Origin of the sequence: Algoriphagus antarcticus, assembly GCF_002150685.1 — a bacterium.
Classification (GTDB): Bacteria; Bacteroidota; Bacteroidia; order Cytophagales; family Cyclobacteriaceae; genus Algoriphagus; species Algoriphagus antarcticus.
Window position 1 is genome coordinate 57,672 of sequence record NZ_MSSW01000040.1, and the last position, 57,671, is coordinate 115,342.

General features: G+C 39.7%; 54 protein-coding genes and 2 tRNA genes (2 of these 56 cut by a window edge). 30 read left to right on the forward strand and 26 right to left on the reverse strand.

Annotation, left to right across the window (positions count from 1 at the left end; translation table 11 throughout):
- Positions 1-619, forward strand: the 3' portion of a protein-coding gene (locus BVH04_RS13615) for a PfkB family carbohydrate kinase (RefSeq protein ID WP_086542024.1). It extends 257 nt beyond the left edge of the window; 619 of the gene's 876 nt are visible here — the last part of the coding sequence; its start codon lies off the left edge, out of view; the stop codon is at positions 617-619.
- A gap of 93 nt (positions 620-712) precedes the next feature.
- On the opposite strand, the gene BVH04_RS13620 is transcribed toward BVH04_RS13615, so the two are convergent.
- The 7 genes from BVH04_RS13620 to rsmA form a co-directional block, all read right to left on the reverse strand.
- On the reverse strand, positions 713-1,111 hold the full coding sequence (locus BVH04_RS13620; RefSeq protein ID WP_086542025.1) for an HIT family protein: 399 nt from the start codon (positions 1,109-1,111) through the stop codon (positions 713-715).
- A 40-nt stretch (positions 1,112-1,151) separates the two neighbouring features.
- Positions 1,152-1,625 (reverse strand): transcription elongation factor GreA, encoded by a 474-nt coding sequence (gene greA / locus BVH04_RS13625; protein WP_086542026.1) that lies wholly within the window; start codon positions 1,623-1,625, stop codon positions 1,152-1,154.
- 218 nt (positions 1,626-1,843) lie between these two features.
- On the reverse strand, positions 1,844-2,554 hold the full coding sequence (locus BVH04_RS13630; RefSeq protein WP_086542027.1) for a DUF421 domain-containing protein: 711 nt from the start codon (positions 2,552-2,554) through the stop codon (positions 1,844-1,846).
- Between the two features lie 194 nt (positions 2,555-2,748).
- Positions 2,749-3,132 carry a hypothetical protein gene (locus BVH04_RS13635; RefSeq protein WP_086542028.1) on the reverse strand — a complete coding sequence of 128 codons (384 nt, stop codon included), beginning with the start codon at positions 3,130-3,132 and terminating at the stop codon, positions 2,749-2,751.
- A 485-nt stretch (positions 3,133-3,617) separates the two neighbouring features.
- Complete coding sequence (locus BVH04_RS13640; RefSeq protein ID WP_086542029.1) at positions 3,618-4,553, reverse strand: NAD(P)-dependent oxidoreductase; 936 nt, start codon at positions 4,551-4,553, stop codon at positions 3,618-3,620.
- A gap of 13 nt (positions 4,554-4,566) precedes the next feature.
- Entirely contained in the window at positions 4,567-5,934 is a 1,368-nt protein-coding gene (gene mgtE / locus BVH04_RS13645) for a magnesium transporter (RefSeq protein ID WP_086542030.1), read from the reverse strand.
- The gene (gene rsmA, locus BVH04_RS13650; protein ID WP_086542031.1) at positions 5,921-6,706 is read right to left on the reverse strand and encodes a 16S rRNA (adenine(1518)-N(6)/adenine(1519)-N(6))-dimethyltransferase RsmA; all 786 of its coding nucleotides are present in this window, start codon (positions 6,704-6,706) and stop codon (positions 5,921-5,923) included. Before rsmA ends, mgtE begins: the two co-directional genes overlap by 14 nt.
- A 119-nt stretch (positions 6,707-6,825) precedes the next feature.
- On the opposite strand from rsmA, the gene pdxA reads away from it, so the two are divergent.
- The 7 genes from pdxA to accC all read left to right on the forward strand — a co-directional run bounded on the left by pdxA (position 6,826) and on the right by accC (position 12,584).
- Positions 6,826-7,848: a 4-hydroxythreonine-4-phosphate dehydrogenase PdxA gene (pdxA, locus tag BVH04_RS13655; protein WP_086542032.1), complete on the forward strand. Its 1,023-nt coding sequence runs from the start codon at positions 6,826-6,828 to the stop codon at positions 7,846-7,848.
- 109 nt (positions 7,849-7,957) lie between these two features.
- Entirely contained in the window at positions 7,958-8,527 is a 570-nt protein-coding gene (locus BVH04_RS13660; RefSeq protein ID WP_086542033.1) for a YceD family protein, read from the forward strand.
- Between the two features lie 18 nt (positions 8,528-8,545).
- Entirely contained in the window at positions 8,546-8,737 is a 192-nt protein-coding gene (gene rpmF, locus BVH04_RS13665) for a 50S ribosomal protein L32 (RefSeq protein WP_057938136.1), read from the forward strand.
- Positions 8,738-8,969: 232 nt separating this feature from the next.
- Complete coding sequence (locus BVH04_RS13670; protein ID WP_086542034.1) at positions 8,970-9,968, forward strand: beta-ketoacyl-ACP synthase III; 999 nt, start codon at positions 8,970-8,972, stop codon at positions 9,966-9,968.
- A 122-nt stretch (positions 9,969-10,090) separates the two neighbouring features.
- Entirely contained in the window at positions 10,091-10,654 is a 564-nt protein-coding gene (gene efp / locus BVH04_RS13675) for an elongation factor P (RefSeq protein ID WP_086542035.1), read from the forward strand.
- A 97-nt stretch (positions 10,655-10,751) separates the two neighbouring features.
- Positions 10,752-11,210, forward strand: a complete 459-nt coding sequence (gene accB, locus BVH04_RS13680) for an acetyl-CoA carboxylase biotin carboxyl carrier protein (RefSeq protein WP_086542036.1) — start codon at positions 10,752-10,754, stop codon at positions 11,208-11,210.
- Between the two features lie 24 nt (positions 11,211-11,234).
- Positions 11,235-12,584 carry an acetyl-CoA carboxylase biotin carboxylase subunit gene (gene accC / locus BVH04_RS13685; RefSeq protein ID WP_086542037.1) on the forward strand — a complete coding sequence of 450 codons (1,350 nt, stop codon included), beginning with the start codon at positions 11,235-11,237 and terminating at the stop codon, positions 12,582-12,584.
- Positions 12,585-12,706: 122 nt separating this feature from the next.
- Here the strand turns inward: accC and BVH04_RS13690 are convergent, their stop codons facing one another.
- Complete coding sequence (locus tag BVH04_RS13690) at positions 12,707-13,081, reverse strand: hypothetical protein (RefSeq protein WP_086542038.1); 375 nt, start codon at positions 13,079-13,081, stop codon at positions 12,707-12,709.
- 440 nt (positions 13,082-13,521) lie between these two features.
- Between BVH04_RS13690 and BVH04_RS13695 the strand changes: the two genes are divergently transcribed.
- Genes BVH04_RS13695 through BVH04_RS13705 form a run of 3 tightly spaced genes read left to right on the forward strand, consistent with a single transcriptional unit; the run spans position 13,522 to position 19,429 of the window.
- Complete coding sequence (locus BVH04_RS13695; RefSeq protein WP_086542039.1) at positions 13,522-15,834, forward strand: PSD1 and planctomycete cytochrome C domain-containing protein; 2,313 nt, start codon at positions 13,522-13,524, stop codon at positions 15,832-15,834.
- A gap of 1 nt (position 15,835) precedes the next feature.
- Complete coding sequence (locus tag BVH04_RS13700) at positions 15,836-17,290, forward strand: DUF1501 domain-containing protein (protein WP_086542040.1); 1,455 nt, start codon at positions 15,836-15,838, stop codon at positions 17,288-17,290.
- Between the two features lie 6 nt (positions 17,291-17,296).
- Positions 17,297-19,429 carry a c-type cytochrome domain-containing protein gene (locus BVH04_RS13705; RefSeq protein WP_086542041.1) on the forward strand — a complete coding sequence of 711 codons (2,133 nt, stop codon included), beginning with the start codon at positions 17,297-17,299 and terminating at the stop codon, positions 19,427-19,429.
- Between the two features lie 162 nt (positions 19,430-19,591).
- Here BVH04_RS13705 and BVH04_RS13710 read toward each other — a convergent pair whose 3' ends face one another.
- Positions 19,592-20,476, reverse strand: coding sequence for a PPK2 family polyphosphate kinase (locus BVH04_RS13710; RefSeq protein ID WP_086542042.1), 885 nt, complete (start codon positions 20,474-20,476; stop codon positions 19,592-19,594).
- Between the two features lie 116 nt (positions 20,477-20,592).
- Between BVH04_RS13710 and BVH04_RS13715 the strand changes: the two genes are divergently transcribed.
- From BVH04_RS13715 to BVH04_RS13735, 5 genes are all read left to right on the forward strand, one after another.
- Positions 20,593-21,738, forward strand: a complete 1,146-nt coding sequence (locus tag BVH04_RS13715; RefSeq protein WP_086542043.1) for an acyltransferase family protein — start codon at positions 20,593-20,595, stop codon at positions 21,736-21,738.
- 251 nt (positions 21,739-21,989) lie between these two features.
- Complete coding sequence (locus tag BVH04_RS13720) at positions 21,990-22,991, forward strand: endonuclease/exonuclease/phosphatase family protein (protein ID WP_086542044.1); 1,002 nt, start codon at positions 21,990-21,992, stop codon at positions 22,989-22,991.
- Positions 22,992-22,997: 6 nt separating this feature from the next.
- Positions 22,998-23,552 (forward strand): DUF4287 domain-containing protein, encoded by a 555-nt coding sequence (locus BVH04_RS13725; protein ID WP_086542045.1) that lies wholly within the window; start codon positions 22,998-23,000, stop codon positions 23,550-23,552.
- A 2-nt stretch (positions 23,553-23,554) separates the two neighbouring features.
- The gene (locus tag BVH04_RS13730; protein WP_086542046.1) at positions 23,555-24,046 is read left to right on the forward strand and encodes a hypothetical protein; all 492 of its coding nucleotides are present in this window, start codon (positions 23,555-23,557) and stop codon (positions 24,044-24,046) included.
- A gap of 39 nt (positions 24,047-24,085) precedes the next feature.
- Positions 24,086-24,574, forward strand: a complete 489-nt coding sequence (locus BVH04_RS13735) for a hypothetical protein (RefSeq protein ID WP_086542047.1) — start codon at positions 24,086-24,088, stop codon at positions 24,572-24,574.
- Positions 24,575-24,844: 270 nt separating this feature from the next.
- Here BVH04_RS13735 and BVH04_RS13740 read toward each other — a convergent pair whose 3' ends face one another.
- A complete protein-coding gene (locus BVH04_RS13740; RefSeq protein ID WP_086542048.1) occupies positions 24,845-25,744 on the reverse strand; it encodes a DUF3078 domain-containing protein in 900 nt (299 codons plus the stop codon).
- A 48-nt stretch (positions 25,745-25,792) separates the two neighbouring features.
- Here BVH04_RS13740 and BVH04_RS13745 point away from each other — a divergent pair, with 48 nt between their 5' ends.
- From BVH04_RS13745 to BVH04_RS13760, 4 genes are all read left to right on the forward strand, one after another.
- Positions 25,793-26,068 carry a YidH family protein gene (locus BVH04_RS13745; RefSeq protein ID WP_086542049.1) on the forward strand — a complete coding sequence of 92 codons (276 nt, stop codon included), beginning with the start codon at positions 25,793-25,795 and terminating at the stop codon, positions 26,066-26,068.
- 3 nt (positions 26,069-26,071) lie between these two features.
- Positions 26,072-27,853: an SLC13 family permease gene (locus BVH04_RS13750; protein ID WP_086542050.1), complete on the forward strand. Its 1,782-nt coding sequence runs from the start codon at positions 26,072-26,074 to the stop codon at positions 27,851-27,853.
- Between the two features lie 95 nt (positions 27,854-27,948).
- On the forward strand, positions 27,949-28,161 hold the full coding sequence (locus BVH04_RS13755; RefSeq protein ID WP_086542051.1) for a hypothetical protein: 213 nt from the start codon (positions 27,949-27,951) through the stop codon (positions 28,159-28,161).
- 41 nt (positions 28,162-28,202) lie between these two features.
- Positions 28,203-29,090, forward strand: coding sequence for a Ppx/GppA phosphatase family protein (locus tag BVH04_RS13760; RefSeq protein ID WP_086542052.1), 888 nt, complete (start codon positions 28,203-28,205; stop codon positions 29,088-29,090).
- A gap of 16 nt (positions 29,091-29,106) precedes the next feature.
- On the opposite strand, the gene ppk1 is transcribed toward BVH04_RS13760, so the two are convergent.
- Positions 29,107-31,230: a polyphosphate kinase 1 gene (gene ppk1 / locus BVH04_RS13765; RefSeq protein WP_086542053.1), complete on the reverse strand. Its 2,124-nt coding sequence runs from the start codon at positions 31,228-31,230 to the stop codon at positions 29,107-29,109.
- 106 nt (positions 31,231-31,336) lie between these two features.
- Positions 31,337-33,295, reverse strand: coding sequence for a DNA topoisomerase (ATP-hydrolyzing) subunit B (gene gyrB / locus BVH04_RS13770; RefSeq protein WP_086542054.1), 1,959 nt, complete (start codon positions 33,293-33,295; stop codon positions 31,337-31,339).
- A gap of 335 nt (positions 33,296-33,630) precedes the next feature.
- Here gyrB and BVH04_RS13775 point away from each other — a divergent pair, with 335 nt between their 5' ends.
- The 3 genes from BVH04_RS13775 to BVH04_RS13785 are packed head-to-tail and all read left to right on the forward strand — an operon-like array spanning position 33,631 to position 36,440.
- On the forward strand, positions 33,631-34,374 hold the full coding sequence (locus BVH04_RS13775; RefSeq protein WP_086542055.1) for a bacteriorhodopsin: 744 nt from the start codon (positions 33,631-33,633) through the stop codon (positions 34,372-34,374).
- Between the two features lie 55 nt (positions 34,375-34,429).
- A complete protein-coding gene (locus BVH04_RS13780; RefSeq protein WP_086542056.1) occupies positions 34,430-35,572 on the forward strand; it encodes a lycopene cyclase family protein in 1,143 nt (380 codons plus the stop codon).
- On the forward strand, positions 35,559-36,440 hold the full coding sequence (locus tag BVH04_RS13785; protein WP_086542057.1) for a Brp/Blh family beta-carotene 15,15'-dioxygenase: 882 nt from the start codon (positions 35,559-35,561) through the stop codon (positions 36,438-36,440). The genes BVH04_RS13780 and BVH04_RS13785 overlap by 14 nt, the downstream gene beginning before the upstream one ends.
- Here the strand turns inward: BVH04_RS13785 and BVH04_RS13790 are convergent.
- The 3 genes from BVH04_RS13790 to BVH04_RS13800 are packed head-to-tail and all read right to left on the reverse strand — an operon-like array spanning position 36,421 to position 38,568.
- Positions 36,421-36,792, reverse strand: a complete 372-nt coding sequence (locus BVH04_RS13790) for a CoA-binding protein (RefSeq protein ID WP_086542058.1) — start codon at positions 36,790-36,792, stop codon at positions 36,421-36,423. The genes BVH04_RS13785 and BVH04_RS13790 overlap by 20 nt on opposite strands.
- Positions 36,785-37,753 (reverse strand): GNAT family N-acetyltransferase, encoded by a 969-nt coding sequence (locus BVH04_RS13795; protein WP_086542059.1) that lies wholly within the window; start codon positions 37,751-37,753, stop codon positions 36,785-36,787. The genes BVH04_RS13790 and BVH04_RS13795 overlap by 8 nt, the downstream gene beginning before the upstream one ends.
- Positions 37,750-38,568 carry a 1-acyl-sn-glycerol-3-phosphate acyltransferase gene (locus BVH04_RS13800; protein ID WP_086542060.1) on the reverse strand — a complete coding sequence of 273 codons (819 nt, stop codon included), beginning with the start codon at positions 38,566-38,568 and terminating at the stop codon, positions 37,750-37,752. The genes BVH04_RS13795 and BVH04_RS13800 overlap by 4 nt, the downstream gene beginning before the upstream one ends.
- 331 nt (positions 38,569-38,899) lie before the next feature.
- On the opposite strand from BVH04_RS13800, the gene BVH04_RS13805 reads away from it, so the two are divergent.
- The 5 genes from BVH04_RS13805 to BVH04_RS13825 are packed head-to-tail and all read left to right on the forward strand — an operon-like array spanning position 38,900 to position 42,085.
- A complete protein-coding gene (locus tag BVH04_RS13805; RefSeq protein ID WP_086542061.1) occupies positions 38,900-39,796 on the forward strand; it encodes a class I SAM-dependent methyltransferase in 897 nt (298 codons plus the stop codon).
- Between the two features lie 14 nt (positions 39,797-39,810).
- Complete coding sequence (locus BVH04_RS13810) at positions 39,811-41,040, forward strand: aspartate aminotransferase family protein (RefSeq protein ID WP_086542062.1); 1,230 nt, start codon at positions 39,811-39,813, stop codon at positions 41,038-41,040.
- A 32-nt stretch (positions 41,041-41,072) separates the two neighbouring features.
- Positions 41,073-41,492, forward strand: a complete 420-nt coding sequence (gene msrB / locus BVH04_RS13815) for a peptide-methionine (R)-S-oxide reductase MsrB (RefSeq protein WP_086542082.1) — start codon at positions 41,073-41,075, stop codon at positions 41,490-41,492.
- Positions 41,493-41,534: 42 nt separating this feature from the next.
- The gene (locus tag BVH04_RS13820) at positions 41,535-41,765 is read left to right on the forward strand and encodes a hypothetical protein (protein ID WP_086542063.1); all 231 of its coding nucleotides are present in this window, start codon (positions 41,535-41,537) and stop codon (positions 41,763-41,765) included.
- Positions 41,762-42,085, forward strand: coding sequence for a type II toxin-antitoxin system PemK/MazF family toxin (locus BVH04_RS13825; RefSeq protein ID WP_086542064.1), 324 nt, complete (start codon positions 41,762-41,764; stop codon positions 42,083-42,085). The genes BVH04_RS13820 and BVH04_RS13825 overlap by 4 nt, the downstream gene beginning before the upstream one ends.
- A 54-nt stretch (positions 42,086-42,139) precedes the next feature.
- Here BVH04_RS13825 and BVH04_RS13830 read toward each other — a convergent pair whose 3' ends face one another.
- The 11 genes from BVH04_RS13830 to BVH04_RS13875 form a co-directional block, all read right to left on the reverse strand.
- Positions 42,140-43,024 (reverse strand): DUF4221 family protein, encoded by an 885-nt coding sequence (locus BVH04_RS13830; protein WP_086542065.1) that lies wholly within the window; start codon positions 43,022-43,024, stop codon positions 42,140-42,142.
- A complete protein-coding gene (locus BVH04_RS13835) occupies positions 42,990-43,313 on the reverse strand; it encodes a DUF4221 family protein (protein WP_140160589.1) in 324 nt (107 codons plus the stop codon). The genes BVH04_RS13830 and BVH04_RS13835 overlap by 35 nt, the downstream gene beginning before the upstream one ends.
- A gap of 90 nt (positions 43,314-43,403) precedes the next feature.
- The gene (locus BVH04_RS13840; protein WP_086542067.1) at positions 43,404-43,964 is read right to left on the reverse strand and encodes a 1-acyl-sn-glycerol-3-phosphate acyltransferase; all 561 of its coding nucleotides are present in this window, start codon (positions 43,962-43,964) and stop codon (positions 43,404-43,406) included.
- Positions 43,961-44,764 (reverse strand): patatin-like phospholipase family protein, encoded by an 804-nt coding sequence (locus BVH04_RS13845; protein WP_086542068.1) that lies wholly within the window; start codon positions 44,762-44,764, stop codon positions 43,961-43,963. Before BVH04_RS13845 ends, BVH04_RS13840 begins: the two co-directional genes overlap by 4 nt.
- Positions 44,754-45,593, reverse strand: a complete 840-nt coding sequence (locus tag BVH04_RS13850; protein ID WP_086542069.1) for an MBL fold metallo-hydrolase — start codon at positions 45,591-45,593, stop codon at positions 44,754-44,756. The genes BVH04_RS13845 and BVH04_RS13850 overlap by 11 nt, the downstream gene beginning before the upstream one ends.
- 51 nt (positions 45,594-45,644) lie before the next feature.
- A complete protein-coding gene (locus BVH04_RS25160) occupies positions 45,645-46,592 on the reverse strand; it encodes an acetyl-CoA carboxylase carboxyltransferase subunit alpha (protein ID WP_140160590.1) in 948 nt (315 codons plus the stop codon).
- 142 nt (positions 46,593-46,734) lie between these two features.
- A tRNA-Asp gene (locus tag BVH04_RS13855) sits at positions 46,735-46,808 on the reverse strand.
- Between the two features lie 47 nt (positions 46,809-46,855).
- Positions 46,856-46,929: transfer RNA gene (locus BVH04_RS13860), tRNA-Asp, on the reverse strand.
- A gap of 211 nt (positions 46,930-47,140) precedes the next feature.
- Positions 47,141-50,692: a PAS domain-containing hybrid sensor histidine kinase/response regulator gene (locus BVH04_RS13865; RefSeq protein ID WP_086542070.1), complete on the reverse strand. Its 3,552-nt coding sequence runs from the start codon at positions 50,690-50,692 to the stop codon at positions 47,141-47,143.
- A gap of 308 nt (positions 50,693-51,000) precedes the next feature.
- Positions 51,001-52,008, reverse strand: coding sequence for a UDP-glucose 4-epimerase GalE (gene galE / locus BVH04_RS13870; RefSeq protein ID WP_086542071.1), 1,008 nt, complete (start codon positions 52,006-52,008; stop codon positions 51,001-51,003).
- A 159-nt stretch (positions 52,009-52,167) separates the two neighbouring features.
- Complete coding sequence (locus BVH04_RS13875) at positions 52,168-55,245, reverse strand: PKD domain-containing protein (protein ID WP_240510928.1); 3,078 nt, start codon at positions 55,243-55,245, stop codon at positions 52,168-52,170.
- A gap of 192 nt (positions 55,246-55,437) precedes the next feature.
- Between BVH04_RS13875 and BVH04_RS13880 the strand changes: the two genes are divergently transcribed.
- Complete coding sequence (locus BVH04_RS13880) at positions 55,438-57,057, forward strand: ABC-F family ATP-binding cassette domain-containing protein (RefSeq protein ID WP_086542073.1); 1,620 nt, start codon at positions 55,438-55,440, stop codon at positions 57,055-57,057.
- 10 nt (positions 57,058-57,067) lie between these two features.
- On the forward strand, positions 57,068-57,671 hold the 5' portion of the coding sequence (locus tag BVH04_RS13885) for a sodium:solute symporter family protein (RefSeq protein ID WP_086542074.1). Its footprint extends 794 nt past the window's final position; 604 of the gene's 1,398 nt are visible here — the first part of the coding sequence; its start codon is at positions 57,068-57,070; its stop codon lies off the right edge, out of view.

A 57,671-nucleotide genomic window follows, 5' to 3' on the forward strand; every position in this document is an offset into this window, starting at 1 on the left:
TCCAGAAAACATCAAGTACACAGTCGTATCTCCTGTCGCGTGGGATTTCATCCAGTGGAATACTGACATGGATGAAGCCGTTAAAACATCAGATGCATTTGTATTTGGTACGCTAGGCGTGCGTAATATAAAAAGTCTAACAACCCTGCTTAAATTACTTCATCATAAAACTTTACGCATATTTGACGCGAACTTTCGTCCTCCATTTTATGATTTTGAGATCATAGAGAGCTTGCTGGGTTTTACAGATATTCTAAAAATCAACGAGGATGAATTAGAGATTTTCGCGGACTATTTTGATATAGAACCAAGTGTAAAAAGCGTTTGTGGCTATCTTGATCAGCACTATCAAATGGATTTGATCTGTGTGACGCAAGGTTCAAAAGGCGCATTAATCTATAAAGGCGGAAATATAATCTCTCATGAAGGATTTAAAGTAAAAGTAGCTGACAGCATTGGTGCAGGAGACGCATTTCTCAGCGGCTTTATCAAAACCTTTTTAGAAAACCAACCTCTTGATAAAGTTCTCGACTTCGCATGTAAACTTGGCGCTTTCGTGGCAAGCAAAAAAGGTGGGACACCGAGGTATGGGATTGGAGATGTCAATTCTTTGAATTGAACTTTACTAGGTATTTGTAAAAAGTAAATTTTGTAAAGTAACAGGTATACGCTACCTCATTCAATACACTTTTTACCACTTACTGTTTACTTGTTACAATCCAAAACCTCCTCTGATCTTCTCAGCTATCTCCGCCAATTCCTCATTACTAAGCTTCAGTTTTGGACGGTTGAAATTGATATCATCCATGGTTTTCAGAGGAACTAGGTGCACATGTACATGGGGAACTTCAAGTCCAATGACAGCTACACCGATTCGTGTAGATTTAATCGTTTTGTCCATGGCTTTGGCCACTTGCTGCGCAAAAAGATGTAGCCCGGAAAGAGCCTCTGGCTCCAAATCAAAAATGTAATCGACTTCTTGCTTGGGAACAACTAGCACATGTCCTTTGACCAAAGGCATGATATCTAAAAAAGCAATGTGATTTTCATCCTCCGCAACGATGTGACCTGGGATTTCTCTGTTGATGATTTTCGTGAAAATTGAAGCCATAATCTGTAAAATAAAAATCCCGGCAAAAGCCGGGATTGGTTTAGAATGTAATGTCTAATATTTCGAATTGAAGTGTTCCTGCTGGGGCTACTACTTCAGCTATTTCACCTACTTTTTTTCCGATGAGTCCTTTTCCAAACGGAGAAGCAAGCGAGATCTTTCCTGCTTTCAAATCAGCCTCTTCTTCGGAAACCAATGTGTAGGTGACAGTCATGCCGTTCTTGATATTTTTGATCTTCACAGTGGTTAAGATCCCAACTTTGGAAGTATCCAATTGAGAGCTATCCAGGATCCGTGCATTTCCCACTACCGCTTCCAATTTTGCAATCTTAAGCTCCAAGTGACCTTGCGCATCCTTCGCAGCGTCATATTCTGCATTCTCGCTCAGATCGCCTTTGTCTCTTGCTTCAGCGATCTGGTTAGAAATATCAGTTCTCCCTTTAGTTCTGAGCATTTGAAGTTCGTCCTTCAATCGCTTCAAACCTTCTTCAGTATAGTATTGTATTGTTCCCATATTCTACTCTTAGTAAAAGCCACAAAAACAAAGTAACGGTCGCAAGACGGGACCGTTACCTTGTTAATAGCTTGTATTTGATTGCCAAAGATAACAAAGCTTTGAAACAAAGCAAAGCTCGGTTTTCAATCTTCTTTCTTTCTACCTGACTGTTAAATGTTTTAAAATTGAATGTGATGATGGACAAAATAGCGCCTCAAATGATTGACAAGTCAAATTCAGGTCAATCTAATTTTTCTACTAGCCACGAGCCATTCATTTTCTCCGCAAATCTCACAAGGTCTAAAGCTTTGAATATCTAGTTTAGAATCTCCACAATGTTTACAACTGTAAACTTCCCCTTTTTCAAATTCTTTAACTGGAAGATCGTAGATATCTGGCAGAATTGGTAAACCTGGGATAACTTTATCGTCTGGATAATAAAAAACACTCAGATCTCCTGATGTCTCCAGGTAAGCACATTCTACCTGTCCCAGATGTGATACGCTTTGTTGTCGGAGCTGAGAAAATAGCTCGTCGTATGCCAATGATTCTTTTCTAAAGGATTTGTAAAGAATCTTACCATTCTCTACCAATTTCACTGGTTTTCCTTCAACAAATTTTTCTACTTTTTCAAATCTACCTGTTAAAAAGGTTATCAGCTTGTAGAGACTAATGACTATTACAAAGACTAATATTGCGGGAAGTAGAGCCACATCTTCGTAAAACATGGGATCACCGGCAGCAGAGCCTAATGATATAATTATTGCCAATTCAAAAACAGACAGTTGCTTAATTCCTCGCTTACCGGATAATCTTAGTACAACCAGTACTAGGAAAAACATTACAGTAGTTCGGAGAAGTACTTCTGCCAAAAATGTGTAAGGAATATCTTCGCCAATCAGAAGACGGTTTAAGTTAAAAAGATCAAGTGATTCCTTGGATTCCATAGCTATGTTCAAAAATGAAACGATGGCGCCCCCTCGCGACTGTGGCTTTTGATACCCTACAATTAGCTGTAGAATAAATTTTGGGTTTACTTTCTAGCCTTTTGTAGTTCTTGACGAACATGGTCTATAAATCAAGTAAGCTTGTATTAACCAATAGCCGGTCAAGGGAGGCATCATCGCCTGTCTATTAGTATTTAATCTGTTGATTTAATTTTACCATCTTCATCATAGATCATGGTAACCGACTGTTCACCTTTAGTCATGAAAGTGACTTCATAATAAGTGATCCCATTCTCCTCAAACATTCTTTTATTGGTGATTTCATCGGCTGAAATCGCGTCGTCCATTTCTATCACCTGAAGAATAGTGGGCGGAAGTTGGATAGTAGTAGATTGGTCCATCGCCCCTGAAAGAAGCGTGCCGTCCCGCTTTACCATGTTGGTATCATTTTCATGCATAGCTCCGCTCATTTCATTTTGCGCTTCTATGCTTTCCTCATTTGCATTGTCTGACTTTTCACCACAGGAGAAAGTCAAGACTGCAAGAGTGGCAAGACTAAAAATTAGTTGCTTTTTCATAGTTGATGTAGTTTTCAAAGTAGATAAACTTGATATTGAATTTTAAAATCAAAATACCGCCCAATTCTTTTTAATCTACAATTTGAAAGCTAAAATGAAATTCAGAACATATCGGGTTAAGATTTGGGTTTTAAAATACCTTATAAAATGAGGCAGATTCGCAGTTCTACTCCACGTGAACCCAGATATTTTCAGTGGATTTATTGAAAAATATTGATTTCTTAAAAAATAAACTCTCAATGATTTTACCAAAATGAATTCGTCACAGGTGAGGATAAACCATGTTCAAAGCACTCACTATGCGCTTTTTATTTCCCAAAATGCGGACTCACCACATTTACCTAAAGTTTAAAAGTTGATTTGCCAATTGGAGAAATCAAACATTCATGATTCTTAATATATGAAACGAAGACGATGATGCGTAAAATAGTAGTAGCTGCATACTCCGTGAAAACCACTGCGTTCTTTATTGCTAAATGAAAATACTAAAGGTCTTTAAATGCCTTTTTGATCCTTTTGGCTAAAACTTTATTAATCTTTTCGTAAGATTCATACGTCCAGCCAGCCACATGGGGACTAAATAATACATTATCGCGTGCTGCCAGTTTCCCAAATTCTGCTTTTTGTTCTGGGCTGAACTTCTCAAACTTTTCATTTTCCAAAACATCCAACAATGCTCCTCGCAAAATTCCTTGATCCAAAGCTTCATTCAAGGTCTTAAAACTGATCACTTCTCCTCTAGCCGTATTGATTAGCCAGAAGGGCTTGGCGAAACTTCTGAGTTCTTTAAGTGTAAAAAAATCACGAGTTTCCGGAGTTAGCGGTACATGAATACTCAAAATATCTGCTTCTGCTTTCAGCTTTTCCCACATCACTTCTCGGACGAGTTCATCTCCAAAATCCATCTTGTATTTGTCGTAGGCCAGCACATCAACCTTAAAGCCTTGAAGTCTGTGGGCAAACGACTTCCCCATATTCCCAAAACCCATGATACCAACCGTTTTGCCTGCCAGTTCATGACCACGATTACCCTCACGATCCCAAATGCCTTTCCGCACTTCATGGTCCGCTTTTCCTAACTTATTAAATAGCGCCAAAAGCATCCCAACAGCATGTTCTGCCACTGCATCGCGATTTCCTTTTGCGGCATGAAAAAGCTTGATGTCCTTTTCAGCCATATATTCCAAATCAATCTTGTCCAGTCCAGCTCCTGCCCTGCCGATAAACTTTAATTTAGTGGCGCGCTCCAAAAGATCTCTATCCATCGGAGTCTTTGATCTAATAATAAGTCCATCAAAGTCTGCTACTATTGCTATGATTTCATCTCTTGTGATTTCTGGCGAGTAGATGACTTCATGCCCTTCTTTTTGCAGCATAGGCATGATACTTTGGTGCATCTCGTCAATGATAAGAATCTTCATTTTTCTCAAAGAATTAAATATGTAGTAAAGACATGGCGACGAAAAAATAAACAGCAAGGCCTATCAAATCATTTGCAGTGGTGATAAATGGCCCGGAAGCCAAGGCAGGATTCACCCCAAATTTATCCAAAACTATAGGTGTAATAGTCCCCATAAATGAGGAAAGCAAAACAACAGAAAATAAGGCTATAGAAACGACCAAGGCAAATGCAACCTCATTGTCATAGATCAGGACCACCACAGCAAAAACGAAAGTGGCCAAAATCAACCCATTCAGCATCGCAACGAGCAACACCTTAATAAAACGCTTGGCTAAGGAATCATCAAAGATTGACTTATTTGCCAAAGACTGAACGACCAGCGAGGATGATTGAATACCTACATTCCCGCCGGTAGCCGTAATCAACGGAATAAAGAATGCCAATGCTGTCACTTTGCTTAGCCCCTCTTCGAAGAAGCCAATAAATCCTGCTCCCAACAAACCGCCACAAATACCAATCAGCAGCCAAGGAAGTCTGGCTTTAGTAAGTTTGATGACACTATCGTACTCATCCACCGTATCAGAAATACCCGTCATAGCCTGGATATCTTCCTCAGCTTCCTCACGGATTACATCCAAGATATCATCGACGGTGATTCTCCCTACCAATTTATTTTTGGCATTGATCACAGGCACAGATTCCAAATCGTACTTACGCATGATCTCAGCCACCTCTTCCTGGTCCATGTGAGTAGGCACAGAGATCACCTCTTCTTCATAGATATCTTCAATCTTCGTTTCTTCAGATGCAAGGACAATGCGCTTCAGGGACACGATTCCCATCAACTGCTGTCGATTGTTGACCACGAAAATTGAATAAATCTTACTTACATTTTCTGCCTGACGACGGATCTCATTGATCGTCTGTACGACATTCCAGTTTTTATTGGCGCGGATGTATTCTTTCGCCATGATCCCGCCCGCGGTGTCTTCATCGTAGCGAAGAAGTTCGAGGATTTGGTCGGATTTTACTTTATCCTGAAAATGACTTATGATATCTTCTCTTTCTCTTTCCAAAAAAAGATTGAGTATATCTGCTCCATCATCGGAATCCATCAGCTCAATCAGATTAGCCATTTCTTGAACTTCCAATTCCTTCAATACTCTGTGCTGAGTAGTGGCTTCCAACTCAATGATTATATCAGCTGCTAACTGCGCATCCAATACCCGAAGTACAAAAATGGATTCCTCCATGGATAACTCGTCGAGCAGCGCCGCGATATCAGCCACATTCACTCCGTCAAATGATTCCTGAATGAAGTTCAAATCCTGCGATTCGATTGCCTGCTGTAAACTTTCTAGGTATTCTTTCGAAAGTTCAAACTGCTTAATGATTTCCACGGGAGGCTTCGATTGTCTGGGTTAGAAATATAAAATCTGCTACGTCCAATTGCTCGGCACGCAAATCCAAAATCGGATTTGAATTAAAGTCAGCAGGAAGGTTAAATGGTTTCATACAGTTACGAAGGGTTTTTCTCCTATTTCCAAAACCAGCTTTCACCACCTGTTTAAAGAGTTTTTCGTTGCAAGCCAAATTTTCCGTTGCATTCCGTGTGAGTCGGATTACGCCAGAATTAACTCTTGGAGGAGGGTCAAATACATGAGGAGGCACGGTAAATAAATATTCTATGTCATAGAAGGCTTGCAAAAGGACAGACAGTATTCCGTAGTCCTTATTTCCTTTTGGAGAAGCAATACGCTCAGCTACTTCTTTCTGTAGCATGCAGACCACTTCAGTTACCTGGTCTTTTACTTCCAGTACTTTGAAGAAAATCTGCGAGGAAATATTGTAAGGGAAATTGCCAATAATGGCAAACTTGTCATGGAATGCGTCCGAAAGATCCATTTTCAAAAAGTCCCCTTCAATGATTTTATCCCCTAATTCAGGATATTTTTTATGTAGGTAAGCAATAGATTCCTTGTCGATATCGATGAGATACAAATCTAGATTTCCCTTCAAAAGGAAATCAGTAAGCACTCCCATACCTGGCCCGATTTCAAGGACTTTGGTTACTTCATGATGTCCTTTGACCGCCTGCGCTATTTGCTCCGCAATACTTAAATCGGTCAAAAAATGTTGTCCCAAGTGTTTCTTGGCTTTGACCTTTTCCATCGGTTAGCTCAGATTATTTTTTATAAATTGCAGCCTAAAATTAAGACAATAATTCTAAAGGACTAGCTTAGATGCGGTAGCATTACCATTCCAATCGGCAAATCCAACTTACACCCTATATGCATCAACGAAAGATCAAACCCATTATCGGAATAAGCATCGGCGACATCAACGGCATAGGTCCTGAGGTAACTATGAAAGCTTTGCTCGACAATAGAACGTACAAGTCATTCACGCCACTGATCTATGGCCATGGTAAAGCGTTGACTTTCTACAGAAAGCAGTTAGGCATGGATGATTTCAATTTTGCGCAGATCAGAAGCATAGACGAAATCCAGCACAAGCGCATCAATGTAATCAATGTGAGTGAAGAATGCCCGGAAGTCATCCCTGGGGCGGAAACACAAGAAGCAGGGAAATTCGCTTTGGAAACGCTGAAAATAGCCGTAAATGATCTGAAAGAAGGAAAGATCCAAGCTTTGGTTACTGCCCCACTGAATAAAAACAATGTGAATTCTGAGGAACTTCACTTTGTAGGCCATACAGAATTCATTACAAATGAAGTAGGAGCTAAAGAAAGTCTAATGCTGATGGTATCGGAGCAGTTGCGCGTAGGATTAGTGACGGGTCATCTGCCGTTGGCAAAAGTGGCTGAAAATGTCACGGAAGAGCTAATTATTCAAAAAGCTAACATACTTCTGAAAAGCCTCAAAAAAGACTTTGGCATCAATAAGCCAAAAATTGCAATCTTGGCATTGAACCCACATGCCGGAGAAGATGGTCTTTTAGGCGAAGAGGAGGAGAAAATCATCAAGCCTGCGATTCATGCGCTGAAGGATCAGAACAAATTTGTGTTTGGGCCCTACCCTGCTGATGGATTCTTCGGAATGGCTCACCAAACCAAATTTGATGGGGTTTTGGCAATGTATCATGACCAAGGTTTGGTACCTTTCAAATCCATAGCTTTCAGTACTGGCGTAAACTTCACTGCTGGCTTACCTGTAGTAAGAACTTCGCCTGATCACGGAACAGCTTATAATATAGCAGGCAAAAATGTGGCAGACGAAGGCTCGATGCGAGCTGCAATTTTCTTAGCATCAGACATTATTGAACTACACAACCCACAAGAATCGGAGGATTGAGAAGGAAAAAGAGAGATTTATTAATTGAAACCAAAGATTATTTCAAAATCTCTTTCATCCTTTTATAAAAATTCACTATTTTTGCGGTCTTAAATCGAGAGGAGGAATCGTGAAATTCTGGAGAACATTTGATATCGAGGTGATTAAGTTCCTCGAAGGCATCCACGAAATTGACTTCGAAATTGGAGATTCATTTTTCCAACAATTCGAAGACAACGAACTTGTCAAAAAAGGCAATTTGATCGTACGGATCAAAATGAAAGTCGGAGCAAACGTAATTGAAATGGATTTTCATATTGCAGGTAAAGTCACCTTGACTTGCGATCGAAGTCTTGAGCCTTTTGAACAGCCTTTGGACTTTCATGAAAAGATGCTTTACAAGTTCGGTGCGGAAGAAAAAGAAATCGATGAGAACGTCATGATGATCACTCGGGATACCCCGAAAGTCAATGTGGGTCAGTTGATTTACGAATTTATTTTGTTGGCATTACCAGCAAAGAAAATTCACCCTGATTACAGAAATGAAATGGATGATGAGGAATACGAAGGAGAAGGAATCTACGCTTACATAGATGGGCAAGATTCGGATAATCCTGAAGGTGATTCAGAATCCGATGAAAATAATGAAGCAGTCGATCCTAGATGGGATCTTTTAAAAAAGTTAAAAAACAAGGAATAATCATAAACCACGCATAAAATGGCACATCCTAAACGAAAAATTTCGAAAACCAGAAGAGATAAAAGAAGAACTCATTACAAGTTGGAGGCTCCAGGTTTGGCGAAATGTCCTACCACGGGCGAAATGCACTTACCACACAGAGCTTTCTGGTTGGACGGTAAATTGTACTACAAAGGACAAGTTATCATCGAGAAAGAAATCTTGGCTTAATCATTCATCTGAATTTGATATAAATCCATTCGCTAATTGCGGATGGATTTTTTTGTTTATTGGGCCCAATCCAAACCGCTTGTCTATCAAGCCTATTACTTTCCATTGATGGATTTCTTTTGGTAGAGAATGACAATTGTAATATTTTTGCCTTCCTTACAGGATAGAACACATCCATAACATACAGCTTGAGATGATAATGATTTGATCATCTTAACTTAAACCCAGCAAAATGGACAAACTCAGAGCCATGATCACCGGAATACAAGGTTACGTTCCGGAATACAGGTTGACTAATAAAGAACTTGAGAAGCTCGTAGATACAAATGATGAGTGGATCGTCTCAAGAACAGGAATAAAAGAAAGAAGAATACTTAAAGGAGAAGACCAAGGCAGTTCAGTAATGGGAGCCGAAGCAGTAAAAGGTCTTCTGGAAAAGACAGGAGTTGATCCTTTAGATGTAGATTTGATTATCTGCGCTACTGTGACTCCTGACATGCCTTTTCCTGCCACCGCAAATATCATTGCAGATCTTGTGGGTGCCAAGAATAGCTACAGCTTCGATATAGGAGCAGCTTGTTCCGGCTTTTTATTTGCTCTTCAGATAGGTAACCAATTCATACAAACTGGAACACATAAGAAAGTAATCATAGTAGGCGCAGATAAAATGTCCTCTATCGTAGATTATACAGATCGCGCTACGTGTATACTTTTCGGAGATGGAGCGGGCGCAGTTATGCTTGAGCCTACCACGGAAGATCTTGGAATCATCGATGCAATCCTGAAATCTGATGGATCAGGAACCCCATATTTACATATGAAAGCTGGTGGAAGTCGCAGACCTGCAACACACGAAACTATCGATTCAAAAGAACATTATGCATTTCAGGAAGGCTCCACAGTATTTAAATTCGCTGTTACCAATATGGCCGACGTAAGTGCTGAAATCATGCATAAAAATGGGTTGACTGGTGATGATATAGCTTGGCTAGTACCTCATCAAGCCAATCTTCGCATCATAAACGCAACCGCCAACCGCATGGGAATCGGATCTGATAAAGTGATGATGAACATAGAAAAATATGGAAACACCACTGCTGCCACCATCCCTCTTTGCCTTTGGGACTACGAAAGCCAATTGAAAAAAGGTGACAATTTAGTGCTTGCTTCTTTTGGAGGTGGTTTTACATGGGGCTCTATTCTCCTCAAGTGGGGCTACGATCCGAAATAAGTTCTTAAGAAATCGAGCATGAATCAAGAGACACACAGAGTGATGATTGTTTTACATGCGAGATTCCATATGACCTCTGAAAAACGATAATAAACAGATGAAAATAATACGATAATTATATTATGGCTAGTACTGCAGATTTTAAAAACGGACTTTGTCTGGTAATGAATAATGACATTTACTCTATCGTTGAGTTTCAGCATGTCAAACCTGGAAAAGGCCCTGCATTTGTCAGAACCAAAATGAAGGGAATTACTTCTGGAAAAACACTGGATAAGACTTTCAACGCTGGAGAGAAAATAGAAACTGCTAGAGTGGAGAAAAGACCACATCAGTTTTTATACGCTGATGACATGGGCTACAACTTCATGGACACCACTACTTTTGAGCAAATTTCTATTGAAGAAAAACTGATCGAAAGAGCAAATCTTCTGAAAGACGGACAGCTTTGTGATATTTTGATTCATGACGAAACTGAAACTCCTCTTTCCGTAGAACTTCCTCCTTTCGTGGAATTGATGATTACTTACACAGAGCCCGGCATCAAGGGCGATACGGCTACCAATGCATTAAAACCAGCTATCGTAGAGACCGGAGCCACTGTGATGGTGCCGCTTTTCGTAGAGCAAGACATCCTAATCAAGGTTGATACCCGCGATGGTTCCTACTCAGAAAGAGTAAAATAACTTAGTTAAGCTGTGTGATTTCATTAAATTACACAGCTTTATTGTTTTAAAACCCATTTACAAAAACTGCCTTTTGGCACCCTTAAATAATAGACCTATGAAAGCAAAAGAGATTCAGGAGTTGATCGATTACATCTCTAATTCTGGTTTGGCGGAAGTTAAAATCAAAACTGACGAGTTTGAACTTTCTATTAAAAAATATGCAGAATCTTCTGCACCTAGAATGGTAGAAATGACTCAAACTGCACCCGCTATTCCGGCACCTGCTCCAGCAGCAGCACCTGCAACGCCAGCGGAATCAACACCTTCTAATTTAGTGGAGATCAAATCCCCAATGATCGGCACGTTCTATATGACATCAAGTCCAGATGCAGATCCTTTTGTATCTGTTGGAGATTCTATCAAAACTGGTGAGACTGTTTGTATCATTGAAGCTATGAAGCTTTTCAATGAGATCGAATCTGAGATTTCTGGTAAAATCGTCAAGATATTGGTGACTAATTCTACCCCGGTAGAATACGATCAGCCTTTATTCCTTGTAGATCCAGCAGGTTAATTTTTTTACTAAAAATAAATAGCTGTGTTTAAAAAAATACTTATCGCCAACAGAGGTGAAATTGCCCTTAGGATCATCCGTACTTGTAAGGAGATGGGGATAGAGACTGTGGCCGTTTATTCCACTGCAGACAAAGATAGTTTGCATGTCAGATTTGCTGATGAAGCCGTCTGTATAGGTCCTGCTCCCAGTCGTGATTCTTACCTTAACATCCCACGAATCATTGCCGCTGCAGAAATCACAAACGCTGATGCTATTCATCCTGGGTACGGTTTCCTTTCCGAAAATGCGGAATTCTCTAAAATCTGTGAAGAATACGGAATCAAATTCATAGGTGCAAGCCCTGAAATGATCAACCAAATGGGTGACAAGGCTACTGCAAAAGCTACTATGAAAGCTGCTGGAGTGCCCACAATCCCAGGTTCTGAAGGTATTTTAGATTCTATGGAGCAAGGCATCAAGCTTGCCAATGAGATGGGATATCCTGTCATCCTAAAGGCTACTGCCGGTGGTGGTGGTCGAGGAATGCGGATAGTGAAAGAGCAAGCTGGTTTCAAAAAAGCGTGGGATGATGCAAGAATGGAATCAGCTGCGGCTTTTGGCAACGATGCCTTGTATCTTGAGAAATATGTAGAAGAACCTCGACACATTGAGATTCAGATCATCGGGGACAAAAATGGAAAAGCGTGCCACCTTTCTGAACGCGATTGCTCCATCCAGAGAAGACATCAGAAACTGATAGAAGAAACCCCATCCCCGTTCATCACGGATGAACTTCGTGAAGAAATGGGAAAAGCTGCCATAAAAGGCGCTGAAGCAATTGGATACGAAGGTGCTGGTACAGTAGAATTCCTAGTCGATAAACATCGCAACTTCTTCTTCATGGAAATGAATACTCGTATTCAAGTGGAGCATCCGATTACTGAAGAAGTTACTGATTTTGACTTGATCAAAGAGCAAATCAAAGTTGCGGCAGGCGAGACTATTTCCGGAAGAAATTATTATCCTAAGCTATTCGCTATGGAATGTAGAATCAATGCGGAAGATCCTATGCATGGCTTCAGACCGAGCCCGGGAAAAATTCAAAATTTACATATCCCCGGTGGACGTGGCGTAAGAATTGATTCCCATGTTTACGCTGGTTATGTGATTCCACCGAATTACGATTCTATGATTGCCAAGCTGATTGTCAGTGGCCAATCAAGAGAAGAAGTGATTGTGAGAATGAAAAGAGCCTTGGAAGAATTTGTAATAGACGGTGTGAAAACCACTATTCCTTTCCATATCGCACTGTTAGAGAATGAGCAATTCAAGGCCGGAAACTTCACTACGAGTTTTCTCGATACGTTTGATTTCTCTGTGATAAAAGGGTAAATATCAATTTAAAAAATATGAAAAGCCGTTCCATCAGGAATGGCTTTTTGCTTTTTAGAGATTATCCTGCCCCAATTCACTATAAACATCCACCAAAATAATAATAATTCCCACGGTAGCTGCTACACCCAATCCAAGAGTCCAAGCCAGAGTAGCTCCAACACTTTTTCGTTTGACCTTGATAAAATCAATTTGATCCAAGGGGATAAGGATGTGTTCAGGCTCACCAAGTTTTCGACCTTGATCTTTCCGTAAATCTCCTGAGAGATGCCCTTGCCCACTCCAGAATAAACCAAGAATTTAACGCTTTTATCTATTCCTGTTATTTTTAGTTGATCCCCCACAAGTAAATTTTGAAGTCCTGGTATTTTATCTGCCAGCTCCGGTGATTTTATAGGGTACTTTGGATTAAGATTATTGGGATTTCGATATGCCTTGCAGGAGGCTAATAAAGAAAAAGCAATAATTAAAGCGAAAAGTGAAACTAAATTTTTCATATTTAATTTTGTGATTATATGGAATCGTGTCAGTAGAAAATTTATAGGATCGAAAATCCAAAGACACATTAAATTCTGGTTTACTCCGGTGGCCTGCCTCGCCGTGGCGGGTCTTCCAACCCATTAACGAAAGAGAATTCGCTTACTGGCAGAATAGCGTACATACAGATTTAATTTTATAGTTATATGCTGTCAATCAGGTACTTATAATGTCGTTTGAAAATTTAAAACATAATTATTTAAATCCTGTTATAAGATAATTTAAAAAATCAAAAGTAGTTTTTTTCAAAAATAACAGAACAATCTTTTATTATTTAATATTTTAACCTAAGTTTTGATCCTTTGATCAAAAAAATACAGCTAAATTTCAATCTGTCTGATGGATTTTCTTCAGATTATAGCTAGTTTGGGAAAGATTTCAATTTTACCCAGAACCCAAAATGGCAGCTTCTAAACTCCTACGATATTTCATTCTATGTAGCATTTGCACGCTAGCATATAGCTGCACCATGCAGCAAAAAGATGAAGTGGAATTGTCAGACATCGAGCAAATAAGTTACAACTTCCATATCCGTCCAATTCTTTCTGACAAATGCTTTGCCTGCCATGGACCGGATGCAAATAAAAGAGAATCCGAATTACGATTGGATACCGAAACTGGTGCTTATGCTGCGCTAAAGGATAATCCCAACCAGTTTGTGATCAAACCAGGCAACCTAGAGGAATCTACAGTTTATCATAGAATTACTTCCGAAGATCCCGGTGAACTGATGCCACCTCCGGAATCCAATCTTTCTTTATCGAATACAGAAATACAACTGATCAAAAAGTGGATTGAGCAGGGAGCTAAGTATGAACCTCACTGGGCTTTTGTAAAAGCAGAAAAATCACAGCTTCCAAAAGAAACTGACTGGACTATCAATGAAATAGACCGCTTCGCTTTGAAGAAAATGACTGAAAAAGGTCTTCAGCCAAATCCAGAAGCTAAACCGTATGAATTGATCAAAAGAGCAAGTCTCGATCTTACAGGTCTTCCTCCTAGCCCTGAAGTTTTGGATAGGTTTGGTGATTTCTCGGGAGAACTTACTTATGCCGATTTACTCGATGGATTGCTGGGTGATCCAGGATTTGGGGAGAAAATGGCAATTCTTTGGATGGATATCTCCCGATATTCTGATAGTTATGGCTATCAAGACGACAACATCAGAACGCAGTGGCCATATCGGGATTGGGTAATTCATGCCTTCAATGAAAATCTTCCTTATGATCAATTTCTCACTTGGCAACTAGCCGGGGATCTTTTGCCTGATGCAAGCAAAGAACAAATTTTGGCGACAGCCTTCAATAGAAATCATAAATACACAGAAGAAGGTGGAGTAATCGACGAGGAGTACAGAATCGAATATGTGCTTGACAAAACGAATACGGTAAGCAAAGGGCTTTTGGGAATCACTATGGAGTGTGCCCAGTGTCATGATCATAAGTATGATCCATTCTCACAGAAAGAATATTACGAGATGTTTGCCTTTTTTAATAATACTCCTGAAAAAGGATATCAAGGCGATGTGTCACAATCTAAGCCTGCCAAAACTCCAATTCTTTGGGTAGATCAGGAAGATCTTTCTGGGGTTATGAGTTTTATCAACTATGCTGACACCTCCAAATTGAGTATTTCTGTAATGGGAGAATTGGATGAGCAGCGCCCTACCTACATTCTAGATCGCGGAGTGTATGATGCTCCGACCACGGAAGTTGAGCCTTCCACTCCTTCTTCCATTTTGGAGTTTCCAGCAGATTTGGAAAAGAACCGTCTGGGTCTGGCCAAATGGGTTACTGCCAGAGAAAACCCTTTGACAGCCAGAGTATTTGTAAATCTGATGTGGCAGGAGATATTCGGCCAAGGCATAGTCAAATCTGCCGGTGACTTTGGTATGCAGGGAGATCTTCCTACGCATCCCGAATTGTTGGATTGGCTGGCAGTTGATTTTATGGAAAATGGTTGGGATATCAAGCGTCTGATGAAGCAAATCTTAAGTTCGGCTACCTATAAACAGTCCGCAGTGATCACCGACCAACACCTCAATACTGATCCTGCTAATTTGTACTTATCCAGAGCTTCCCGCTTACGACTTCCTGCTGAAAATATTCAGGATCTAGTGCTTGCCAGCAGTGGCTTGCTTGTGAGAAAGCTAGGTGGGCCCAGTGTGAAACCATATATGCCAGAAGGAATTTGGGAAGCAGCCACTTCAGGAAGAGGGGTATTAGCGACTTATATTCAGGACAAAGGGGACAAGCTGTACAGAAGAGGTTTGTACAATTTTATCAAACTAACAGTGCCACCACCGAAAGCTATCATCTTTGATTCCAGTAATAGAGATCGATGTGAGATTGGCAGAAGCAGGACCAACACCCCGCTTCAGGCACTTGTGATGATGAATGATCCGATGATTCTGGAAGCTTCTCGGGTCTTAGCAGGCAAAATGTGGGATGAAAATAAGGATGAAGAGAAAGCGATTTCTACTTCATTCAAGCGAATAGTTTGTAGAGATATGAGTAGTGAAGAAAAGTCTATCCTACTCTCCTACTATCAAGATCAATTAGAAAGATTTAGAAAAAATCCGGAGCAGGTTCTGCCTACGTTGAGTGTAGGGGAATTTCCTCTGGAAGAAAAAAACATTAATCCAGAAACTGCCGCTCTCATGCAAGTGATTGTGAGCATTTACAATCTGGAAGAAACGATTACCAAAAGCTGACATGGAAAAGGAAATATTAGAAGAAGGACTCAATCACAATCGGAGGAAATTTCTATCCAGATTAAGCCTGGGTGTAGGAAGTCTAGCACTGGGTTCTCTCCTGGTTCCTGATCTCTTTTCTGGAAAAGCTGGAGCTGAAGAAGCCATGATGAATGCGCTTCCGCATTTCGCTCCTAAAGCCAAAAGAATCATCTATCTTTTTCAGAATGGCGCTCCAAGTCAACTGGAATCATTTGATTACAAACCCCTTTTAAATAAAAGGATGGGAGAAGAACTCCCCGAATCTATTCGTGGTACGCAGCGACTTACCGGAATGACTGCTGGTCAATCCTCCTTTCCTTTGGTAGGATCCCATTACAAATTTAATCAGTACGGGGAGTCGCGAGCCTGGATATCAGAGGTTTTTCCACATACCGCTGGAATAGTTGATGACATCTGCATTGTGAAATCCATGCACACAGATGCGATCAACCATGACCCCGCACTTACCTTCTTTCAGACAGGAGCGCAAGTAGGAAATCGTCCGAGTATGGGCTCTTGGCTGAGCTATGGCTTGGGAAGTGAAAACAGTAATCTACCTGCATTTTCTGTTCTTCTTAGTCGAGGCAGAGGAAATGGTCAGGGTGTTTATTCTAAACTTTGGAGCAATGGATTTCTAGAGGCAACCCACCAAGGTGTACAGTTTTCGAATTCGGAGGATCCTGTGCTATATCTCAAAGATCCAGAATCTATGAGCCGTGAAGAGCGAAGGAAAATGATAGATCAGATCGCTGCAATGAATGACTTGAGCATGCAGCAATTCAATGATCCGGAGATTTCTGCGAAAGTAAAGCAGTACGAGATGGCCTACCGCATGCAAACAGCCGTCCCTGAAATGACGGATATTTCAAAGGAACCGGAAAGTATAATCAAACTTTACGGGCCTGATTGCCTAGTTCCAGGCACTTATGCGGCAAATTGTCTTTTGGCCAGAAAACTATCTGAAAGTGGCGTTCGTTTCGTTCAGCTCTACCATCAAGGATGGGATCAGCACGGTAATTTGCCGAATGAAATGCGACTTCAGGCCGAAGACGTGGATCAGGCTTCAGCAGCGTTGATTACTGATTTGAAGCAAAGAGGCTTGCTCGATGAGACTTTAGTTATCTGGGGTGGAGAATTTGGAAGAACAAATTATTGCCAAGGAAAAATAGTAGTTGACAATTACGGTCGTGATCATCACCCTCGTGCATTCTCCATCTGGATGGCAGGTGGCGGAGTGAAATCTGGAATGGTCTATGGCGAGACAGATGAATTTGGCTACAACATCACTGAAAATCCAGTACATGTGCATGATTTCCAAGCGACAGTCCTTCACCTGATGGGAATAGATCACGAGCGTATGACATATAAGCACCTCGGCAGAAGATATCGCCTAACTGATGTCTCTGGTAAAGTAGTAAAAGACTTAATTGCTTAAGCCTATATGCTCAAGATTTCTTCGATCAGATCTTTTCTGGAAAGCACCCTTTTTGTCTGGATAGGTCTTACCCTCATTATCACTTTAGCAGGAAATACTCTGGTTTTGCCCGATTGGCTTCAGGTCGTCGGTAGAAGTCATCCGATCCTATTACACTTTCCTATTGTGCTACTCTTGATGGGCTTGCTCTTTTTTTGGATTCCAGGTATTGACAAAAAGCCAGAGATTAGAGAAATAGGAGAAATAAGTTTTCTAGCAGGCTGCAATTTCGCAGGAATTACTGTGCTGGCTGGGTTGATTTTGGCGCAAGAAGAATACACTGGTGAGATCTTGACCTGGCACAAATGGGCAGGTCTGGTAGTTTTCGGAGGTTGTGTAATTCTCTATTTTTTCAGAGCAATGCAAGCCAAAGTCATTCGGATATCCAGTGTCGTGCTAGCAGGAGCAATAATCGCAACCGGACATTGGGGAGCGGGATTGACTCATGGAGAAGATTTTCTTCTGGCACCCATCCAATCAAATAATATTGAAGTAGTCCCTTTGGCTGAAGCTGAAATATTTGGCGATGTAGTGCTGCCTATATTGGAGGCAAAATGTATCAGTTGCCACAAAGAGGGGAAGATAAAAGGAGAGCTAAGAATGGATCATATCGAAGGCTTGCAAAAAGGCGGGAAGTCTGGGCCATTTGTACTTGCGGGAGATTTTGAAAAATCGCTTCTCATACAGCGAATCAATCTTCCTTTAGACGAAAAAAAGCACATGCCACCAAAGAATAAGGCTCAATTGACTGATGAGGAACTTTTGATCTTGAGTGAGTGGGTTGCCTCCGGAGCTAGTTTTGAGCAAAAACTGGTTACCCTACCTGCGAAAAACGAGTTGTATCAATTGGCTTCTGTGAAGTTTGAAGGAAATAAAATTTATTCCTTTGATGCTGCTGATCAAGATGATATCACTGAGTTAAACACTTCCTTTCGCTCGGTTCAACCCCTCTTTCCTGAATCTCCAGCATTGGATGTTTCTTATTTTGGTATTTCAGCGTTTCCACCTGAGTCACTTTCTGACCTGAAAATGGTCAATGACCAAATTGTGCAATTTAGTCTGAGCAAGATGCCTCTAGCTGGAATTGATCTCAAGTTTTTAAAGGATTTCAAACACTTGGAAGAACTTCAATTAAACTTTACAGAGTTGGATGCTGATCAGCTGAAAGTGATTTCTGAACTGAATACCCTCGAAGTTTTGGCCATTTCTGGAAATGAGATTGATTCAGAATCACTCCAAAATCTCGCTAAAATGAAATCGCTTAAAAAGCTGTATCTATGGCAGACAGGATTGAGCGACCCAGATCAGAAAAGTATTCAAAAGTCACTATCGACGACTGAGATAGACTTTGGTTTTGATGGAAAAGGAATTATATATGAGCTGAATAGCCCAGCCATTTCCCAAGCGGAATTGATCTATCAAGACAGTTTGGAACTTACCCTTTCCCACCCGATCAAAACCGCTGAGATTCGCTACACTCTGGATGGCACAGAGCCAGATAGCATATCAAGTGCTGTTTACTCAGCACCTATATTTGTCAAAAACACTGGAAAAATAGTAGCTAAGGCGTATGCTGCAGACTGGAAAGGCTCTAAAGCAATTGAAGCAGTTTTTATGCATTCTGGAATTACGCCCTCTAAATTTTCGCTAGTCTATGAGCCAAATTCAAAGTACAAGGCATCAGGTGCCGCCACGCTTTTTGATTTGGAAAAGGCTAAAACGCCGAATCTTGGAGAAAAATGGCTGGGATTTCAAGATGAGCCTATGGTGTTGGAAGTAGGCTTTGAGAAAAATGCAGACAAACCTAAAGATGTTTCAATTAGCCTGCTTTACAGTGAAGGCTCACATATTTTCCCGCCTTCAAAAGTATCCATTCAAGGTTTGGAAAATGGAAAGTGGAATCAATTGGCGAGTACAATTCCTACACCTTCCACTAAAGCATCCTCAGCCCGATCTGAATTGTTAAACTTTGAACTTGCAAATACGAATTATGATAAGCTAAAAATCACACTAACCCCACTTGCTCATTTGCCTAAGTGGCATCCTGGTGCGGGAGGTAAGGGGTGGGTATTTGTGGATGAGGTGATTTTTAATAAGTAATAGGATTATCTTCTACTTTACCATTAACCTTCTTTGCTTTGACAGACCAAAGACCGCAGAACGAAGTGGCTAAATGCTTTATTTCAGCAAATTCTAGTACGCTTTTATATCTTTACTGGTAGAAAAGCGGTTACACATAATAAGTAAATTACATCGTCTAAATCAATCCTCGGTTTTACTCAGTATCTCCTTATACATTTCGATATTCTCTTTTACTTTTTCGTCAAGTTCTGGCTCTTGGATATCTTTGATAGAATTCATCTTATCCAAAATCGCTTTGGCTACTAAAACACGAGCAGCTTCTTTATTATCTGATGGAATCACAAACCATGGAGCATGTGTTTTGGAGGTTTTATTAATCGCATCTTCATAACACCTCTGATAATCATCCCATCTATCCCGCTCTTTTAGATCTCCAGGCGAAAACTTCCAATTGTGTTTTTCCTTATTGAGCCTACGTAGCAATCGCTGTCTTTGCTCCTCTTTACCGAGATGCAAAAAGAATTTTAGGATGATCGTACCATTATCAGAGATTTGCTTTTCGAAATTATTGATCTGCTCAAATCGTTTATCCCAAAAATCGAGTGTGATATCATCTAACGAATTGATTCCTGGGATATTTTCTCCCAAAATATACTCAGGATGCACTCGGGTCACCAATACATTCTCGTAATGCGTACGATTGAAAACTCCATATTTACCTCGCTGCGGCAAGGCTACGATATGCCGCCACAGGTAATCATGCTGAAGCTCCAATTTGGAAGGAGTTTTGAAACTATGAACTACCACTCCACGAGGGTTGAATTCTTTAAAAACCTCACGAATCAAGCTATCCTTCCCAGCCGTGTCCATTCCCTGCAAACATATCAGAACGCTATATTTATTATGTGCATACATAATATCTTGATGATCACTGAGTTTTTCTCTTATCTTATTCAGTTCTTTCTCCTTCTTTTTTTCCGATGCTTCCAAGTCTATTGAAGTAGGTATCTCTTTTAGAGAAATAGTCTTAGTCACTTTAAAGTCATCGATGGAAATATTTTTCATGCGTTTTATGATTTTGAATGGATAAAAAGTATGTTTTCAAGTAAAGAACAAGATAATATTTTATCTTAACCCAACAGAAAAACCCCTTCTTTTAACTTCATTCCCCCAACCTTAAAATGACCCAAAATTCTATCTCACCAGGTATAACTAATCGTTACCTGGCTCTAGACGTGTTACGCGGATTGACGATTGCCTTTATGATAATAGTCAATACAGCAGGCGACTGGAGCAATTTGTTTGCGCCGCTTGCTCATGCATCCTGGCATGGCTTCACTCCCACTGACTTGGTTTTCCCCACATTTCTATTTGTAGTTGGGAATGCGATGAGTTTTTCTATGAAAAAGCTCGAGCAAATGTCTAGCGCTGAGTTTTTCAAAAAAGTTGGAAAGAGAACGATACTTATATTCCTGATCGGCTGGCTACTTAATGCTTTTCCTTTTTATCACATCTCAGATTCAGGAGCTATCAGCTTTATAGACCTAACTGAAGTTCGCCTTTTTGGCGTATTGCAGCGAATTGCGCTTTGCTACTTCTTTGGAGCAATTGTTTTGTACTATGGAGGAATCAAAGGAGCATGGATATTCAGTGCGATCGCTCTCTTGGGTTATTGGGCCATCATGTATTTCTTTGGTGATGCAGCCGATCCTTACAGCCTCACAGGAAATGCTGCTATCAAACTAGACCTGGCGCTAATAGGCCCGGAAAGAATGTACGGAGGCGAGGGAATCCCATTTGATCCCGAAGGGATTTTAAGCACTTTACCTGGAATCGTAAATGTAATCGCAGGCTACCTAGCCGGGAAAATGATTCAAAAGTTGGGTAACACAATGCAGTCTGTGAAAAAACTCATTGCTATAGGATTGGTTTTAATCATTGTAAGCTACCTATGGGATATAGTTTTCCCAATCAATAAAAAGATATGGACAAGCTCATACGTTTTACTCACCACAGGTATTGACCTATTCTTACTTGCTCTTCTGGTTGGTGTGATAGAAATCAAAAACTGGAAAGGCTGGACATACTTCTTTGAGGTTTTTGGTAGAAATCCACTCATTCTATACATTTTATCAGGCTTAGTTGTAACTCTTTTATCCATGATTCCTGTTGGGGACACAACGCTTAAAGGTTTCATTTATGCTAATTTCTATAAGAGTTGGCTGGCTCCTAAAACTGCCTCCTTCCTATTCGCATTTAGCTACATGCTAGTTATTTGGCTGATTGGACTTTGGATGGACAAAAAGAAAATCTACATCAAAGTGTAAATAATGTATTTGATTATCCATAATGATCCCATTATCGATAATCTCTACGATATACATGCTGGAAGACCGGGGACCCACCACGTCATCAGGCAGGCCGAAGTGGCCCATATCCTAAAGTGATCATTGTTCTATGATCCTTTAGTCCCTTTTCCGAAAGAAAAGTGGATAGACAGAATTGAATTACTTGTTGCTCAGATATTTACATTTAAAAATGTAACTTCATATCGACTTTTAACCTAAGCTATATTTTTATGACACTTAAAATCGGAGTTTACAATGTAGAGTGGATGCGTGATCTTTTTGACACGGACGGAAATCCAAAAACCACAGGAAAAGAACAAATAAGAAGTCAGCAATTAGCCGATGTAATCCGATCAATGGATCCGGATTTCCTCGGAATAGTGGAAGGCCCAAACACTTTGGTGGACGGCTCCAAAACTGCTTCCGCCCAAATGGAAATCTGGACTCAAACTTTCATTCCCGGATCAAATTACAAAGGTATTCATGGATTCCCTTCCGCAGGTCAGCAGGAGCTTTGTGCAATTTACAATCCCGACAAGATCAATGTCCTCTTTACTCCTGAGACGAAAGAAGGGAAGAGATTTGATGAGCCTTTTCTGCAAGACACCACCAATCGACTGATCAAGGAACAATATCGACACTATCGTCCTCCGCTTGAGCTGAGCATTTTAGGTTTGGACAATTCATTAATTACACGGGTGATCATTGCCCACACCAAATCAAAAGGGATTTTCGATATGGTGGATTATGCACGATTTGAGCAGATTTCCGCGAGAGATCGACTCAAGTTATTCGCAGAATGTATGTCTATTCGTGAAAGATGTGATGAGTATTTGGAAAAAAATCAACAAGTCATGGTGATGGGTGATATCAATGATGGTTTTGAATTGGATTTTTATGAAAATAAATTCTCGAAAAGTGCAGTAGAAATTTTGCTCGGTGATGTCTGGAAACCTGAGTTGGTTTTGAAACCAGTTCTACCCAAACCAAAACTCAATAGCTATGGGTATACCCCGAATTCCAGCAAATACAGGGACAGAATTACTGGAGATCAGATCAATGTGTTGATTGATCACATACTTGCCAGTCAAGGATTGAAGATTATAAAAGGGTCGGTTTGGAATCCATATTTGGAAAAAAGCAATCCTATAATCCAAGCAGTAAGCGACGCACTCAAAAAAGCTTCTGACCACTTTCCTATTCTTTGCGAAATAGAAATACCAACCCATTAACTAACTATGGATCAAGCTGCGCAAACAATGATCGACAATCTAGAAAAAAACACTGGAAAAAGTCTAGATCAGTGGGTGGTGATTGTTCAAAAAGAAGGATTTGAGAAGCATGGTGAAATACTAAAATTCCTAAAGACAAAACATGGATTTTCATATGGATTTGCAAATCTAGTGGCTCACAAAGCTTTAAAATCAGATGCAGGATCTGTTTCAGAAACAAATGAACTGATCACCAAGCAATACAAAGGCAAAGAGAATTTTTTACCCATTTATGAAAAACTAAACTCTGAAATCAAAGCCTTTGGTTCTGATGTAGAATTCGCTCCAAAGAATTCTTATGTGAGTGTGAGACGCAAAAAGCAATTTGCAATGCTCATCCCTGCCACCAAAACCAGATACGAAATAGGATTAAATCTAAAGGATCAACCAACTCAAGGGATTTTGGAAATAGACACCAAAACTAATGGTATGTGCAGTCACAAGATTCAATTGACCAGCGAATCTGAAGTCACTAGTGAGGTTATAGAATGGCTGAAAATGGGGTATGAAAATGCCGGATAAGTATGGGAGACTTCAACATAATTGCAGCTTTAACATTTTGTGCGGTAGCTTTTGCAGCCTGGATAGGTTACAAAAAATTCATCCTCGACAAGAATAAAGACGAAAAAGCAGACAAAATCGGTATTGTAGTCAATCTCAAAATACTTAATTACTTTGATGACTTTGCTTTGGGAGATAAGCCCCTTTTAGGAAAGAAGTTGGCATTTTCGTTCGTCAACACTGAGTCCAAGAGTATTTACATCCATAAAGTGAAAGTGGATTTTTTCAAAAACTCTATATTTTCAGACGAAAGCTGGGAAAGTGAATTAAAGTCAACAGTAAGATTAATCGAAGTTAAAATTGGAGAAGAATTACCAGAACAATGGCCTCTTTCTTTCGCCAATGACCAGCACTACATTGATTTATTCCTGAGCAATTCGGTAAAGGTTTACGTGTCAATTTCTACCGGTCAAATAATAGCTTCGAAGATTTTTAAGCCTGAAATTATTCCCTAAAATTCATTTTTGCATTGTGTAAGTCTAAATCTACAACTAATGAAATCAGGGATTTTTAAAATTAATCTTATATTCTTCGCGAGCCTTCTACTGATACATTCGGGTTTTACGCAAATCACCGAGGATACCTATCATAAGGCCGAATACTTCCTCAGCAATACTATACAGCGAGAAATCTATCATTTGGATGTAAACCCGAATTGGTTAGACGACAAAAAGAGCTTTTGGCATCAGGCCTACACCGAAGACGGCAAGCGATTTTTCCTAACAACTATCGAAAAGGGAGAAACCAAAGTAGCTTTCGATCATGAGGAGTTAGCCCGATTGTTAACTGAAAAAAGCGGGGAATCTATTGATTCCAAAAGTTTGCCTTTCAATCGAATTCAACTCAAAGACGATGGATCAATAGTATTCGATTGGATGAATAAAAACTGGACTTATACCAATGGAGATCTTGAGTCAGAAAGAGCTGCATCGGATTCCAGAGACAGATCTGTTTCCATTTCTCCTGATGGCAATTGGCCTTGATAAATAGGCAACAACAAATCAGAAATAATTTATTATTCATTTTAGGTTAAATAGGTATTGATCTCCAAAGGTAATTTCCTAGGGATTTTTAAAAAATAGGATTATTTCAAGCAAAAATTGAAAGAGTTGGTATATATACAATAAAAAAGCAGGAGAAAATCTCCTGCCCTTTATTTGAAAACTAAACCAACTATTATTTAACTACCACAATGAATTCAAAAATAATAAATTTATAATCAAATAAAAATTCCAAATAAAAATTTGTTTGGATTATTTCTTCTCAGGGAAGTTACCACGTTTAAATGCAATTCCCAATGCTAATCCTTGACTAAATTGAATTTTACTATCCTGATCCAAATCGTATATCATTAAACTTGTCAAACTAACGTTCACTAAGTTCGAAACTTTAGCAGTTAACCCGAAGTCTAATCGATGATCTATAGCATCAAATGCCAAGGTTTCGTAGTTCGCATACATTTGATACCTCACCATTAGCGATAGATTATCTGAAAGTTTTTTGTTGTAGTCAGCCATCAAGCTGAACGCTAACCATTCCGTGCGCACGGTCTCCCCTATTTCCACACCGTAGTTTTCCGGTACATTCAGATACAAATCTGTGTCAGTGACAAAGGTCCACCTCGGAGAGAATGGGGAAATACGCAAGCTAAACTCATCATTAGGCTTATATTCTACACCTATAGAGGTGGTAAAATAAGCTGGATTGGCAAACTTGGAGATCAGGATTCGGTCAGCGCCCTCAGGGAATTCATAACCAGGAGCAAACTGAGACAGAAAATTAACTGCAAAGAAATAATTCCATTTGTCATTAATCTCGTAGCCTACTTTAGAATCTAGAAAAATACGGTCATTGGTTTTACGACCTTCTTCGTCCTTGTTTTTTACCACACCATAGATGAAATCCATCGTATTGTCCCAAGACCATTTGTCTTTTGCATAATTTGCACGACCATTGAGATAGACACCCAGAGCAACAGAGTTGACACCACCACCTTGCCAGTTACCACTAAATGACGCCTGATTGAGATTTAAACCACCGCTTAATTCTTTAAGCCAATAGCTTGTATCTTGTAGGATTAACGTCGTGTCATTTTGGGCAACTACTTGCCCACAAAACATAATAGAGAGGAAAAGTGTATAAATTCTTTTCATAATTAAAAGAGATTGAATTATTTCAATTTAAATAAACACAATAAAAATATGGAAAATGACTTGGAAAGTGAATTAATAATTCGTGATTTCTTAGCAAGACAGCGTACAACCCTCGCAAATGATAGGACGTTATTATCCTTTATTCGTACATCTCTATATTTTTTGGTGTCTGGGACGGCGCTTTTTGAAGTGAAGGAATTAGACCATGTAAGGGACTTAGGCTACTTGGCATTTGGATTGAGTCTGGTGTTTTTAATCATCGGGTTTATGAATTATTTCCGTATCAGAAAAAAACTCAAAAGAGGGAACTACCTAAAAATGTAATTAATGACCTTTGAAATCGGACTTGTTTTTTCAATAATTGGAGTTGCCATCATTCTATTTTTCACTGAGAAATTCACCATAGATACAGTTGCTATCGGGGTAATGGTTGCATTTCTGCTAACAGGAATTCTGGATGTAGAAGAAGGTTTATCTGGATTTTCCAATTCTGCTACGATCACTGTGGCAGCCATGTTTGTAGTTTCTGCTGCGATTTTTAATACCGGTCTTTTGGATACTTTCACTCAAAAGCTAAGCTCGCAGGCCGGAAAAGGTCAAACCCACCTCCTTTTCACCTTAATGCTATCTGCTGGTTTTCTTTCTGCATTCATCAGCGATACTGCTGTAGTTGCATTGCTGATGCCTGCTGTGATACGACTAAACAAAACGGATAACATTCCGCCATCTAAGCTTCTAATGCCACTTTCTTTTGGTGCTTTGATGGGAGGAATTTGCACATTGCTGGGCACTAGCACTAATATTTTGGTCAGTGGAATAGCTGAAAAATCCGGATTACCTTCCTTTGGCGTATTTGAAATGAGTTTGATGGGTTTGGTTTTTTTTGCCACCGGATTAATCTATATGCTGACTATAGGTAGATGGCTTACTCCTAATCGAAAAGCGAACTCAAGCCTTGGAGAAAATATTCAGCTGGGGAATTACCTCTCAGAATTGATTATTCAAAAAGAATACGAACAAATAAACGAACCACTTTTCAAACAGAAGATATTTGACAAACTGCCAGTAAAGCCTTTACAGATCATCCGATCAGATGGCAGGAAAGTGCGGGTGTATCCTAATACTGCCATTCAGGAGGGCGACATCATCCGTATCAACTGTGACAAAGAAAATTTGGAAAAAATCAAAACTACCAAAGGAATTGAGCTGAAAGCGGATTTGAAGTGGAACGAAGAAAATATCACCGACGATGAAGAAAGACTCTATGAAGCATTGGTGACACCAAATTCATTCTTAATAAATAAGAGTATTAAAGGTCTCAATTTCAAAAAACTATACAATCAAGTACTCGTAATCGGGATTAGGCATAGATCGGATATGCTAGATTCTTTACTTTCAAGAACTGCCTTAAGAGCAGGGGACATTTTGCTCCTTCGGGCTACGGAAGAATCTATACAAACCGTAGAAACTAGCGTCGATCTTCTTCTACTCTCCGAGACGAAAAGTAAATCACTTAATAAGACGAAAAGTGTATTGACGCTAGTTGTACTGGCTTTGATCATAGGCTTGGCATCATTCGAGGTATTTCCGATCGTAGTCACTGCAGTGGCAGGAGCCATTACTTTAATAATGATAGGGTCATTGAATACAGAGCAAGCTTATAAAGCCATTGACTGGAAAGTAATTCTAATGCTTGCCGGTGTTTTATCTATGGGATTAGCTCTGGAAAAAACAGGCGGATCTCAGCTAATCGGCGCTTCGATCGTTGAAAGCGTGGGAAAATTTGGCCCTAGAGCAGTGATGAGTGCACTGTTTGCTTTGACATTTATCATGACTAACGTGATGTCCAATAACGCAACGGCGGCTTTGCTGGCGCCTATTGCAATCAGCATAGCCACTGCACTGGACGTGGATTCCAGACCAATGTTGATGGCAGTCACTTTTGCCGCAAGTTTGAGTTTCATGACTCCTATGGGATATCAGACCAACACAATGATCTATACACCAGGAAATTATAGGTTTAGTGATTATATAAAAGTCGGTACTCCTTTGAATCTTTTACTTTGGATCGTAGCTACACTCTGTATTCCTTATTTTTTCCCCTTCTAATTCTTTCACAAGCTATCACTTGAACCATCATTCCTATCATAAAATTTTCACCATTTTTATGGCAATAAATTTGAACAACGTAAACAAAAACACTTATGAAAGTCTTCAGTATATTATTAATCATCGTCGGCATTTTTATGCTTTTCAGCAACAGCTTTTCTTTCACTACAAAAGAAAAAATAATCGATGCGGGTCCGATCCAAATAAGTGCTGACAAACAGCGCGAGGTTAACTGGCCTACTTATGCAGGAGGTATTGTACTTGCGGCAGGTGTGATAATGCTAGTCGTAACTCAGAAAAAAAAGTAACCTCAAAACCTAATTTTTTATTCAACTAATCCCATCTGCATTTGAAATTAGCCGCGGTAGATATTGGCTCCAATGCCATCAGATTACAAATCACCAGCGTAACTCAATACGAAGGAATAATCAAATTCAAGAAACTCGAATACCTACGTTTTCCACTTCGCTTGGGTCAGGATGTTTTTAACACGCAAAAGATCTCAGAAGTAAACAGAAGAAAATTCGTCAAATTGATGAAGGCTTTTAAAATTCTAATTGATTTATATGAAGTAGATGATTACATGGCTTGCGCTACCTCTGCGATTCGAGAGAGCGTCAATGGTAAGGAAATAGCACTCGAAGTGAAGGAAGAAATCGGTTTGAAAATCAATATTATTGATGGCAATAAGGAAGCAGAGCTGATTAATAAATCACTAAACAAGTTCTTCGACGAAAAGACTTATTTGCATATTGACGTAGGTGGAGGAAGTACTGAGTTGAACATTTATAAGAACCGGGAGAAATTGGCTTCAAAATCATTTCAGATTGGTTCAGTTCGAGCCTTAGAAGACAAAATAGCCACTCCGGTATGGAGTTCGATGGAAAACTTTATCCTGAAGCATTTAGAAAATTCTCCGTCAGTCACTTCTATAGGTACCGGCGGAAATATCAATAAGATTTTTGAGCTGTCGCTACCCCGTAAAAACAAACGTTACTTAGATTTTGAAAAAATCACAGAAGTACTGGATCACTTACAGTCCCTCACTTTTGACGAACGAGTGCACAAATTCAATTTAAATCAAGATCGGGCAGATGTCATTATTCCTGCGGGAAAAATATATCAGCGAGTGATGCAGGCTGCAAAATCGAGAAAAATGATTGTGCCCGATCTGGGTTTGAAAGATGGGATCATTCATGTACTCTACGAGCGTAATAAATCAAAAAAGCCCCTATAGTAAGGGCTTTTTTGCATTAGTCCACTAGTCGAACTTGCATCACACTTTCTACATCCAGCTTGAAAAACTCTCGGTGAACATTAAATTCTGGTTCACCACCTATTGGATGCTTGGCTAAGTAAGTACCGTCTTCCTGCATCACATATGAGTTTACATTGTCCTTTAGGTTATAAGCTAGAATATTCATCAACTGCTTTTCAAGCAAAGTTGATTCTACTTTGAATAGTGCTTCCAATCTCTTGTCGAAGCTCCTTACCATCATATCAGCACTTCCCGCATAAGTTTTGGTATCACCATTATTGTGAAAATAGTAGATTCTAGAATGCTCTAAGAAATCACCCACAATAGATAAAACCTCAATGTTTTCGCTCAATCCCACTCTTCCAGGTCTTATGCAGCAAATTCCGCGAACAATTAATTTAATTGTCACACCAGACTGTGAAGCACGATACAGGGCATAAATCATCTCAGAATCTTCCAGCGAATTGACTTTAATAAATACTCCGCTTGGAAGGCCATTTCTGGCATTTTCAGCCTCTTTCTCTATGTACTCGATCAGTTGATTTCTCATATCACGGGGAGCGGTGATTAGATTTTGGTATTGAGAAGGCATGGAGTGCCCAGTGATTACATTGAAAAACTCAGAAACATCATTTGCCAAAACCTCATTGGTCGTCATCAATCCTATATCAGTATAAAGTCTTGCTGTGTCTTCATTGTAATTACCTGACCCTAAGTGAACAAACCGTGTGATTTCTCCCCCGTCACGCTTCACAATCAATAGGAGTTTCGTATGGGTTTTCAAATGAGAAATCCCATAAATCACGAAGCAACCAGCCTTCTGAAGTTTCTTAGCTTCCCGAATATTGTTCTCTTCGTCAAATCTAGCTTTGACTTCAAAAAGAACGGACACATGCTTTCCGTTTTCGGCGGCTTTCAGCAGAGCCTTAGTAATTCTACTTTCCTTGGCAAGCCTGTAAATAGTCATTTTAATAGCCATCACATCCGGATCTTCCGATGCTTTTTCTATCAAATCCAATATCGAATCGATGTTGTTGTAAGGGTGATGCAGCAGAATATCCTTCTCTTTCAATACATCAAAAATATCCGCAACCCCTTCATCCTGATAGGATAATGGCTTCACCGGAGCAGGAATTTGAGGCAAGCGCTCACGGAATTTTTTATTTCCTACGATCTGCCAAAGTCCTGTAAAATCAATCATACTAGTTCTTTTGATCAGAAACACTGAATCCATTTTCAGATTCCATCTTTCCAATAGTGAATTCATCATCCACTTACTATAACCCTCCTCAATCTCTATCCTTACCACACGGCCACTTTTTCTTTCCATCAACTTTCGCTTCACTTCCTCGAGGAAGTTCGCGTCCATATCTTCACTTTCTTCTAAAGTAAAATCACCATTTCGAGTAATTCTAAATAGGCTAATTCCTTCTATTTCTACATTTCTGAAAAGAGAAACGATATTTTCACGGATCACCTCTTCAATAGGAACAAGTAGAAGAGAGTCTTCGCGCTCTATTTCGAAAAAGCGAGGAATATTAGCTGGAATCTGCACAAAACTCATCTTGCGCATATCCTGCCGGTCACCTGGACTGGTAGTCACCACTCCAAAAACCAGCAGCTTATTCATCAAAATCGGAAATGTACGATACCCATCATACACCATTGGCGTGAGCATTGGGTAGATAGCTTTTACAAAGTATTCATGAACTTTCTCCTGCTCTTTCTCAGTAAGTTTAGACAGATTGCAAAGTATGACCCCTTGTTCCTGCAATTCCGACATGATCACCTCAGAAAAATGCTCATGCTGATCAGTATGAAAAGTATGACTCTCATTCATCAACTTAGTCTTGAAAGGCTCTTCTCTCAAACCAGAGTAATCAACTCGCTCCTTTTCGTAGTCTAGGTAATTATAAAGTGAACCTACGCGGATCATGAAAAATTCATCCAGATTGGACGCTGTAATGGCTAGAAATTTTAGCTTTTCGAAAACACTACGATGCATTTTCTTGGATTGATCCAAGACACGCTCGTTAAACTTCAACCAACTTAAATCCCTGCTTACCAGGTCACTCTGTTGTATAATCGAATCGTATTTTTCAACAACTTCCAATTTCATTGCATTCAAAGTTAATAGTAGAAAGCAAGTTAAGATATGCTTGCTTATTTGGGTTTATCAATTTGTTAATAATTAAAAAAGGGGCTAAAAAGCCCCTTTTGAGTGATCAGGTATCGATTTTTGCGTATTTGGCATTTTTCTCGATAAACTCTCTTCTCGGAGCGACTTCATCTCCCATGAGCACGCTAAAGAGATGATCTGCTTCGGCGGCTGATTCAATATTCACTTGTTTAATCGTTCGAACATTCGGATCCATGGTAGTAGTCCAAAGTTGCTCAGGATTCATCTCACCAAGACCTTTATAACGCTGAATCCCTACACTATCTTCTCTGCCATCCTTAGCCATTTCAGCTGTCAGGATTTTTCGCTCTTCTTCAGTCCAGCAGTATCTCTCGTCCTTGCCTCTTTTTAATAAATATAAAGGAGGCAAAGCAATATATAAGTACCCATGTTCAATCAATGTTCTCATATATCTGAAGAACAAAGTAAGAATCAAGGTTCGAATGTGAGATCCATCTATATCAGCATCCGTCATAATGATGATTTTATGATAGCGCAGATTAGTTAGATCCAATTCCTTGTCATCATTCAACGTACCAATCTTAACTCCGAGTGCGGTAAGAATGTTTTTAATCTCTTCGTTATCATAGATTTTGTGCTCGTGCGCTTTTTCTACGTTTAGAATTTTACCTTTCAATGGTAAAATTGCTTGAAAATCACGATCTCTACCTTGCTTAGCAGATCCACCTGCCGAGTCACCTTCCACGAGATACAATTCACAAACGGTCGGATCACTATTCGCACAATCAGCCAATTTACCTGGCAGTCCACCGCCTCCAAGTATATTCTTGCGCTGTACCATCTCACGTGCTTTTTTCGCAGCATGTCTGGCTTGTGCCGCCAAGATCACTTTACCGACTATAATTTTTGCTTCCTTTGGATGCTCTTCCAGCCAAGATTGCAAAGCTTCCGATACAGCACTATCGACAGCGCCAACTACCTCAGAATTACCTAATTTAGATTTTGTCTGTCCTTCAAATTGTGGCTCCTGCACTTTCACGGAAATTACCGCAGTAAGACCTTCACGAAAATCGTCTCCACTAACTTCCAACTTTAGCTTATCAAGCATTCCGGATTTATCAGCATAAGATTTCAGTGTTCTGGTGATTGCTCTTCTGAAACCTGACACGTGACTACCACCTTCGTAAGTATTGATCGTGTTGACATAGGAAACCACATTCTCAGAATATGAACTGTTATAGTTCATTGCTACTTGAACTGGGACTCCATTCTTTTCGGTGTCAATAGAAATGGGCGAGTCAATGATTTTCTCACGGCTCACGTCAAGGTATTGTACAAACTCTACCAAACCACCTTCTGAGTAGAACTCATCAGATTTCACAGATCCGTCGTCTTCAGTCTCTCTCAGATCAGTTAACAAAATTCTGACTCCTGCATTCAAGAATGACATTTCACGAAGCCTGTTGGCTATCGTCTCGTATTTGAACTCGGTGATTGCGAAGATAGAAGTATCCGGCTTAAACTGAATGGTAGTTCCTCTGCGATCTGTAGTCCCAACCTGTTTGGCTGGATACTGAGGCACACCAATTTTAAATTCCTGCTCAGTAATAACTCCATTACGATAAACGGTAGCCTTCAAATCTTCGGAAAGCGCATTCACGCAAGAAACACCTACACCGTGCAAACCACCGGAAACCTTATAGGTATCCTTATCGAATTTGCCACCGGCGTGAAGTACAGTCAACACAACTTCCAATGCAGATTTTTTCTCCTTGGCATGCATTTCTGTAGGAATTCCACGACCGTTATCTTCGACTTTAACTGAATTATCTACATTCACTGTGACTTTGATCGTATCACAATGTCCTGCAAGAGCCTCATCGATAGAGTTATCTACAACTTCCCAGATCAAGTGATGGAGTCCTCTGACTCCTATGTCACCGATATACATAGCAGGCCTCTTACGAACTGCTTCAAGACCTTCTAATACCTGAATGTTACCGGCACCGTATTCGCCTAGATTCTTCGCTTTTTCTTCACTCATATGTTTTGGAGAAACCCTCAAAATGGGTCTAAAAGGGTGATTTTATGTTCTTTTTTAGATTCGGCAAGATACATAAAAAAAGTGTCTGAAACGACACATATCCGATCCTTTGACACTCAGCGATAAAAATGTCCAAGGAATAAAATCATCCATTTCCAGTTTATTTTTCATTTTTTTTTATGCCTTGAATCATTGAAAACCCTTCATATTCTACTATTTAAATGATCTTTATAATTTTTGTTTAATTTTTTTCATACTTTTTTTAAACAAATTATATTCTGTTTTACTTATCTATTTAATAAATACTCAAATAATTAACCCAATAAAAAAAAATTATGAATTACACCTTAACTGCGGATCTAATTGGATTAGATCGGATCACAAACTCAGATCCAGTAGCGATAACCTTCTTCATAGGTTACATGGCGATGTTGGCTTCAGCTGTTTTCTTTTTTGTAGAGCGAGGCTCTGTAGATGGAAAATGGAAGCTGTCCCTCTTAGTATCAGGTCTCATTACAGGTATTGCGGCTGTGCACTACTACTACATGAGAGATTTTTATTTGCAAACAGGCACTAGTCCAACGGCCTTCAGATATGTGGATTGGACATTGACTGTACCTTTAATGTGTGTTGAATTTTACCTTCTCACAAAACCGTTTGGTGCGAAAGGTGGAACTCTATTTAAGTTAATCGTAGCATCTCTAGTGATGTTGATCACGGGATATATCGGTGAAACCTCCGGGTTAGACAGCAATATTATGTGGGGTATATTTTCCACTCTCGGGTACTTGTATATTGTGTATGAGGTTTTTGCCGGAGATATTGCAAAACTTTCAAAAGACTCCAATAGTCCTGCGCTCAACCGAGCTATGTTCTTGTTGAAGATCTTCATCACACTAGGATGGTCTATTTATCCAATTGGATATATGGTACTTCCAGGCAACTTACTGTCAGGTGCATTTGAAGTAAGTTCTATTGATCTGTTTTATAATATTGCAGATGCAATAAATAAGATTGGTTTTGGATTAGTAATTTATTCAGTAGCAATTGCTGAATCCTCCAAAACGTCAAAAGCCTAATCCTTTAATGAGCTATCTCTTGTACCTAGTGTACAAGAGGTAGCTTTTTAATTTTATGGATAGATACGACTATATTTTTGCCGGTGCAGGTTGCGCTGCTTTAAGCTTGGTTTTTCACATGAACCGAAGCTCGCTTAGCAATAAAAGAATACTACTTATTGACCCATTGATCAACCAAGTTCCCAATAAAACTTGGTGCTATTGGGCAACAAAGCCGCTTGCAATTCACCCCATAAATTCGAACCATTCCTGGAACACCTTAAACTTTAGATTTGAGGAAAATTTAGATCGAAAGGATTTAGGCAATTTGAGATATTTCCACATTAATTCTAAAGAGTTTTATCATTCTGTTTTCGAGGAGCTCAAGAATTCAGATAACATTTTTTTCAAAGAAGCAAGAGTTCATGAAATTTCCGAGAATCACAATAGTGGAATCGTGACCACCCTCGAAGGTGATGAATACCTCGGCGACATGATATTTGATTCGAGATTTATACCTTCTAAATTAGTAGCTACACCCTACCTAAAGCAAGTGTTTGCAGGTTGGACAGTTGAAACTACTGAACCGCTTTTTGATCCATCTACATTTACGCTGATGGATATCCAAAAGAATTCACATTCGCAATTTGAGTTCTTTTACATCTTACCCTTCTCTCCAACAAGTGCATTAATTGAACTGACCGCATATTCCCAAGAGAATATAGACACGGAGATACTTGAAAGAAAATTGAAAAAATACCTCTCTACTTATTTGAAAACCAGAGAATACCAAGTTTCTTTTCAAGAAATAGGAGTCATTCCAATGACTAATAAGAGATTAGACAGTACCCCTTCCAACCGTATATTCCCGATCGGAACGGCAGCGGGTTGGACTAAGGCTTCTACAGGTTATACTTTCCAAAAAATACAAGAGAATTCAAGTAAAATAGTACGCAATATTGAAAAAGGCCAACCTCCATTGGAAGGGATAAACAGGAAGAGTAGATATGAGTTTTATGACAATATCTTATTGAATATAGCTACAAAATGGCCTGAAAAACTATCTGGTGTATTCGCTGACCTTTTCCAGAAAAATCCACCTGAAAAAGTCTTGATGTTTTTAAGTGAAGAAACTACTTTACTTGATGAGTTGAAGTTGTTGGGGAAATTGAACTATTCTATTTTCATTAAGAGTTTGCTACACTATGAATCGCGTTGAGCTCTTCTCAAAGACAGGAGGTCTGTTCCTTTGTATTCTTTTTATTTTCCTCCCAAAAGACGATCAAACTTTTGAATATATTTTCTTTAGTATAGTACTTATCATCGTAGGAATTCCTCATGGTGCAATCGATCATCTTACTTCAGATCCTCAGATAAATAAAAAAGGATTGCTGAGGTTTTTATTGCTATACATTTCTTTGATTTCAATCTATTTACTTAGCTGGATTTACTTGCCAGTACCAGCTTTGCTGGCATTCATTCTGATGTCTGCGTATCACTTTGGACAAACACATTTTATCAACAGGACTGTAAAAAACAAATTTAAGGTTCTACTTTATGTTTCCCGAGGCCTCTATTTTTTACTGTTAATTTTAGCTGGTGATTTATCACTTACCAAATCCATTTTGAGCCCAATAGCAAAACTTCCTGATGTAAACCTTTTCTATATTCTTCCCTTTTTTTTAGTTGCTACTGTAGTGATACAATGGTTTTCTACTATAAAATTTAACCGATATGATCTTTTAGAGTTAGCCATACTAGGGCCTATCCTATTTTTAAGTCCATTGATGATTAGTTTTATCGTCTATTTCGGATTCTGGCATGCTCTTCCAAGCATGACCTCAGAGTATGAGTTTTTAAAAAAATATCCAGGATACAATACCTTCAAAAAATTCAGTAAGCATCTGCTTCCGTTTTCCGCTATCAGTATCGTGGGTATAGCATTAACTTTGATTATCGGTATTAATTATCTGGATAAAAATGAATTAATCTTGATTTTCTTCGTTTTGATTTCTTTGATTTCCTTCCCACATATCCTCTATATGGATAGATTTTGGAATAAAACAACTAATACTGACCAGCACTAAGCATCACTAACGTGCAAGCCTCTAAAACCTCAATACCCTTGGCTTTTGCTTTTTGGAAAAAAATCGAATTTTCAGTACCTGGATTGAAGATGATTCTACTAGGGTTTAGACTGACCAGATAATCGATCCATTCTTCTTGATTCGCAGGTCCTATATAAAGAGTAATTGTATGAATATTCTTCAATTCTGGCTTTGACCGAAGATCAATGATTTTCTCTCCAAAAATTTCACCTGATTTAATCCCTATCGGAATGAAGGGAATACCTGCACCAGCTAATCTACTGGCAGCGAAATACGCAAACCTAGATGGGTTAGTGGTAGCCCCTACAATCAACGTTAACTTATCAGACATCACTGCTACTTCTAAAGGTTTTATCTCGCTCAAAGGTGTCCATATGCCTATGCTTTTTGGTTTCGTAAATATCAGCAAGTGTGATTAAAATCCCCGTCTCTTCCACTTCCCCAAACTCATCATTCAATGCTGTACCAAAAGTCATCATGGTAGGCGATAGATTCATGTAGGTGTTGATGAGTGGCGGGATATTCTCTCCGTAAGTTCTAATCCTCCCATTAAGGAGCTTATAGCCCTCTTTGTATTCCAAACCTTCAAATGGATTCCCTGCTTTTGGTAAATCTGTTTCGTAACCCAATTTCAATTCATCTTTCGGCTTGACCAATCCGTCTTTATCAGGAAAATAGTAATTCATGAACATTAACAACAAATCTCTTGCCTCACGGCTGAAGTGCGGATACATAGTCACTTTTCCAAATAGATACTTGACATCTGGATTCATCAAGACTACTGCTCCTAGCCCGTCCCAAAGATTGTCAAGGCTGAAAATACCCTTTCTATTATCAAGTGCAGGTTGATATTTTGGCTGAACAAAGGATCGTCCCAGCTCAATCGTGTAGGGAATATAATCTTGAATAAAACGCTCGGTAAAATCAAATAAATGAGTTGTAGAAAGATTCAAACTACCATCCTCCTTGGTAGAATTTTTGCAATTAATCAATCGGTAGCCTGCTACTATTTCTTGATCCTCTGGATTCCAGGTAATTAATTGCTCATAGCAATTTTCGCAGATATCATTTTCATCCAAATCTACCTCAAGGCCTGTCCCTCCTCCGGCTGCTCTAAAAGTCAATTCCCTTAATCTACCAATCTCTCGAACGACATTCGGGGAATTATGAAAATTAACCAAGTAAACCAGGTTGTCTCCATTATTAGCATATCGTAAAAATCGCTCCGGAACTAACTCAGCCTTTAGTAGCTCTTTATCAATTGCCGGAATTATCTCTGCTTCTTTATTCATTCTTTTTTACTAAGTTCGTAAACTACATCCTTCACATATTCAGCCCATTGTCCGTCCGTCTTGGAGGAATCTAAGCTATGATAGGAAATCTGTTCACCTACAGTGATGACCACTTTTTTTCCTTGTTGCTTATACAATTCATCTGCTAAATACAGCATCTCAATATTTGCTTTGATGCCCATTCTCTTTCTCCAATAAGCCAAATTGTAGAAAAAACTGGAATTCTCACCTCCTATAAAACAAGGTAGGATATCTTTCTTGTATTTCTTCGATTTCGCGATAAAGCTCTTTTTCCATTCCAAATCACTAATTCCCGACCCATGCTTCCTCGAAACCAAACCCGCTGGGAAAATTAAAACAGCGTAGGACTCCGCATAAGCAGATTCGATGGCAGCTAACGTATCCACTGAATTTTTGCCATGTTTATTTATAGGAATAAATAAAGGATGAAAATTTTTCATCGCCATCAATAGATCATTTACCAGGAATCGCATATCTGTCCTCACCTTACCGATAGCCTGCATTAAGGCTATTCCATCAATTCCTCCGAGTGGATGATTTGCGGCGACGATAATTCCTCCAGTTTTTGGAATATTCTCTGCCCCGACCAGCTCCACATCTATGTTCAACTCCCGGATCAAACCATTTGCAAAATCGAGCCCATGCAGATGATCAACTTTATCCAGCACGTCATTCATCCAGTCTTCATGAGTCACTCGCTTGATGTACTTGAGCAAAAAGCCTGGCATCCATTTCAAAACCGCAGGATTTTTGGAATCAATGGCTTTCTCAATATCGATAAATTTCTTGGACATTTTTTTACTCTGGGATGGTTGCGAGGATATAGCAAATAGGTTAATTCGTTCTATTTCTCTTTCAAAATAAAGCTAAAAGTACAAAAAAACAGATTTAACATTACGCTTTGATGAGATCCTGGTATTACTACCCTGACAACCAATCCAGTTAATTTAAATTCTATCGTAAAAGCAACAATTCTCAGGGTAGTTGTGGGAGCAATTCAATCTCTTTTTGATCTGATATATTAATTTTTAGCTGCTTGGTGAACCTGAAAATTTGATTCCTACGATGCCTTCCCAATTGCCTCCAATTAATTTCTTATTTTTGCTACCTGAAAAACGACACCCTATGAGCGAATCCATCCTATCACTTTGTCCCGGCCCCTGGAAAGATTATGAACTTATTGACACAGGAGGATTTGAGAAATTGGAGCGATTTGGAGAATTCATTCTCAGCCGACCAGAGCCGCAGGCCATCTGGGATAAAACACTTCCAGAAAGTGAATGGAGAAATTTGGCTCATGCACATTTTGCCAAAGAAAAAAGCAATCCTGAAAAGGGGAATTGGGAGCAATTGAAAAAAATGCCACATAACTGGGCTGTTGAATATTCTAATCCTGAAGGGCTTAACTTAAAGCTTAATCTCGCTCAGACCTCCTTCAAGCACATTGGGCTTTTCCCTGAACAAGCAGTAAACTGGGACTATCTTTACAAGATTATCAAGCGCTCACCAGTAGCAAAGCCTAAAGTGCTTAATCTTTTTGCATACACCGGTGCTGCAAGTGTGGCTGCCAAAGCCGCGGGAGCTGATGTGACTCACTTGGACTCTGTAAAGCAAGTCGTCACATGGTCTAGGCACAACATGGAATCTTCTGGCGAATCCGACATCCGCTGGATGGTGGATGATGCGATGAAGTTTATCAAACGAGAAGCACGCCGAGGAAATAAATACAACGGAATCATCCTAGATCCCCCTGCTTATGGTCGCGGGCCAGATGGAGAAAAATGGGTTTTGGAAGAGCAAATCAATGAAATGCTGAAAGTTTGCGCGGAAATCCTAGACCCTAAAGATCACTTCCTTTTGCTCAATATGTATTCACTGAGCTTTTCTTCACTCATTGCCGCCAACTTGATAAATACAACATTCAGCAATATACAGAACGCCGAACATGGCGAACTTTATCTTCAGGACAATCAAAATAAAAAACTTCCACTGGGAATTTTCTTCAGATTTTCCAGCTTTTGATCTAAACACCAACAATGAATAACCGTCAGCTTTTTTTACAACATTTAGCTCAAACGACAGATTTCCCTCTGATGATTGAAGTGGAAAAAGCGGAAGGAATCCATCTGTTTGGCCCAAATGGTGAGAAATACATCGATCTAATTTCGGGTATCGGCGTGAGTAATGTGGGACATAGACACCCAAAAGTGCTGGAGGCAATCCAAGGGCAATTGGACAAATACTTACACTTGATGGTCTATGGGGAATACGTTCAAAGTCCTCAGTCACTATTAGCCAAAGCACTTTGCGACACCTTACCCGAGAAACTAGACAATGTCTATTTGGTAAATAGTGGAAGCGAGGCTATTGAAGGTGCTATGAAACTAGCAAAACGATACACAGGAAAGCCGAACTTCATATCCTGCGTGGATGCCTACCACGGCAGTTCTCATGGTTCTCTGAGTATTGGTGGAAATGAGATTTTCAAACAAGCCTATCGTCCGTTATTACCTGGAATTAGTCATATAAGGTATGGTGTAGTTTCAGATTTAGAAAACATCAATTCAGATACTGCCGCTGTCATCATTGAGACGATTCAGGGAGAGGCAGGAATACGGGTTGCTACAACGGAGTATTTTCATGCTTTACGCAAGCGCTGTGATGAAACTGGCACTTTATTGATTTTGGATGAAGTTCAATGTGGATTTGGTAGAACGGGTAAATTCTGGGCTTTTGAGCATTTTGAGTTTGTGCCGGATATTGTTGTTTGTGCCAAAGGAATGGGTGGGGGAATGCCAATCGGAGCGTTTATCGCTAATAAAGAGGTGATGGGTGTATTCAAAAACAATCCTATTCTAGGCCATATCACCACTTTTGGAGGACACCCAGTGAGTTCTGCAGCATCTCTGGCAACGATACAGATCCTTTTAGAGGAAAAACTGATTGAGGAAGTTGAAGAGAAAGCAGATTTATTTAAAGCTCTTTTGGTCCATCCAAAAATAAAGGCCATCAGAAATCAAGGATTACTGATGGCCGTAGAGTTTGAGTCCTTCGAAGTGCTAAAGCCAATCATTGATGCGGCCATAGAGTTAGGTGTCATCACAGATTGGTTTTTGTTTTGCGATGACTCTATGAGAGTTGCCCCGCCCCTTACTATTACGAAAGAGCAGATTCATGAAGCCTGTGCAGTGATTTTGCAGGCAATTGAGAAGGTATTTCCTTCTTTAAACGTCGCATATATTCACAATTCAGAAACTTCTTGCTAGCGCAAAGAGTTAAACAGTCAAAGGAAAATTCTATGAAAAATCAAGAAAAGAAAATATATCCAGTTCAGAAATCCGAAGAAGAATATCGTAAAGAATTGGATTCAGATTCGTATCGAGTTTTGAGAGAAAAAGGAACGGAAAGAGCGTTTACAGGAGAATACAATCTGAATAAGGAAACTGGCATCTATGAGTGTAAAGCCTGTGGAAATGAGATTTTTCACTCTTCTAACAAATTTGACAATGGTTGCGGATGGCCTAGTTTCACTAAGCCAGTAAAACCAGAAGCTATCGACGTGCATATGGATTACACACATGGAATGATCCGCGAGGAGATTTTATGCGCCAATTGCGGTTCACATCTGGGACATCGTTTTCCTGATGGCCCATCAGACCAAGGCGGAATCAGGTATTGCATCAATTCTGTGAGTTTGGATTTTGAGAAAGAGAAATAGTCGTCAGGTTTTGTTACTTTAGAGAGGCAAATCTTTACAATCATGTCAAAACAAGAACTCATCAGTAAAACAGTAACTATTTTGGATCAGCTTCCAGTAGAAAAGATTCAGGAGATAAATGATTTTGCTGATTTTATCTTAAAAAAACTTGATGATACAACACTCCAAATTGGTATTAATCAAATGATTATGGAGGGTAAACCATACCGATTTTTGGAAAAAGATGAAGAGAATATTTATTCTGTAGAGGATCTAAAAGTGAGATATAAATGATGAAAGGCGACATAGTACTTGTCCCCTTTCCTTTTACCGATTTAACAGGAATTAAAAACCGTCCAGCATTAATACTTTTAGCTACTGAAATTGATATAACGGTTGCATTTATCTCGACACAATTAAAGGGAGCTTCAACTTACGATCTCTTGGTTCAACCAAGTTTTGAGAATGGACTAAAAAAAGATTCTCTAGTACGTGTTTCCAAAATCGCCACTTTGGATAAAGAGATCATCTTAGGCAAGTTAGGTAGCCTTTCAATTGAGAATTTGGAGAAAATAGATAACCTATTAATCGAAGCCTTTTCAATAAGAATATAGTAAGAACTTAACAGGCCTCAGTTCTTGGGGAAACCTTACTAATGATCTTCCAATCTAAAGAATCTCAACATCCATGATAACGAAAGCCAACTCATCGTTTATGTTTTCATACATCCAGATCTTACCATCCTTTACAAAATGCACTCCTATCGAATGAGTCAATTCTGGAATTTGATATTCTGAAATCAAATTAAAATCCTTATCAAATACACTTAAAAAAACATCCGCTCCAGTCGAGACATAACTCCCAAAGTCTGTTAGTTCCTCTGAGAAGTGTTTTTTTTCAGAGAACCTGAAATACCTTTCGTTTTTGTCATCCCAAACCAAACTCCCAAAAGATATGTCCTCATCTGATTTCCTTACCATATCTTTAAATTCTTGGGAGGAAAATTCTACTGTCTTGGGAGGTAAATAAGTTCTTCTGTACCCAAGTAATGGCGTATCCCATTTTTTAACATATAGACTATCTGTTTTTAAATCAAAAACTAGTACCTCATTGAAGGCTTTGGTATTATAAATAATTTTCCCATTAAACTGATAAGAACTTACTGCACCTCCATATCCGCCTGTAGGACGTCCATCAGACAGTAGTTCTACCTTATAGTCTGAATTTTTCTCCAACTCAGGTAAGTTTATTTTTTTAAATGTTTGACTGATTAAATCAAAGTCAAGTATGAAATTAGTTCCGCTTTTCGAATGCATAACTAGCGCTAAAATCCTCTCTGGAGTATTTACGTCCTCAAAGAGTCTCATAGGGTAATATTCCGTTCCCTCGAGGTATTCATCAGCTAGTTTATTCAATTCCAGATCCCTTATCAATTGCCCATTTTGATCAAATGTTTTGTAGAACTTATATGTCCAAAATAGCAGATTTTGATTGGTCAAGAATGCAAAATATCTAGGATTAGAAGAGAGACCATTTGGGACCTTCTTTCTCAAATTGAATTCTCTTTTCCAACTTTAGCTGATTCAAATCAATTTTCTCTACTATAAAATTTTGAGGATTAAAATTGAATAAGTAGTTTTTGTCTTCTGATAAACTGGATGAATAAAGTTGGTCTTGTAAAAAAAGAAACTCCTCTCCTGAATCAACTAGTACAGTATCCAAAGAAATTCTAATTTGATCTGAAACGGTTTGTGCTTTTTCTTGATTCTGACTGCAAGCTTGAAAAATCATTAAAAATGCAATCCCTGCCAATAATCTCATAACGCGATGTTTGAAGTTCAATTAAACTAAACTCGAAGTAAAAGTTAATTGAATCCTACTTAACTATGATCTTGATAGGTTATAAAAAATGTTAAGGTGGAAAAAGTACCACTACAGTATCCCCTTCTCAGGATGTCTTCCAGTTACAGTTCTGCCAAATACTTTTAGCTCTTCAATCTGCTCATCCATATTTCCATCAGGATAGATGCATGGACCGATACCAGCCTCCTTTTTCTTGTAATCAAGATAACCAACTACTATTGGAACGTTTGCTCCAAGAGCGATGTGGTAAAATCCTGACTTCCATTTTTTTACCTGACTTCTAGTTCCTTCTGGAGTCACCATGATGACGAGCTCATCTCGCTGATTAAGCATAGATACCATAGACTCGGAATAGGTTTGTTTTCTACCTCCCGGGGCCCGCTTTCTATCAATAGCAATTGCTCCAAGTCCTTTTAGCAACCAACCTAATGGGCCTATCATCACTTCTTTCTTAATCGTAAAACGCACGGGAATATCCATAAGAAAAAATGCTGCTCTCGCATACAGGATATCCCAGTTGGATGTATGGGGAATAGCGATAAGAACGGCCTTCTTTAATCCCCTGGGCCAATTGTCATTCAAAGACCAGCCTGAAACCCAAAACACAATACGTGACAAAAACTTCATCATACTTTACTGGTTTTATCACTTTTCACGGCCAACTCTAAAATAGAAGGGTTTTCCTCTATAAAATTCATTGTGTGATCGTAGCCTACGCCAAATAGTTCGGAAGCCTTTTTAATATCGAAAACACCATATCTCCCCAGCCCAGGAGGCTCGATAAAATAGTCGCATTTAGACTTCCTGCTGTACACATTATAGTTCATTGCCATGATTACTGATCTCTCAATCAGTTTTTTCATGTTACTGATATTTGTTTCTTCTGGTAGCTGATTGCAATTCACCCCGATCACATAATCACATGTGCCATCCAGCGGCTCCACTGGAAGATTATTCAGCACACCACCATCTACAAGATATCTGTCACCTATGACTATAGGATCAAACATCCCAGGAATACAAGATGAAGCCATAATTGGCCGGATCAACTCCCCTTCTGAATAGTATCTAACTTTACCTTTTTTGATATCGGTAGCTGCTACAGTAAGAGGAATCTGAAGCTTCGCAAAATCATTATGATCAAGATAGAGCTTGAATAAATTTCCAACAGAATCCATTTTCAGAAACCCAGTCAAAGAAATCGCTGGGCGCAAAAATTTGAAATAATTCGTTTCAACAATGATTTTAAGGATTTCTTCAGGCGTATAACCTTGGCAAAACATGGCTCCAACTATGGCTCCAGCTGAAGTGCCAGAAACCTTCGTGGGATGGACACCAGACTCGGTCAGCGCTTTCAATACTCCCAAATGAGCAATTCCACGAACTCCTCCACCCGAAAGTGCGATACCTATTTTAAGATTAGATTTCATCAAGTCTGAATGTTTGATCCAAACGAACTCCTTTGTCAGTCATTTTGAGAGTGCAACACTCATTTTGGGGATCATGCTCAAGGAATAAAACATACTCTTCCCTTGCTGCTTCCTCCAAAAACTTAGCCTTTTCGTCCATCGTAAGGAGTGGACGAGTGTCGTAGCCCATCACATATGGTAGAGGAATATGACCGACTGATGGCAGTAAATCCGCCACAAAAACAACTGTTCTCCCCTTGTATTGAATCTTTGGAAGCATTTGCTTATCGGTATGCCCATCTGCGGTGATAAATTCAAAACCCGGAAGGAAAGACTTCTGAGCCAAATCTAAGTAACCCATTTGACCCAACTCCTGCATCGGAAGAATATTCTCCTCAAGAAACGATGCTTTTTCACGAGGATTAGGTACAGTCGCCCATTGCCAATGGTCCTTATTTGACCAATAAGTAGCTCTTGGGAAAGTCATCTCATATTGTCCATGCGAGCCATACTTCACTCCGCCTCCACAGTGATCAAAATGCAAATGAGTAAGAAAGTTGTCTGTGATTTGATGAGGACTGACACCAAGTTTTCTCAGACTTTTCTCCAAAGAATCATTTCCATGAAGGTATAAATGGGAGAAAAATTTAGCATCCTGCTTATCTCCAATACCATTGTCAATCAATACTATTCTATTGCCATCAACTGCGAGAAGTGATCTCATAGCCCAAGTACAAAGGTTATTCTCGTCAGCCTGATTAGTCCTGGACCAAAGTGTCTTTGGCACCACGCCAAACATGGCTCCTCCGTCTAATTTGAAAAATCCGGTGTTGACTACGTGTAATTCCATGATTTGAAAGAAAAATCCCGGACTTTGTAAGAAATCCGGGCTTGAAATATTTTACTCTACTACTACACCCATCGAACAAAACTTATCGATGCGTTGATCAATTCTTTTCTCTGGTTTGATTTTATCTAATTCCTTCAGGGCTTTTAGAATAGTTTCTTTCAGTGTGATTGCCATTTTCTTCATATCTCTATGTGCTCCGCCAAGTGGCTCTGGGATAATACCATCTACCAATCCATTGCCTTTCATATCTATTGCAGTCAACTTCAATGATTCAGCAGCCTGCTCCTTGTAATCCCAACTTCTCCAAAGGATAGTGGAACAGTTCTCAGGAGAAATAACAGAGTACCAAGAGTTTTCCAGCATCAGTACTCGATCTCCGATTGCAATGCCTAAAGCACCACCTGAAGCTCCTTCACCGATGATGATGCAGATCACAGGTACTTTCAGCATGAACATTTCTTTGATGTTGCGGGCAATCGCTTCTCCTTGACCTCTTTCTTCTGCTTCCAAACCTGGAAATGCACCCGGAGTATCTATCAATGTAACTATAGGCTTACCGAACTTCTCCGCCATTTTCATAAGGCGAAGTGCCTTTCTGTAGCCTTCAGGATTAGCCATCCCAAAATTCCTCATCTGACGCTGTTTGGTATTTCTACCTTTTTGCTGTCCAATAAACATGACTGATCGACCGTCTAGATCTCCCAGACCACCTACCATTGCCTTGTCATCTGCAACATTTCTGTCTCCATGCAGTTCGACAAAATCATTTGTCATCTCATAGATATAATCTAGCGAATAAGGTCTATCAGCGTGCCGAGAAAGCTGAACACGCTGCCAGCGGGTCAGATTTTGAAAAGTTTCTTTTTTCAAAGCAAGAATTTTATCTTCAAGAGATTCAATATCTGAACTTAAATCGATTTTTCTGCCGATAGCCAACTCCTTCATTTCCTGAAGTTTCTGTTCTAAATCGGCTATAGGTTTTTCGAATTCTAATACCATTCTGGTGATTTTTGGGAAATTCAAAGATAAGCATATACCCTTGGGAATTAAAATTTTTAATGCGTAACCTAATGTATTTAATAACGAAGAATATAAGAATAACTGAAAACAAAAAAGTCCCGAATTTCTTCGGGACTTTATGCGGAATGGACGGGACTCGAACCCGCGACCTCCTGCGTGACAGGCAGGCATTCTAACCAGCTGAACTACCACTCCAATATTTTAAACGTCACTAATTGATGAACTTTCTCATCATCTCAAAGCGGAATGGACGGGACTCGAACCCGCGACCTCCTGCGTGACAGGCAGGCATTCTAACCAGCTGAACTACCACTCCGTTTAATTCAAAATCGTGTTTGTATCTGATTTCTCTTCAACTACCCCGTTTTTGAGTGATGCAAAGGTATGTTTTAGATTTGTTATTGCAAAAGTAGATTCAAAATTTTGCGCTATTAATTCGTATGAACTTCTATTTCAACGAGATATTTTTTTGAAAACGATACATCACTGACATATTTGTAATGTTCGTATGCTTCAAAAATGGCCAATTAGGATTCCCTTGTCTCTATGATCTTTAACACAAGACCTATCTCTTCCTCTATATCTTGATAAAGAGCATTCATTTGACGCATGTCATATGTATCCAAATGCTCAAACTCATTTGCCATCTTGGCAAGCCTTTTCATCCCTGAAGAGATGGCTGTTCCATAGAGTTTATGCCCTGCTTCGTTGATTTGAGTTAGTTCTTTCTCCTGAATTACTTCCTTCAATGACACCAATGAGCTTCTCAACTCAGATTTCACAATAATCAAAATCTCCTTCAAAACCTCTGGATCGTGATCTGTATAGTTCTCCAACTTAGCTGGATTATAATGAAGATCCACTTCAGAACTTTTTTCATCGTCGTTTGAATTCATACATGTAGAATCCGGATCAAGCCATTTATTTAAGATCATTTCAATTGTCTCCTGCACTACTGGCTTCACCACAAAATCATCCATTCCCGCAGCCAGGCATTTATCACGTTCTCCTTTCACATTTCCAGCTGTAAATGCAATGATTGGAACATGTTTGTCTTTTTCTAGCATTCTGATTCTTTTGGTAGCTTCATACCCATTCATTTTAGGCATTTGAACATCCATCAGGATAATATCAGGGAGCTGTTTTTGGCAGTACTCCAGCGCTTCAAGACCATTGGCTGTTTGAATTACAGTGGCATTCGGAGCTATTTTTTTAATGATAGTCTTCGCCAAAAGCATATTTACCAGATTATCCTCAGCTACGAGCACTACAAATTCTTTGACAGAATCTTGAGTCTGCTCTGCCAATGAATGCATCTCTTTATAGGCATCTGCTGTGTAAAGTCTAGAGAGTGTCTGATAAAAATCTTTAATCTTAATTGGCTTAATTAACCTATGTTTTACATGTAATTTTCGGCAGCTTTCGATGATTTTCTGATCATCTGAAGAACTGTGAAGCAACATAATCGGCTCCTGCTCACCCCAGGAAGAAAATGTCTCTCTTATCTTCCGTATAGTCTCAAGTCCATCCATAAAAGGCATATGATAATCCATCAGGATCACGTCAAAATGCTTTCCGGTTGCCAAGAGTTGGAGTGCTTCAAAACCATTTGATGCTTCTGTAGATTGAATGTTTTTCAAGAGCAACATTTGTTTGACAATCAATCTGTTATTTTCATTATCATCAACTATCAATACACTCTTTACTCGATCCATTTCAAACCAATTTATTGGTTCGCCTTGTTCAGTTTTTAACCTGACATCAAAGTAAAACGTACTGCCTTCTCCCGGTGCACTTGTCAAAGAAAGTTGACTATTCATCAGCCTAAGAAGGCTATTTGAAATCGTCAAACCCAATCCTGTCCCTCCATATTTTTTGGTGGTAGAGCTGTCTTCTTGGGAAAATGCCTCGAATATTTTTGACTGTTTTTCAGGTTTAATTCCAACACCTGTATCGCGTACAGCAAAACGGATTTTATGATAATCCCCCTCCGCCTCCAGTGTTTCTACTTTCAATTCTATCTCCCCACTTTCGGTAAACTTGGAAGCATTTCCCAAGAGGTTTACAAGAATTTGCTTCAGCCGAACCGAATCTGCATTTACAAACCTCGGCAGATCTGTTGCTATGTTAAGCAACATTTCCAGCCCTTTATTTTGAATCTGATAAGTAATAATGTCAGTAGCTTGAGCACACATCTCATACAGGTCGCATTTGTCGATATCCAGCTCCAGACGACCCGCTTCTATTTTTGAAAAATCAAGTATATCATTGATAATACTCAGTAGCGCATTTCCGGACTGGTTGACGATAGAAAGGTATTGATGCTGCGTTTCATTAAGAGTTGTTTTCAGAACGAGATCTGTAAAACCTATTACTCCATTCAACGGGGTACGGATCTCATGACTCATATTTGCCAAAAACTCCGACTTGGCAACACTGGCTTCCTCAGCTTTTAGTTTAGTTTTTACCAGCTCTAATTGCGCCTTTTTCTGTACATCTATATCTTGAAATGTCCCAAAGACTCTGACACATTTCGCTTCACTAAATTCTACTTTTCCAATTGATCTAACCCACAATTCATTTCCTTTAGCAGTAATCAGCTGCAACTCCAAATCCCATCCTTCTCCAGTACTTATAGCTCTGTCTAATGCCAACGTAATTTTCTCCCTGCTCTTACCCTCCTTATAAAAATCAATCGCGGAAGTAGCGTCAGGCTCAAAATCGTCAGGCACCTCATGAATAATTTTTGTCATCGGAGTCCATTTAAGCTCCTGTGCTCTTAGGTCTAGATTCCAGCCACCCACTCTTGCAACTTTCCCAGTTTCTTCCAGCATCACTCTAGCCTGAGATAATTCTTCCTCCAGTTTGACCCGCGATGAAATATCTATCCCATTTCCGATCACATAATCCCCTTCCCCACAAGGATCACTTTCCAGGACATTATTGAACATCCATATCAACAGCGAACCGTCCTTGTGACTAGTGATCATCTGACCACTTGCTTTGCCTTCACTTTTGACAACCAGAAGATACTGATCTATCAAAGGATGACGATGCTCAGGAACGATATCATATAGACTTCTACCTACCATCTGCTCTGAAGTATATCCCAATTTTTCGGCTCCGGCCTCATTTACAGAAAGAAAAACGCCATGCAAATCATGTGTACACATTAAGCCTTGAGAGTTTTCAAAAAAAGCTCTAAGCCTTCCTTCACTTTTCGCCAATTGCTGTTCCTTAATTTTGGCATCCGTTGTATCTCGGCCTATGCAATAGATATTTCCGGATGTAGGTTCTGGTGTGGCTATCCAGTCCAGGCTTTTATAGGATCCATCCTGACAATTTAATCTATGGGAAAATTCTATGGAGATCTCTCCCTGTTTTAATTTTTCCAGTTTTCGACGAGAATTTTTAATATCATCTGGATGTATTAATTCAAAAAAAGAACGGGAAAGCAACGTTTCATTAGTCCATCCAAGCAAATGGGTGAAAGACGGACTTACTTTTTTAAAATAACCGTCTGTCCCGGCTATGCAAATCAAGTCATTTGATATATTAAAAAATTTCTCTGCAGTACTGAATTCGGCAATCAACTTACGCTCTTGGATGACGATCAATGCTTCACTGCCTAGCAATTGGAGCGCTGTTGTACTCTTTTCTTCTAGCGAAATCGCATTGCTTCCCAACACAAAAAGGCAACCTACCCATTCGCCTTGTTTATCAAGTAGAGGCAGACCTACAAAGGATTTGATCTCATTAATGGAAAACTCCCTAAAAATTTTTTCTGTTAGCGGCAGTGTGGTAATATCTTCGCAGCTAATTAATGAATTGCTACCGAAGGTTTGCTCTTTAAAAAAACAAGCTAGCCCATTGCTTACCAAACTAATTCCCACCTGCGCCTGAAATCCTTCTTTGGAAGAATCCTCAAAAAGGATAAGAGATTTTGAGGTACCACAAACAATAGAACTTAACTGGCAGATTCTATATAGAGAAATATCCTGAATAGGATCGAGATTTTGATACTTATGAACCGACAATTGAACTGATTTACTTATTTCCTTAACGGAATTAATATTCATAACTAAGCTTTGATTATAAAATAGCAATCAGAATCTTACTTGAATCTGCTTCAATTTGTCTTTAAATTATGACTCTTTGAGTACAATCAAAGAAAAATAGTACGAATAAAAACTTTTCTTCCATCCACTGAAATACAAATTTAAAATCCTAATACAGCTAAATACCTTAAAACGTCTGTTGAATAGCAGATTCCGATTTTCATTTGCATTTCAATATTTAAAATAAAACAACTCTCTCGATGGGTTTATAGCCATCAAGAGAGCCTAAATTCTAACTCTAGAATTTATTTTTTTTTTTGCTCTTTACATTATAATGTCTTCTGCCAATTCCAGCTATCTCTCAGAGAATCTTCGAGCGAATAACTTGGGCTCCAGTTGAGCACTGAATTGATTTTAGTAGTATCAGCCCAGATCTTCACTATGTCGCCAGGCCTCCTAGCTCCGATTTCGAAGTTGACTTTTACGCGGTTGACTTTTTCAAAGGTCCTTATCACCTCTAAAACTGTGTTTCCATTTCCAGTACCAACATTGAATACATCGTAGAAATCATCCTTCTGCTCTGCCAAGTAAGCTAAGGCCTTCACATGAGCGTCAGCTAAGTCCATTACATGAATAAAATCACGAACACATGAACCGTCTGCCGTATCGTAGTCATCACCGAAAACAGTAAGCTTCTCTCGTATTCCAGCAGCAGTTTGGGTCACGAAAGGAACCAAGTTAGCAGGAGTACCAATCGGCAACTCTCCGATTTTGCCACTGGGATGCGCTCCAACAGGGTTGAAATAGCGCAAAGAAATCACTCGGATTCCAACTTGGCTTTTCACGAAATCCACTAAAATATCCTCACAAATTTTCTTGGTATTCCCATATGGGCTCTCCGCTTCCTGTCTAGGAGTAGCTTCTGTCACTGGCAATAATTCCGGCTGACCATAAACTGTGCATGAAGAAGAAAAAACCAAATCCTTAATTTGATTTGACTTCATAAAATCAAGAATTGTCAATAAGGAGCCTAAGTTATTCTGGTAATATTTTAAAGGCTGCATGGTACTTTCTCCTACAGCTTTGAAAGCTGCAAAATGAATAACACCTTCGATTTCATGCTCAGAAGCAACTTGATCCAGAAGACTTCGATCACTACAATCTCCCTTATAAAAAGTAAGTCTTCTGCCGATAATCTCCTCCAGTCTATCTAGCACTTTGGAATCCGAGTTTGACAAATCATCAATGATGATTGGTTCAAAACCTGATTTCACTAATTCAACTGCAGTATGAGATCCTATATATCCGGCGCCTCCTGTGATTAAAATCTTTTTCATTAGGGTATAAAAGTTTGCTTAGGCAAAACTATCCAAATGCATGGATTATAGAATTTTTTTCTTCGAAGAGTTAGTGAAAAATCTACCAATTGGAAAGCCATGAGAAATTGTCCAGACCAACACAGTTCTAATCATAGAGACTGCCTCCTGTTTATCTAGCTACCTAATTAGGACAAAACTTCCGCGTTTTTCCACTTTCTGCATCACTCCATCAAGAGGAAATGAATACTGCATCAGGAAGGTGTAAGTTCCTTGTGTGGCATTCACTCCATTTACCAAGCCATCCCAACCTTCCGCTCCGGTGTATATCAGCTGTCCCCATCTGTTATAAACCCAGAGGGTAAAATTGATATCACAATTGGAAACGCCCTGAAAAACTCCTTCATCCTGCATTGGATTATATCCAGTCGGCATTCTTACTTCTGGAGCCTTTTCTGACACCAGTCCGGACCCTAGACTCACGCAGCCAGAAGCATCTAAAACTGAAATGGTGTAAGTGCCTTTTGACAAACCAGTAAGTGCATTGGCAGAAGCATTTCCCTCCTGCCAGTTATATATATAGGGAGCCTTTCCGCCTGTAGGAAACGCAAATAATTCACCGTTGCTACCTCCAGGACAGGCTGGTTTCGTCAATCTCACATCCACGTCCAAAGCTGGTGGAGAGTTGATTTCGAAAGAAATCGGAATAGAACAACCTTGCTGATCGACTACAGAAAGGTCATAAACCCCTTGAGGTACATCAGATAAATTCAACTGACCTGAAAATACTTTCTCACCATCCAACTCTAAGGTATAAGGAGCCGTCCCACCAGTCACAAACAATTCCAATATTCCATCCTTTTTGCCATAGCAGCTTACAGGTGCCACATTGATAGAAATAACCTCAAGCAGATTAGGCTCGGTGATTTCCAAGTTGTCTAGTACCCTCTCACAGCCTAATTGATCCACCACAGTTACTGAATAGGTTCCTACAAGCAAATTTTCCACAGTTGCAGAATTCAAACCTGGATCATGAGACCAGGTAAACTCAAATGGAGCGACTCCACCTTGTATATTAAGAGCTAGCCTCCCATTAACATCCCCAAAGCATTTGACATTCTCAATGATCTCAATACTTACAACAAATTCCTCTGCCACTGTTACGACCAAAGCTTCTGAAGTTCCTTCGCAAGATTGATCAATTAGGCTGTAGATCGTATAGCTCACAGTCCCTACTATTCCTGGCATATCCCAACTGACTTCTACCATATTTTGATCTTCACCAGAAATAACTTCACCACCTGTCACCACCCAATTATACCCACGTCCTTCTGGAGAGATTGGTGCTTCATAGAAATGAGTAGTGAGCGGATCAAAGCACACATCTTGGTTTCCAATAGGATCTTCAGCGTCAAGTTTAAGGTTAATGACCACATTAATAGAAACAGGTTCTACTAAACATCCATTCGTACCTATTGGTGTGGCTGTGATTTTAGCATTTGGATTAGAAGGACCCCAATTGACCAAAACTGAGTCTCCATAATTTTCAACTATAGTCCCACCCTCCACCTCAAAACTTACAGACTTTATGTTCTCTTGAGAACCGAGTTTATATACTAGTTCCTCTATATCCGGACATACTGATTGTGGTCCGATAAGCTCTGCTTTCGACTCCAACACTTCGACCTGAAACGTCTCTTCTTCCTGCTGATCGCATGTATTGGGACTGATCGAAGCAGTAACCGTAACATCATATATTCCAGGCTTGTCAAATGTATGAGTTACTTCCTGCCCTTCTTGAAGAATAGATCCATCGCCAAAATCCCATGTAAAATAAGTAAAAACATCACTCTCAGGTGTAATACTCCAATTTCCTTGCTGATCAAGACACGCTACACGATCGCCATCCACTTCAAAAGCATACTCAGCCTTAATTTCAAAATTCAAATTATCCAAAGCTGCACCTACCGCGTACCCGTAAGACTCCAAGTATCCGAAACCATAAACATATGCTATAAAACCCTCTGGATTAGTCAACTGATGTACTCCTTGGGAAATACTAAGTCGGGCAAAATAAAACGAAGAATTTCCCGGAACCTGTGAAAAGGAAGTCCCAATATTTCTTCCGTCCAAAATAGTATTGGATTGCGCTCCAGCGGGAACAAGAATAGTGACATAATTCACTTGTATAGACTGCAATGAGAGAGCAGAAAACTTCACATCCACTAGCAACTGCTCATTTGGACTGTAAGTGATCATAAATGGATCACCCTGATCATAATTTGGGTCGCCTATTCGGTTGCACCCCTGACTTTTAGAAAATACTGTGACCGATGAAGGTTTAGAGGTTGTTATTGAAGCTGTTTCATTCACATCAAAATCCAAACTCAAAAATTCAGCACTATTTATCGTTCCTCTTCTTGTACCATTTACAAACACATCTGTACCGTCTTCAGATGCAAGCACTTTCACCAATTCACCTGATGTCCTTCCTTCTAGCGCAATATGTATAAATGATTGCCCCCAAGTGGTTATTGGATAAGCTTGCTGAAATAGGTTGTCATTTGCACCTCCGCAATTCCCCACCGAAGTCCATTTATTTCCGCCGAAGACTGCTATTTTCTTACATGAATTAGCATCGTCTCCAATCACACTGACTCTAGATCCGGTAAGGTCATATCTCTCTTTGATCTGGTAGCTTTGACCCCGATCCAAGGTTATGGTGAATGGTGAGGAATTAGCCCTACTCTTCGTGATTTCTATTTGTGTATTATCCTCAGTAGCAATCACAAGTAGCGTGCTTTCATTATCGATATTACCATCATACGCCACTGGAGCTGTGAGTCTTTCGAAATGAGAGGTTACCAAATAGTCTTTACCGAGGGCTACTAATGGCAGTACCACCGTTCCATCAGCACTTCTGATCCGTTCATTAAAAGCATACACCGACAAATCACCCGAGGAACTGATATAAACCCCTTTGTTTTCAACCCTATCAGAAAATCTATGGAGCAGATCGCTAGTCTGCGAATCAACGATCAAATTATATCGCTCCCCTTTGCTTAATGAGCCACTTCTGGACTGTCCAAGATATTCTATGGTAAATGTAGCATCTTCAAAGGCAGTAATTTCCAAGACTGCTCTATCTGATGCGCCTGGGAGAATACGGTTATTTTCCATAAACCCTACCCAAAACTCTTTCCCGATCGTAGAGATTTGTCCATAAGATGCCAATACAACAAAATGTAGCAATAGCATTATTGAAAAAATACGGTAAAACTTCTTCATCCTGAACTTGAAAACACAATAATTACCCAATATAGGCAACAGATAAAAATAAAGCACCCTGTCCAGCAAAAAGGGTATTCTCTTATTCCAAAAGCTTTCAAAACCCCCAGTCTTAAAATATAAAATTCCTATCTTTGCGCCTCAAAAAAGAAGAACAAACGGATGATCTCAGTAGATAACTTATCACTTAAATTTGGCAAACGAACACTTTTCGACGAAGTTTCCCTGAAATTCAACCCTGGCAATTGCTATGGTGTGATCGGGGCTAACGGCGCAGGAAAGTCAACTTTTTTGAAAATCCTTTCCGGCGAAATGGATAGTACCAGTGGTGGCATCAGTATCACTCCAGGTCAGCGTATGGCTGTTTTGAGCCAAAATCACTTCGGTTTTGATGAAGTGGATGTACTGAAAACGGTTCTAATGGGGCATAAGACGCTTTATGCTATCATGGAGGAAAAAGATGCCGTCTACATGAAGGAGGATTTCTCCGAAGAAGACGGCTTGCGCGCTTCTCAATTGGAAGCTGATTTTGCAGAGATAGATGGCTGGAATGCCGAGTCTGATGCGGCTGCCCTACTCTCCGGATTGGGAATCACCGAAGACCTGCATTACATGCAAATGAAAGATCTTGCGGGTAATCAGAAAGTCCGGGTATTGCTAGCTCAGGCACTTTTTGGAAATCCTGATATATTGATTCTCGATGAGCCTACCAATGATTTGGATGCGGCTACCATCGAATGGCTGGAGAATTTCTTGCTTGATTTCAAAAACTTGGTGATCGTGGTTTCTCACGATAGACATTTCCTCGATTCAGTTTCTACGCACATTGTTGATATTGATTTCGGGAAAATAAAAATCTACTCTGGTAACTACACCTTCTGGTACGAGTCTTCTCAGCTTGCTTTGAAGCAGCGTTCTGATTCCAACAAGAAGGCTGAGGACAAAAGAAAGGAATTGCAGGCGTTTATCGACCGATTCTCCGCCAACGTCGCCAAGTCTAAGCAGGCAACCGCCCGTAAGAAAATGATCGAAAAGCTGAACATCGATGAGATAGAGCCTTCGATGAGGAAATACCCGGGCATCATTTTCAAACCAGAAAGAGAAGCCGGAGATCAGATTTTCATGACTGAAAATCTTGAACTGAAAGCGGATGGCGTGACTTACTTCACCGATGTCAATCTGATGGTGGATAAAGGCGACAAAATTGCTTTTATCTCTAAAACCAAACAGGCAGTCAATAAATTCTTCCAAGTAATAATGGAGGAAATTCCATCGACAAAAGGAAGTCAAAAATGGGGAGTTACTATCAACAAGGCTTACCTGCCAAACGATAACTCAGAATATTTCAAAACTGACATTTCCCTGATCGATTGGCTAAGACAGTTTTCTGGAAATCAGGAGGAAGCTTATGTAAGAACCTTCTTAGGAAGAATGCTCTTCACAGGTGAGGAATCACTGAAGAAATGTTCTGTACTTTCCGGAGGTGAAAAAGTACGTTGCATGGTCTCCAAGATGATGCTTCAGAACCCAAACCTTCTGGTAATGGATGAGCCTACAAATCACCTGGATTTGGAATCGATCACTGCATTCAACAACGCAATAATTGAATTCACCGGAACGGTATTGATGTCATCTTATGATTACACATTTGTACAATCCTCTGCAAACAGAATTGTAGAATTCACTCCAAACGGGACGATCGACAGAAGAATGCCATATGAAGCTTACTTGGAAAGTGAGGAAGTCAAAGCATTGAGGGAGAAAATGTACCCAAAATCTTAACTTCGGATCGTTGCTACTCACCGCAATAATCATTTATTTGGCGATCACAATCGCCATTGGAGCTTGGGCTTCAAAATTCGTAAAGGGATCGAATGACTTTGTTTTAGCAGGTCGTTCGCTCCCTTTATTTCTTTCAGCTTCAGCTTTATTTGCTACCTGGTTTGGGTCAGAGACCATTTTTGGAGCATCTTCAGTTTATTTGGAAGAAGGACTACAAGGTGTGATAGAAGATCCTTTTGGCGGAGCACTCTGTTTGGTGCTTTTTGGAATGTTTTATCTCCGCCCCATGTACCGCATGGGAGTGCTCACCATCGGAGATGTTTTTAAGAGAATTTATGGCAGTAAAGTAGAATTCCTGTCCACCATTTTTATGGTTCCGGTTTTCTTTGGATATGTAGCCGCTCAGTTGGTTGCGCTGAGCCTAATCTTGGGAACAGTCACTGGGCTGAGTATCACAGAAGGCATAGTAATAGCTGCCAGCATCGTCGTTATTTATACTTTTCTCGGTGGAATGTGGGCTATATCGATTACAGATTTTATCCAGACTATAATGATTGTTCTTGGGCTGATCGTAGTGTCAGTACTGGTGACAAAGGAAGCAGGTGGAATCGGAG

Bases quoted from the DNA above. Each gene is read 5' to 3' on its own strand.
- BVH04_RS13640 (WP_086542029.1), bottom strand. From the start codon at position 4,553: ATGAAGATTCTTATCATTGACGAGATGCACCAAAGTATCATGCCTATG.
- msrB (WP_086542082.1), top strand. From the start codon at position 41,073: ATGAAAAATCAAGAAAAGAAAATATATCCAGTTCAGAAATCCGAAGAA.
- BVH04_RS13670 (WP_086542034.1), top strand. From the start codon at position 8,970: ATGGACAAACTCAGAGCCATGATCACCGGAATACAAGGTTACGTTCCG.
- BVH04_RS13735 (WP_086542047.1), top strand. From the start codon at position 24,086: ATGAAATCAGGGATTTTTAAAATTAATCTTATATTCTTCGCGAGCCTT.
- BVH04_RS13630 (WP_086542027.1), bottom strand. From the start codon at position 2,554: ATGGAATCCAAGGAATCACTTGATCTTTTTAACTTAAACCGTCTTCTG.
- ppk1 (WP_086542053.1), bottom strand. From the start codon at position 31,230: ATGAAATTGGAAGTTGTTGAAAAATACGATTCGATTATACAACAGAGT.
- BVH04_RS13740 (WP_086542048.1), bottom strand. From the start codon at position 25,744: ATGAAAAGAATTTATACACTTTTCCTCTCTATTATGTTTTGTGGGCAA.
- BVH04_RS13730 (WP_086542046.1), top strand. From the start codon at position 23,555: ATGGGAGACTTCAACATAATTGCAGCTTTAACATTTTGTGCGGTAGCT.
- BVH04_RS13745 (WP_086542049.1), top strand. From the start codon at position 25,793: ATGGAAAATGACTTGGAAAGTGAATTAATAATTCGTGATTTCTTAGCA.
- efp (WP_086542035.1), top strand. From the start codon at position 10,091: ATGGCTAGTACTGCAGATTTTAAAAACGGACTTTGTCTGGTAATGAAT.
- BVH04_RS13880 (WP_086542073.1), top strand. From the start codon at position 55,438: ATGATCTCAGTAGATAACTTATCACTTAAATTTGGCAAACGAACACTT.
- BVH04_RS13700 (WP_086542040.1), top strand. From the start codon at position 15,836: ATGGAAAAGGAAATATTAGAAGAAGGACTCAATCACAATCGGAGGAAA.
- BVH04_RS13820 (WP_086542063.1), top strand. From the start codon at position 41,535: ATGTCAAAACAAGAACTCATCAGTAAAACAGTAACTATTTTGGATCAG.
- BVH04_RS13805 (WP_086542061.1), top strand. From the start codon at position 38,900: ATGAGCGAATCCATCCTATCACTTTGTCCCGGCCCCTGGAAAGATTAT.
- BVH04_RS13775 (WP_086542055.1), top strand. From the start codon at position 33,631: ATGAATTACACCTTAACTGCGGATCTAATTGGATTAGATCGGATCACA.
- BVH04_RS25160 (WP_140160590.1), bottom strand. From the start codon at position 46,592: ATGGTATTAGAATTCGAAAAACCTATAGCCGATTTAGAACAGAAACTT.
- pdxA (WP_086542032.1), top strand. From the start codon at position 6,826: ATGCATCAACGAAAGATCAAACCCATTATCGGAATAAGCATCGGCGAC.
- BVH04_RS13875 (WP_240510928.1), bottom strand. From the start codon at position 55,245: ATGCTATTGCTACATTTTGTTGTATTGGCATCTTATGGACAAATCTCT.
- BVH04_RS13755 (WP_086542051.1), top strand. From the start codon at position 27,949: ATGAAAGTCTTCAGTATATTATTAATCATCGTCGGCATTTTTATGCTT.
- gyrB (WP_086542054.1), bottom strand. From the start codon at position 33,295: ATGAGTGAAGAAAAAGCGAAGAATCTAGGCGAATACGGTGCCGGTAAC.
- BVH04_RS13865 (WP_086542070.1), bottom strand. From the start codon at position 50,692: ATGAATATTAATTCCGTTAAGGAAATAAGTAAATCAGTTCAATTGTCG.
- BVH04_RS13720 (WP_086542044.1), top strand. From the start codon at position 21,990: ATGACACTTAAAATCGGAGTTTACAATGTAGAGTGGATGCGTGATCTT.
- BVH04_RS13620 (WP_086542025.1), bottom strand. From the start codon at position 1,111: ATGGCTTCAATTTTCACGAAAATCATCAACAGAGAAATCCCAGGTCAC.
- rpmF (WP_057938136.1), top strand. From the start codon at position 8,546: ATGGCACATCCTAAACGAAAAATTTCGAAAACCAGAAGAGATAAAAGA.
- BVH04_RS13750 (WP_086542050.1), top strand. From the start codon at position 26,072: ATGACCTTTGAAATCGGACTTGTTTTTTCAATAATTGGAGTTGCCATC.
- BVH04_RS13825 (WP_086542064.1), top strand. From the start codon at position 41,762: ATGATGAAAGGCGACATAGTACTTGTCCCCTTTCCTTTTACCGATTTA.
- BVH04_RS13705 (WP_086542041.1), top strand. From the start codon at position 17,297: ATGCTCAAGATTTCTTCGATCAGATCTTTTCTGGAAAGCACCCTTTTT.
- rsmA (WP_086542031.1), bottom strand. From the start codon at position 6,706: ATGGAAAAGGTCAAAGCCAAGAAACACTTGGGACAACATTTTTTGACC.
- BVH04_RS13840 (WP_086542067.1), bottom strand. From the start codon at position 43,964: ATGATGAAGTTTTTGTCACGTATTGTGTTTTGGGTTTCAGGCTGGTCT.
- accB (WP_086542036.1), top strand. From the start codon at position 10,752: ATGAAAGCAAAAGAGATTCAGGAGTTGATCGATTACATCTCTAATTCT.
- BVH04_RS13695 (WP_086542039.1), top strand. From the start codon at position 13,522: ATGGCAGCTTCTAAACTCCTACGATATTTCATTCTATGTAGCATTTGC.
- galE (WP_086542071.1), bottom strand. From the start codon at position 52,008: ATGAAAAAGATTTTAATCACAGGAGGCGCCGGATATATAGGATCTCAT.
- BVH04_RS13635 (WP_086542028.1), bottom strand. From the start codon at position 3,132: ATGAAAAAGCAACTAATTTTTAGTCTTGCCACTCTTGCAGTCTTGACT.
- BVH04_RS13845 (WP_086542068.1), bottom strand. From the start codon at position 44,764: ATGAAATCTAATCTTAAAATAGGTATCGCACTTTCGGGTGGAGGAGTT.
- BVH04_RS13725 (WP_086542045.1), top strand. From the start codon at position 22,998: ATGGATCAAGCTGCGCAAACAATGATCGACAATCTAGAAAAAAACACT.
- BVH04_RS13715 (WP_086542043.1), top strand. From the start codon at position 20,593: ATGACCCAAAATTCTATCTCACCAGGTATAACTAATCGTTACCTGGCT.
- BVH04_RS13810 (WP_086542062.1), top strand. From the start codon at position 39,811: ATGAATAACCGTCAGCTTTTTTTACAACATTTAGCTCAAACGACAGAT.
- BVH04_RS13690 (WP_086542038.1), bottom strand. From the start codon at position 13,081: ATGAAAAATTTAGTTTCACTTTTCGCTTTAATTATTGCTTTTTCTTTA.
- greA (WP_086542026.1), bottom strand. From the start codon at position 1,625: ATGGGAACAATACAATACTATACTGAAGAAGGTTTGAAGCGATTGAAG.
- BVH04_RS13850 (WP_086542069.1), bottom strand. From the start codon at position 45,593: ATGGAATTACACGTAGTCAACACCGGATTTTTCAAATTAGACGGAGGA.
- BVH04_RS13790 (WP_086542058.1), bottom strand. From the start codon at position 36,792: ATGTCTGATAAGTTAACGTTGATTGTAGGGGCTACCACTAACCCATCT.
- BVH04_RS13780 (WP_086542056.1), top strand. From the start codon at position 34,430: ATGGATAGATACGACTATATTTTTGCCGGTGCAGGTTGCGCTGCTTTA.
- BVH04_RS13710 (WP_086542042.1), bottom strand. From the start codon at position 20,476: ATGAAAAATATTTCCATCGATGACTTTAAAGTGACTAAGACTATTTCT.
- BVH04_RS13795 (WP_086542059.1), bottom strand. From the start codon at position 37,753: ATGAATAAAGAAGCAGAGATAATTCCGGCAATTGATAAAGAGCTACTA.
- BVH04_RS13800 (WP_086542060.1), bottom strand. From the start codon at position 38,568: ATGTCCAAGAAATTTATCGATATTGAGAAAGCCATTGATTCCAAAAAT.
- BVH04_RS13785 (WP_086542057.1), top strand. From the start codon at position 35,559: ATGAATCGCGTTGAGCTCTTCTCAAAGACAGGAGGTCTGTTCCTTTGT.